This window comes from Streptomyces sp. AB3(2024) (assembly GCF_041862025.1).
In the GTDB taxonomy this organism is placed as follows: domain Bacteria; phylum Actinomycetota; class Actinomycetes; order Streptomycetales; family Streptomycetaceae; genus Streptomyces.
The window spans coordinates 55950-102443 of sequence record NZ_JBGWAB010000014.1; the positions used below are offsets into that span (position 1 = coordinate 55950).

The 46494-nt window shown below is 72.2% G+C and carries 40 protein-coding genes and 2 pseudogenes (1 of these 42 cut by a window edge); 12 read left to right on the forward strand and 30 right to left on the reverse strand.

Going from position 1 to position 46494, the window contains the following annotated elements; translation table 11 throughout:
* A pseudogene (locus tag ACEPPI_RS08950) lies at positions 1–754 on the forward strand (hypothetical protein); its annotated part reaches 1374 nt to the left of the window's first position; the annotation flags it as partial.
* 561 nt (positions 755–1315) lie between these two features.
* Positions 1316–1771, forward strand: a complete 456-nt coding sequence (locus ACEPPI_RS08955; RefSeq protein ID WP_373914686.1) for a hypothetical protein — start codon at positions 1316–1318, stop codon at positions 1769–1771.
* A gap of 65 nt (positions 1772–1836) precedes the next feature.
* On the opposite strand, the gene ACEPPI_RS08960 is transcribed toward ACEPPI_RS08955, so the two are convergent.
* The 4 genes from ACEPPI_RS08960 to ACEPPI_RS08975 all read right to left on the reverse strand — a co-directional run bounded on the left by ACEPPI_RS08960 (position 1837) and on the right by ACEPPI_RS08975 (position 4826).
* The gene (locus ACEPPI_RS08960; RefSeq protein ID WP_373914687.1) at positions 1837–2712 is read right to left on the reverse strand and encodes a universal stress protein; all 876 of its coding nucleotides are present in this window, start codon (positions 2710–2712) and stop codon (positions 1837–1839) included.
* A 59-nt stretch (positions 2713–2771) separates the two neighbouring features.
* Positions 2772–3431: a CBS domain-containing protein gene (locus tag ACEPPI_RS08965; protein ID WP_373914688.1), complete on the reverse strand. Its 660-nt coding sequence runs from the start codon at positions 3429–3431 to the stop codon at positions 2772–2774.
* Positions 3432–3440: 9 nt separating this feature from the next.
* The gene (locus ACEPPI_RS08970) at positions 3441–4067 is read right to left on the reverse strand and encodes a CBS domain-containing protein (protein ID WP_373914689.1); all 627 of its coding nucleotides are present in this window, start codon (positions 4065–4067) and stop codon (positions 3441–3443) included.
* 90 nt (positions 4068–4157) lie between these two features.
* Positions 4158–4826 (reverse strand): CBS domain-containing protein, encoded by a 669-nt coding sequence (locus ACEPPI_RS08975; RefSeq protein WP_373914690.1) that lies wholly within the window; start codon positions 4824–4826, stop codon positions 4158–4160.
* A 266-nt stretch (positions 4827–5092) separates the two neighbouring features.
* Here ACEPPI_RS08975 and ACEPPI_RS08980 point away from each other — a divergent pair, with 266 nt between their 5' ends.
* Both ACEPPI_RS08980 and ACEPPI_RS08985 read left to right on the forward strand, forming a co-directional pair.
* Entirely contained in the window at positions 5093–5995 is a 903-nt protein-coding gene (locus tag ACEPPI_RS08980; RefSeq protein WP_373914691.1) for a universal stress protein, read from the forward strand.
* Positions 5992–6855 (forward strand): universal stress protein, encoded by an 864-nt coding sequence (locus ACEPPI_RS08985; protein ID WP_373914692.1) that lies wholly within the window; start codon positions 5992–5994, stop codon positions 6853–6855. Before ACEPPI_RS08980 ends, ACEPPI_RS08985 begins: the two co-directional genes overlap by 4 nt.
* Positions 6856–6931: 76 nt before the next feature.
* On the opposite strand, the gene ACEPPI_RS08990 is transcribed toward ACEPPI_RS08985, so the two are convergent.
* Positions 6932–7393, reverse strand: a complete 462-nt coding sequence (locus ACEPPI_RS08990; RefSeq protein WP_373914693.1) for a Crp/Fnr family transcriptional regulator — start codon at positions 7391–7393, stop codon at positions 6932–6934.
* A 186-nt stretch (positions 7394–7579) separates the two neighbouring features.
* Between ACEPPI_RS08990 and ACEPPI_RS08995 the strand changes: the two genes are divergently transcribed.
* Positions 7580–7849, forward strand: coding sequence for an SHOCT domain-containing protein (locus ACEPPI_RS08995; protein ID WP_373914694.1), 270 nt, complete (start codon positions 7580–7582; stop codon positions 7847–7849).
* A 34-nt stretch (positions 7850–7883) separates the two neighbouring features.
* Here ACEPPI_RS08995 and ACEPPI_RS09000 read toward each other — a convergent pair whose 3' ends face one another.
* Complete coding sequence (locus ACEPPI_RS09000; protein WP_373914695.1) at positions 7884–10238, reverse strand: phosphoketolase; 2355 nt, start codon at positions 10236–10238, stop codon at positions 7884–7886.
* Positions 10239–10506: 268 nt separating this feature from the next.
* On the opposite strand from ACEPPI_RS09000, the gene ACEPPI_RS09005 reads away from it, so the two are divergent.
* A complete protein-coding gene (locus ACEPPI_RS09005; RefSeq protein ID WP_373914696.1) occupies positions 10507–10773 on the forward strand; it encodes a hypothetical protein in 267 nt (88 codons plus the stop codon).
* Between the two features lie 71 nt (positions 10774–10844).
* On the opposite strand, the gene ACEPPI_RS09010 is transcribed toward ACEPPI_RS09005, so the two are convergent.
* From ACEPPI_RS09010 to ACEPPI_RS09055, 10 genes are all read right to left on the reverse strand, one after another.
* Positions 10845–11399 carry a nucleoside 2-deoxyribosyltransferase gene (locus ACEPPI_RS09010; RefSeq protein ID WP_373914697.1) on the reverse strand — a complete coding sequence of 185 codons (555 nt, stop codon included), beginning with the start codon at positions 11397–11399 and terminating at the stop codon, positions 10845–10847.
* A gap of 100 nt (positions 11400–11499) precedes the next feature.
* The gene (locus tag ACEPPI_RS09015; protein WP_373914698.1) at positions 11500–12150 is read right to left on the reverse strand and encodes a class I SAM-dependent methyltransferase; all 651 of its coding nucleotides are present in this window, start codon (positions 12148–12150) and stop codon (positions 11500–11502) included.
* Between the two features lie 48 nt (positions 12151–12198).
* Positions 12199–14082, reverse strand: a complete 1884-nt coding sequence (locus tag ACEPPI_RS09020; protein ID WP_373914699.1) for a hypothetical protein — start codon at positions 14080–14082, stop codon at positions 12199–12201.
* A 172-nt stretch (positions 14083–14254) separates the two neighbouring features.
* Positions 14255–15484, reverse strand: coding sequence for an MFS transporter (locus ACEPPI_RS09025; RefSeq protein ID WP_373914700.1), 1230 nt, complete (start codon positions 15482–15484; stop codon positions 14255–14257).
* A gap of 98 nt (positions 15485–15582) precedes the next feature.
* A complete protein-coding gene (locus ACEPPI_RS09030; protein ID WP_373914701.1) occupies positions 15583–16824 on the reverse strand; it encodes an ATP-dependent carboxylate-amine ligase in 1242 nt (413 codons plus the stop codon).
* On the reverse strand, positions 16821–18002 hold the full coding sequence (locus ACEPPI_RS09035; protein ID WP_373914702.1) for a DegT/DnrJ/EryC1/StrS family aminotransferase: 1182 nt from the start codon (positions 18000–18002) through the stop codon (positions 16821–16823). Before ACEPPI_RS09035 ends, ACEPPI_RS09030 begins: the two co-directional genes overlap by 4 nt.
* Complete coding sequence (gene blsG / locus ACEPPI_RS09040; RefSeq protein WP_373914703.1) at positions 17999–19165, reverse strand: arginine 2,3-aminomutase; 1167 nt, start codon at positions 19163–19165, stop codon at positions 17999–18001. The genes ACEPPI_RS09035 and blsG overlap by 4 nt, the downstream gene beginning before the upstream one ends.
* 126 nt (positions 19166–19291) lie before the next feature.
* Positions 19292–20233, reverse strand: a complete 942-nt coding sequence (gene blsF, locus ACEPPI_RS09045; protein WP_373914704.1) for a CGA synthase-related protein — start codon at positions 20231–20233, stop codon at positions 19292–19294.
* Complete coding sequence (blsE, locus tag ACEPPI_RS09050; RefSeq protein ID WP_373914705.1) at positions 20221–21210, reverse strand: cytosylglucuronate decarboxylase; 990 nt, start codon at positions 21208–21210, stop codon at positions 20221–20223. The genes blsF and blsE overlap by 13 nt, the downstream gene beginning before the upstream one ends.
* A 115-nt stretch (positions 21211–21325) precedes the next feature.
* On the reverse strand, positions 21326–22579 hold the full coding sequence (locus ACEPPI_RS09055; protein ID WP_373914706.1) for a hydroxymethylcytosylglucuronate/cytosylglucuronate synthase: 1254 nt from the start codon (positions 22577–22579) through the stop codon (positions 21326–21328).
* 334 nt (positions 22580–22913) lie between these two features.
* Here ACEPPI_RS09055 and ACEPPI_RS09060 point away from each other — a divergent pair, with 334 nt between their 5' ends.
* Positions 22914–24554, forward strand: coding sequence for an ABC-F family ATP-binding cassette domain-containing protein (locus ACEPPI_RS09060; protein ID WP_373914707.1), 1641 nt, complete (start codon positions 22914–22916; stop codon positions 24552–24554).
* Between the two features lie 150 nt (positions 24555–24704).
* On the opposite strand, the gene ACEPPI_RS09065 is transcribed toward ACEPPI_RS09060, so the two are convergent.
* The gene (locus ACEPPI_RS09065; protein ID WP_373914708.1) at positions 24705–24941 is read right to left on the reverse strand and encodes a three-helix bundle dimerization domain-containing protein; all 237 of its coding nucleotides are present in this window, start codon (positions 24939–24941) and stop codon (positions 24705–24707) included.
* A 620-nt stretch (positions 24942–25561) separates the two neighbouring features.
* On the opposite strand from ACEPPI_RS09065, the gene ACEPPI_RS09070 reads away from it, so the two are divergent.
* Positions 25562–25906 (forward strand): CU044_2847 family protein, encoded by a 345-nt coding sequence (locus ACEPPI_RS09070; protein WP_373914709.1) that lies wholly within the window; start codon positions 25562–25564, stop codon positions 25904–25906.
* A gap of 87 nt (positions 25907–25993) precedes the next feature.
* Here ACEPPI_RS09070 and ACEPPI_RS09075 read toward each other — a convergent pair whose 3' ends face one another.
* A complete protein-coding gene (locus tag ACEPPI_RS09075) occupies positions 25994–26599 on the reverse strand; it encodes a TetR/AcrR family transcriptional regulator (protein ID WP_373914710.1) in 606 nt (201 codons plus the stop codon).
* A gap of 150 nt (positions 26600–26749) precedes the next feature.
* On the opposite strand from ACEPPI_RS09075, the gene ACEPPI_RS09080 reads away from it, so the two are divergent.
* A complete protein-coding gene (locus tag ACEPPI_RS09080) occupies positions 26750–27901 on the forward strand; it encodes an FAD-dependent oxidoreductase (protein WP_373914711.1) in 1152 nt (383 codons plus the stop codon).
* Here the strand turns inward: ACEPPI_RS09080 and ACEPPI_RS09085 are convergent.
* The 5 genes from ACEPPI_RS09085 to ACEPPI_RS09105 are packed head-to-tail and all read right to left on the reverse strand — an operon-like array spanning position 27789 to position 35287.
* Positions 27789–30389, reverse strand: coding sequence for an acyl-CoA reductase (locus tag ACEPPI_RS09085; RefSeq protein ID WP_373914712.1), 2601 nt, complete (start codon positions 30387–30389; stop codon positions 27789–27791). The genes ACEPPI_RS09080 and ACEPPI_RS09085 overlap by 113 nt on opposite strands.
* A complete protein-coding gene (locus tag ACEPPI_RS09090; RefSeq protein WP_373914723.1) occupies positions 30386–31534 on the reverse strand; it encodes an acyl-protein synthase in 1149 nt (382 codons plus the stop codon). The genes ACEPPI_RS09085 and ACEPPI_RS09090 overlap by 4 nt, the downstream gene beginning before the upstream one ends.
* Positions 31535–31551: 17 nt before the next feature.
* Positions 31552–32691, reverse strand: a complete 1140-nt coding sequence (locus ACEPPI_RS09095) for an N-acetyltransferase family protein (RefSeq protein ID WP_373914713.1) — start codon at positions 32689–32691, stop codon at positions 31552–31554.
* Entirely contained in the window at positions 32688–34022 is a 1335-nt protein-coding gene (locus tag ACEPPI_RS09100) for an MFS transporter (RefSeq protein WP_373914714.1), read from the reverse strand. Before ACEPPI_RS09100 ends, ACEPPI_RS09095 begins: the two co-directional genes overlap by 4 nt.
* Positions 34019–35287, reverse strand: a complete 1269-nt coding sequence (locus ACEPPI_RS09105; protein WP_373914715.1) for a phenylacetate--CoA ligase family protein — start codon at positions 35285–35287, stop codon at positions 34019–34021. Before ACEPPI_RS09105 ends, ACEPPI_RS09100 begins: the two co-directional genes overlap by 4 nt.
* Before the next feature lie 625 nt (positions 35288–35912).
* On the opposite strand from ACEPPI_RS09105, the pseudogene ACEPPI_RS09110 reads away from it, so the two are divergent.
* Positions 35913–36126 (forward strand): annotated as a pseudogene (locus ACEPPI_RS09110) (hypothetical protein); the annotation flags it as partial.
* Here ACEPPI_RS09110 and ACEPPI_RS09115 read toward each other — a convergent pair.
* Positions 36115–36459 carry a hypothetical protein gene (locus ACEPPI_RS09115; RefSeq protein WP_373914727.1) on the reverse strand — a complete coding sequence of 115 codons (345 nt, stop codon included), beginning with the start codon at positions 36457–36459 and terminating at the stop codon, positions 36115–36117. The pseudogene ACEPPI_RS09110 and the gene ACEPPI_RS09115 sit on opposite strands and share 12 nt — an antisense overlap.
* On the opposite strand from ACEPPI_RS09115, the gene ACEPPI_RS09120 reads away from it, so the two are divergent.
* Both ACEPPI_RS09120 and ACEPPI_RS09125 read left to right on the forward strand, forming a co-directional pair.
* A complete protein-coding gene (locus ACEPPI_RS09120; protein ID WP_373914724.1) occupies positions 36421–36738 on the forward strand; it encodes a TetR family transcriptional regulator in 318 nt (105 codons plus the stop codon). The two genes, ACEPPI_RS09115 and ACEPPI_RS09120, sit on opposite strands and share 39 nt — an antisense overlap.
* A 92-nt stretch (positions 36739–36830) precedes the next feature.
* Positions 36831–37385, forward strand: a complete 555-nt coding sequence (locus ACEPPI_RS09125; RefSeq protein WP_373914725.1) for a GNAT family N-acetyltransferase — start codon at positions 36831–36833, stop codon at positions 37383–37385.
* A gap of 160 nt (positions 37386–37545) precedes the next feature.
* On the opposite strand, the gene ACEPPI_RS09130 is transcribed toward ACEPPI_RS09125, so the two are convergent.
* From ACEPPI_RS09130 to ACEPPI_RS09155, 6 genes are all read right to left on the reverse strand, one after another.
* Positions 37546–38205 carry a DUF5825 family protein gene (locus tag ACEPPI_RS09130; RefSeq protein WP_373914716.1) on the reverse strand — a complete coding sequence of 220 codons (660 nt, stop codon included), beginning with the start codon at positions 38203–38205 and terminating at the stop codon, positions 37546–37548.
* Positions 38206–38259: 54 nt separating this feature from the next.
* On the reverse strand, positions 38260–40161 hold the full coding sequence (locus ACEPPI_RS09135; protein WP_373914717.1) for a RiPP maturation radical SAM C-methyltransferase: 1902 nt from the start codon (positions 40159–40161) through the stop codon (positions 38260–38262).
* A gap of 304 nt (positions 40162–40465) precedes the next feature.
* Entirely contained in the window at positions 40466–42313 is a 1848-nt protein-coding gene (locus tag ACEPPI_RS09140; RefSeq protein ID WP_373914718.1) for a prolyl oligopeptidase family serine peptidase, read from the reverse strand.
* The gene (locus ACEPPI_RS09145) at positions 42310–43575 is read right to left on the reverse strand and encodes an MFS transporter (protein ID WP_373914719.1); all 1266 of its coding nucleotides are present in this window, start codon (positions 43573–43575) and stop codon (positions 42310–42312) included. The genes ACEPPI_RS09140 and ACEPPI_RS09145 overlap by 4 nt, the downstream gene beginning before the upstream one ends.
* A 237-nt stretch (positions 43576–43812) precedes the next feature.
* Positions 43813–44460 (reverse strand): dihydrofolate reductase family protein, encoded by a 648-nt coding sequence (locus tag ACEPPI_RS09150; protein ID WP_373914720.1) that lies wholly within the window; start codon positions 44458–44460, stop codon positions 43813–43815.
* Positions 44461–44704: 244 nt separating this feature from the next.
* On the reverse strand, positions 44705–46375 hold the full coding sequence (locus ACEPPI_RS09155) for a hypothetical protein (RefSeq protein ID WP_373914721.1): 1671 nt from the start codon (positions 46373–46375) through the stop codon (positions 44705–44707).
* Positions 46376–46494: the final 119 nt, after the last annotated feature.

Genomic DNA, 46494 nt, shown 5'->3' on the forward strand with positions numbered 1-46494 from the left:
GCAGGACATCTCACGGCGGCTGTACGTGCCCTTCCACAGCGGAGTCATCAGCCAGTTCGAGGGCTACGGTGACCTGGCCGAACTCGACTGGGACGCCTACCGCGCCCGCTATCGCGACATCTGCCGCCTCGACCGCATCCTCGAAGCCGAAGGCGTCGAAGCCGAAGGCGACACGGTCAACCGCTACCAGGCCTCCAAACAGGCCGACACCCTCATGCTCGGCTACCTCTTCCGGCCCGCCGAGCTGTACGAGATCCTCGCGCGGCTCGGCTACCCGGTCCAGGACGCCACCTGGCGCGCGACCGTCGCCCACTACCTCGCACGAACCAGTCACGGTTCGACGCTCAGCAGTCTGGTGCACGGCTGGGTCCTCGCCCGGCAGAGGGGCGGCGACGCCTGGCCGCTCTGCCAGGAGGCCCTGCTGAGCGATGTCACCGACATCCAGGGCGGCACGACCGGCGAAGGCATCCACCTGGGAGCCATGGGCGGCACGCTCGACCTGGTCGAGCGCGTCGTCGTCGGGCTGGAGGCGTGTCCGGACGGACTGCGCGTCGACCCCGTGCCGCTGGGTGACGTACCCCGTTCGACGTTCGCGTTCTGCTACCGGGAGCACCGGGGCATCCGCGTCCGGTTCCTGCCGGGCCGGTTCGGGATCACCGTCCCCGCTTCGACGTCCGGACCCGTGCACCTCGTACTGCCGGGCGGACGACGGGCGAGCGTGGCCCCGGGACGGCAACGCTGGTTCCGTCTGCCTTCGAGCTGCCCCCCGGCCCTGCCCGAAGAACGGCGCCCCGCGGGGGTGGCGGAAGGCGAGCCCGTGATGCCGGGAACCGGGACGGAGCGGAGGCGAGGCACCTTCCACGCGGGGCACACTGAGAGCATGGAGGAGAAGGACCACCGGGAGCCCCGGCCCTGATACCCACGGCCGAAGCGGACGGCCACCGGTGGCAACGGAGAGTCGTCAGGACGCGGAAGGGAGTGCTCGTGGCCCACGGCAGCAAGCACGGGGCGACGGCCGGCGTCGCCTCACGGATCAGCCGGAGCCGGGCCCATCATTCCAGCGCCGGACCCAGCGCTGCGCACTGAGCGGGTCGGCACCGTCGCAGCGAGGAGGTGCGACATGTTCCACCGAAGCTCGTCCGGACCAGGACGCAGGGGTTCGCGGGACGGCCCCCCGAGTCGACGGCACCGGCATCATGCGCAGGCCAACCCGCTCCGGCGGGCGACGGACCGTACCCGCGGCCGCTGGCTCCTCGTCTTCGCGCTGTCGTGCCTTCTCGCCGTGGCCTGTGGGGTCCAGGTGGGACTCACCTCCATGGAAAACGGGCTCCGGGCGGCCGCGGCGCAGGCACGGGAGCGACACCAGGTGATAGCGACCACCGTCGGCGAAGTCACGCGGCACCTCCCGACCGGGGTCAACGACGCCACCACCGTGGCCCGCGTGCAGTGGTGGTATCCCCCCGCCTCCCCGCACACGGCCACTCTGCCCGTCCCGGCGGGAACGCCCGTGGGGCACACCGTCCCGCTGTGGGTCGACGACACCGGCGCGATGGCCTCCGTTCCCCGGGGCGCGACCGAACTGCTGTCGGACGCCGTCGCGGCCGGAGCGGGCAGCGCGGGCCTGATCACGCTCGCGGCCGCAGGAATCGTCTCCCTGCGGCTGCGTGGCGTGGAAGCGCACAACCTGGCCGACTGGGAGCGGGACTGGGAACGCGTCGAACCGGGCTGGTCCGGCCGACTCCGTCCGGGCCGGGAGGCCGGTGACGACTGAAGCCCCGCCGCACCGCCACACCACCGGACCGGGCCCACTGCCGACCCGGAGGGGAGGCACCCCGCTCAGTCGTGGGCGATGACGGCCACCGGCGTGAGGGCGTGGTGGATCACGGCGTGTGTGGTCGAGCCGATGTGGGCGCCGAACGGCGAGCGGCGGATGCGGCGACCGACGACGATCAGGCCGGCCTCGGCGCCGCGATCCACGAGCTTCTGCGCGGCGCGTCCCATGGGGGTCCGGGCGGTCGCGTCGACGGCGGGGAACCGGTCCCGCCAGGGTCCGAGGACTTCGGCCAGGTCGGCCGTCATGTTCTCGTTGATCTCCGCATGGACGCGGGGATCGTAGCCCCCTCCGTACCCGACCATCACCGGGAGCGGCCAGGCGTACAGCACGTGCAGGCGGCAGGACCGGCGTGCGGCTTCCTCGAAGGCGAAGGCGAGCACGGCGTCGCAGGGCCGGCTGATGTCGACGCCGACGACCACGTCGCGGCGGGCCTGCTCGACGGCCGGGCGAGGCGATCCGCCCTCCCCGCCGCGTACGAGCACGACGGGCCGCCCAGTGGAGTGCAGCACGGCCATGGCGACGGAGCCGAGGACGAAGCCGGTCAGGGTGCCGAGCCCGCGGGATCCCAGAACCAGCAGGTCGGCGCTGGCCGCGGCGGTGGCCAGCGAGGCCGCGGGCGGGCCGTCGAACGACTCCCTCGTGATGCGCAGCTCCGGATGGACGTGATGCAGGGCTTCAGCCGAGTCCTGGAGGAGGGCCTCGGCCCATCCGCGCCGTACCTCGGAGGTCGCTGCGGGAGCACCCACCGGCACCGACGACCCCTCGGCGTGGAAGAGGCGCAGCTCCGCGCCGCGCAGCGCGGCCTCGCGCGCCGCCCAGCGGGCGGCGGCTCCGCTTTCGGGAGATCCGTCGAGGCCGACGGTGATGCGGTGATCCATGGCGTCCTCAGGGGTGTGGCCGGAAGGCGGGCCGTGCCCGCCGGCGAGGGAGCCGCGCTTCAGCGGGCGGGTGCCCCGTCGTCGACGGCGTACGCGAGGTGCTGTGTCACCCCGACCACTCCGTCGACGGTGCGGCACAGCCTTTCGATCACCGGGATCAGGCTCTTGAACTGCACCGAGCCGTGCAGTTCGACCCGGCCGTCGGTCACCTCGACGGTGATGGTGCCGGGGTCCTGGCGCAGGGTGCGGTCGAGGACCTCGCCGGTGATCTCATGGCGGATGGTGTCGTCGTCGCGCAGGAAGACCTTCAGCAGATCGCGTCGGCTGACGATGCCCACCAGCTCGTCCGCCGCGTCGACGACCAGCAGCCGTTTGACGCCCTGTGCCTCCATGAGCCGGGCCGCTTCGGCGACGGTCCAGGCCGGCCCGGCACACACGGCGGGAGCCGACATGAGCTCCTCGGCCCGTGTGGCCCCGGCCTTCTCGCGCTCCAAGGCCTCGGGCGCGGGCAGGGAGCGGAGGAAGTCCCCCTGGTCGGCCGACTTCGGCAGGAGGTCTCCCTCCGACACCACTCCGAGGGGATGTCCCGCGCTGTCGACGACGGCGACGGCCGATACCCGGTGCTCGGTGAGGGTGCGGACGATGTCCTTGAACGCGGCATCACCCGGTACCGTCACGACCTCGCGGGTCATCAGCTCGCCTACTTCTCGGTGTCTCACGGTCTACTCCTACCGTCCCGCGGCGTCTTGCACGTCGACCGACATGTCGTCCCGTTCGAACGTGAGCCGATTGACCACATCCACCACTCCGTCGACGCTCTGGCACAGCCGCAGGACGATGGGGACGAGGCTCGACCGGGCCACGGTGCCGCTCAGGGTCACGACGCCGTCGGCGACATCGACGGTCAGGGCGGACGGGCGCAGCCGCAGGGTCCGGGTGAGGACGTCCTCCAGGATCTCCTCCTGAATGGCGCGGTCGCGGCGGAGGAAGAGCTGGAGCAAGTCGCTCCGGCTGAGTACGCCGACGACCCGGTTCTCGCCGTCAACGATGGGAAGGCGCTTGATCCGGTGCTCGCGCATCAGCCGGGCCGCCCGGACCACGCTCCACTCCGGCCGGGCGGTGACGGGCGGGCTGCTCATCAGATCGCCGGCCGTATCCGCACCGCCTCCGGTACCGAGGCCCCCGAGCAGGTCGGCTTCGGAGACGACCCCCACGGCACGCCCGGCCCCGTCCACGACGGGCACGGCCGTGATACCGAATTCGTGCAGCAGACGAGCCACTTCCTTGAACGCCGTACCACGCTGCACGGTGACGGCGGCGGGCGTCATCATGTCCGCGACGCTGCGGTGCCCCATGGTGCCCTCCTCATGCCGACACATCGACGTCCGGCGTGCGGCAGGACCGGCGCCGGGCCACCCTGGTCGGGGCTTGCCGGGTACTGCCGGTTACGACGGCACGCTCCGGGCCGTTCGGGTCGGTGGGGCGAGCGAAGAGTCGTCGACGCGTCCGGTGACACCGGACGCGACCGCCACCACTCCCTCAAGCTGTTCGACGAGACGGATCAGGATCGGCACCTGGCTCTGCCCGTCCACCGCGCCGGACAGTGTGACGACCCCGTCCACCACGTGGACCTCGACGGCGTCGGCTCTCAGCCCCAGGGTGTCGCCGAGTACGTCATCGGTCACACGGCGTCGGATCTCGGCGTCCGGACGCAGGAAGAGGCGCAGCAGGTGACGCCGGGTGACGATACCGACGAGACGTTCCTCCTCGTCCACGACGGGCAGTCGCTCCACGCTCCGGCGTGTCATGAGGCGTGCCGCGTCGGCGGCGGTCTCCTCGGCGTGGATGGTCACCGCGGGCGTGGACATGACCTCGCCGGCCGTGACTTCCCCGACGGGGGAGGCTTCGGGGGATTCCGTGGCGACGGGATTCGCTTGTCTGGCCAGGAGGTCACTCTCGGAGACGACGCCGACGACCCGGTCCTGATCGTCGACGACGGGAAGTCCGCTGACGTCATGCTGCGCCAGCAACTTCGCGACGTCCTTGAAGGAAGTGGCCGACACCACGCAGACGACCTCGCCCGTCATCAGGTCTCCCACCTTGATGTGCTTCACGAAGGCACCTCCGGCCGTCTCACGGGGCCCCGAGCGGCCCGTTCTCCGAGGATTCGCAGTCAACGTTGCGCTACGTCCGGTCGCGGCGACGAGGGCCGAACGGTCCTCCGCGGGGGACCGTTCGGGTCACCTCGGGCCGACGGACGCGGGCGGGAGGAGCCCGATGGGGACCATTGGCCCCGAATGTGGACCTGAGCGGCCCTTCGGGAGAGGGAGGCCCAGTGCCAGCGTGGTGGCTGCGCATACCGGCTCGGTGAGGAGGAACCATGGAAGGGACCGTCCGAGACCCGGACATCAGCTCGGTCATCGTGGGTGTCGACGGGTCCGGTGCCGCGCCCGCGGCAGTGCTGTGGGCCGCCGCGGAGGCCGCACGCCGCGACCGCCCGCTGCACATCGTCCACGGGGCCGACACCGACGGGAAGGCCCTGCGCCTGTCGGCCTACACCATCGAACGGCTCCATGAGGCCGGTAGCGGACTCCTGCGGGAAACCGCCGAGACGGTCGCGGCCGAACACCCGGGCCTGCGCGTCACCACGGAACTCAGCCGGAGCGATCCGGTGACGAGCCTCCACGGGGCCGCCGGGCTCCACGGCACCATCGTGGTGGGCGACCGGGGCCGGGGCGGCTTCGGCCCTCTCGCGCTCGGCTCGGTGGCCCTCAAGACCGCAGCGGGTGCCAAGACCCCGCTGGTCGTGGTCAGGGGAGCGGAGAGCGGAACCGAGGCAGGGGCCGTCGTCGTGGCCGTCCGGGACGAGCACGACCTCGCGTGCGCCCGGTACGCCGCACGTGAGGCGGAGCTGCGCAAGGCGGAGCTGCGGCTGCTGCACGTATGGAACATGCTGCAGTCCGTCGGCAACGTCCTGACCATGGTCGACGACCTGGAGGCCCTCGCGGGCGAGCACGTCGAGAAGCTGAAGGCCGTCACGGAGCAGATCCGGGACGAATACCCCGACCTCACGGTCGAAGCGGACGCGGACAGGACCATGTCGGTGGCCGGTGTCCTGGTCGAGGCGTCGCATCACGCGGACCTGCTGGTCATGGGCGGTCGTCGCGCGCCCGGATACATGGGTCCCAGCCTCGGGCGGGTCACCCACACTCTGGTGCACCATGCCCACTGCCCCGTCCTTCTGCTTCCCCGGCACGGTCGAGAGATGTGGAGCGACCCATGAGCGGCAGGACCGCCGAAGGCCGTGAACTCGTTGTCGGCATCGACCCGGCCAGGGACTGGCGTCTCGCCCTGGCGTGGGCGGCCGACGAGGCCCACCGGCGCAGGCTCGGCCTGCACCTGGTCGTCGCCGTGCCGGCGCGGGACAACACCCGTCACGCCGAAGACACACCACACCGGACGGCCCTGCGCCAGGCCGGAGCCCAAGCACTGCACGAGGCCCTGGTCTGGGCGCGGGAGCGCCATCCGGAACTCCAGGTGGCCGGCGACGTCCTGGAAGGACCTCCGGCAGCCGTCATCGGCCGGCTGTCGGGGGAAGCGCGCATGGTCGTGCTCGGTTCACGTCACCTGGGCCGGGCGGCCGAGGTCTTCAGCGCCGGATCCCTGGTCGTCCCCGTGGCGGCGCAGGCCGACTGTGCGGTGGTGGTGGTCGGTGATGCCGAGCACGTCAGCCAACAGCCCCCCTACGTGGTCGTGGGGATCGACGGGAGCGAATCCTCCAAGGCCGCCCTCGCCTTCGCCTACGAGGAAGCCGACCTCCGAGGAGCGCAGCTACGGGCCCTCTCGGTGTTCGAGCCCCCGGTCTTCACGTCGCAGGACGAGGAGGTGGCGCTGCGGGCCCGGCGACGGCTGCTGGCCGAGACGACCGCCGGCTGGTCGGCGGATTACCCGGATGTCACGGTCCGGCACGAGATCCCCATCGGGCATCCCGTGGAGGAACTGGCGAAGGCCGCCGAGCACGCCTTGGCCGTGGTCGTGGGCCGCCGGGGTCGCGGAGGGTACAGCGGCATGCGCCTCGGCTCCGTCGTCCACGGCCTCCTGCACCGTGCCCGCTGCCCGGTCATCACCGTTCCCACCGCGTGACGCGCGCGCCATCATGCGGGCGGCTCTTGCCACCGTGACATCCGGGTCCTCGGGGTGACGGCCCGCGATCGGGGCTTCAGACGGTGCTTCCGCTGCCGTGGGGGGCGTACAGGTCGAGCAGACGTATCCGTGCGGCTTGCAGTCGATGGGCCAGAACCTGGGTCACCCAAGCGCCGACGGCGGAGCCGAGGGCCGGATCGGCGTCCATCAGCGTGCGCACTTCGGCCGCGTCGAACTGGTAGGCGCGTACGGGCGTCATGGCCTCGGCACCCAGATGCCACTGGTGCGGCTTGACCATCCACGACCAGCCGACCAGCTCGCCGGAGCCGAGGCTCTCCACGACCGCGGCCTGCCGACCGGGCACGTGCAGGTCCAGCGTGACGACACCGGACTTCATGATCCAGAACCGGTCGGCCACGCCACCCTCGTTGAACAGACGGGTGCCACCGGCGAAGCTGACCTCCTGGGCGTGCTCCATGAGGCGGGCACGGAATTCCGGGGGCAGGGCGGTGACCTGGGTAGGGGGACGGGTGCGCATGGTGGCCTCCCTTCGCGTCTCTTCCCAGTCTGTCGGGCGGCCCGCGGAACCGCGAGGGCCGACCGGTCCGGAGCGGCGCCCCGTTCGGCTCATGCCCGCAGGCATCATCGGGACGGAAGCTGGTCCCAGCGGGATCCCACCGCCGGACCTCAGCGACGGGTGCCCGCACCGGAAGTGGGTGAACCCATGTACTGGAACGGTCACGGCATGAACGGGTGGGGCTGGTTCGCCATGTCCCTCAGCTCGGTCTTCCTGATACTGCTGATCGTCGCGGTCGTGCTTCTCGTCGTGCACACGGCCGGACGCGGTCCCGTGGGCCGCCAGGACGATCCGGCGGCACCCTCCGCCGAGCAGCTCCTCGCCGAACGATTCGCTCTCGGCGAGGTCGACGACGAGGAGTACGAACGGCGGCTGGCGACGCTGCGCCGGCACCGCCCCGGCCGGACCGGCCGATAGGGGGCCGGCGCCCGGACGTTCTCGCGCAGGGCCGTCAGTACGGCCAGGACCAGTCAACGACCTCCGGGAGATCACTACCGTGGGCACGGATCCAGTCGTGGTGGCGGATCCGCTGGTCGGCCATGGTCTGGCGCAGGGCTGCGGAGCGTTCCGCCAGACCGGGAACGCGGTCGAGGACGTCCATGACGAGCCGGTAGCGGTCGAGGTCGTTGCGCACCACCATGTCGAAGGGCGTGGTGGTGGTGCCCGACTCCTTGTAGCCGCGAACGTGCAGGTGGGGGTGGCCGGCCCGGCGGTAGGCGAGCCGGTGGATCAGCCACGGATAGCCGTGGTAGGCGAAGATCACCGGTGTGTCCGCGGTGAACAGGGAGTCGTACTCGACGTCCGTCATCCCGTGGGGGTGTTCCTCCCGGGGCATCAGGCGCGTGATGTCGACGACGTTGACGACCCGGACGGCCAGGGACGGCAGGTGCTCGCGGAGCAGCGCCGCCGCGGCGAGCACCTCCTGGGTCGGGACGTCCCCCGCGCAGGCCAGCACCACGTCGGGCTCGCGCGTGCCGTCGTCCGTCCCCGCCCAGTCCCAGATGCCGGCGCCGCGGGCGCAGTGGGTCCGGGCCTGGTCCATCGGCAGCCAGTCGAAGGACGGCTGCTTGCCCGCGACGATCACGTTGACCTGGTCCCGGCTGCGCAGGACGTGGTCGGCGACCGCGAGGAGGGTGTTCGCGTCGGGCGGGAAGTAGGCGCGCACGACCTCCGGACTCTTGTTGAGGACGTGGTCGACGAAGCCCGGGTCCTGGTGGGAGAAGCCGTTGTGGTCCTGGCGCCAGACGTGCGAGGTCAGCAGGTAGTTGAGGGACGCGATCGGCGCCCGCCACGGAAGCTCGCGCGCCGTCCGCAGCCACTTCACGTGCTGGGCGACCATCGAGTCGACGATGTGCGCGAAGGCCTCGTAGGTGGAGAAGAGCCCGTGCCGGCCGGTCAGCAGGTACCCTTCCAGCCAGCCCTGGCAGGTGTGCTCGGAGAGGATCTCCATCACCCGGCCGCCGCGTGCCAGGTGCGCGTCGGTGGGCTCGGTCGCCTCCTGCCAGGCCTTGCCCGTGACGTCGAAGAGGTCGTCGAGCCGGTTGGAAGCGGTCTCGTCCGGGCCGACGACGCGGAAGTCACGCCGGTCCTCGGTCTCCCTCATCACCTCGGCCAGCAGGGAACCCAGCACCCGGGTGGGCTCGTGGACCGAGCGGCCGGGCTTGTCCACCGCGACCGCGTGGACATCGGGCTCCGGCAGCGGGAGCGGACGCAGCAGCCGCCCGCCGTTGGCGTGCGGCGTCGCGCCGAGCCGCAGGTCGCCGGGCGGCACACAGGCCAGGACCCGCTCCGTGGGACGGCCCTCGGAGTCGAAGAGTTCCCGGGGCCGGTACGAGCGCAGCCACTCTTCCAGCATCCGCAGGTGCTCGGGGTTCTCCCGTACGGAGGCCAGCGGGACCTGGTGGGCCCGCCACGTTCCCTCGACGGGGTCGCCGTCCACCGCGGCCGGGCCGGTCCAGCCCTTGGGGGTCCGCAGGACGATCACGGGCCACGGGCGGCGGCTGAAGTCGCCCCCGCCGGTCCGGGCCGCGCTGCGGATCTCGGAGATGAGGTCCATGGCCCGGTCCGATGCCCTGGCCATGGCCCGATGCACGCTGTGGGGATCGCTGCCCGTGACGTAGAGCGGCTCGTGGCCGTAGCCCCTCAGCAGCCCGTCCAGTTCGTCCTCGGGGATGCGGGACAGGACGGTGGGGTTGGCGATCTTGTAGCCGTTGAGGTGGAGGATCGGCAGGACCGAGCCGTCGCGCACCGGGTCGAGGAACTTGTTCGAGTGCCACGAGGCCGCGAGCGGCCCCGTCTCGGCCTCGCCGTCACCGATGACGCACGCGACGAGCAGGCCGGGGTTGTCGAGGGCCGCGCCGTAGGCGTGCGCGAGCGAGTACCCGAGCTCGCCACCCTCGTGGATCGAGCCCGGGGTCTCGGGTGCGACGTGGCTGGGGACCCCGCCGGGGAAGGAGAACTGCCGGAACAGCTTCCGCATCCCCTCGCCGTCCCGGCTGATGTCCGGGTACGTCTCGGCGTACGTGCCCTCCAGCCAGGAGTTCGCCAGGACGGCGGGTCCGCCGTGCCCCGGGCCCCAGACGCACAGGGCCTCCTGGCCCCGCTCCTTGATCACCCGGTTGAGGTGGGTGTACACGAGGTTGAGGCCGGGGGAGGTACCCCAGTGGCCGAGCAGCCGTGGCTTGATGTGTTCGGGCCTCAGCGGTTCGGTCAGCAGCGGGTTGTCCATGAGATAGATCTGCCCGGCGGCCAGGTAGTTGGCGGCGCGCCAGTGGGCGTCGAGCTCGGTGATCGGGTACTGCGTCATCTCCGCTCCTTCGTGCGGCGGACCGAGAAGTTCGTCGACTGGGCCGACACCCTCACGGTGCCCCTGACGGCAGTCGGCCGAAAGGGGAGAGTGGGCCTTCGCGAGGGACCATCGGACCTTTGCGGCAGCGCCGCGACGAGGACGATGCCCACGGCCGACGGCGCCAGTGTCCCGCCCCGCCGCCGAATCCCCGCTCGAAACACGCGCCCCGGCCGGGACGGGAAGCAGGAGGAAGAAGGCCACCACTCAGAGGACGGGCTTTGACCACGTGCCGAAGGCGGCGCTCGGGACGCGTGAGGACGGCAAGGTCCGTCAAGGGCACGCCGCCCGGCGCATGACCGAGCCGGCGCGGCCGGCCGGCGCGGCCGGACCGCTCGGGCCGGGGGAACGGGCGCGGCAGCTGGCCGAAGCCCTGCTGCGGGTCGAGGAAGCCGAAACCGGGTGGATCCTGCCCTTCCCGGAGTTCCGCCTGCCGGCCGCCCGTACGGCCGCGGGCGGCCGGGCTTCTCCGCGGGACCGGGACGGCCGACGGTGACGAGCGCCGGTGAACCGTTTCCGGTCCGGGACCGGGCTCCGGAGACGGCCGGAGCCCGGTCCCGGCCCCGGTCACCGGCCGCCGTTGCCCTCCCGCTGCCGCAGGACGGCCAGGTCCACCGCCCGGTCGACGGCGGGCAGACAGGTGGCGATGTCCGTGTGGACCACGTACTCCACCGCTGCGACCGTGTGCAGGCCCTGGACCAGGAAGGTGTACTCCCTGTCGCGTTCCAGCAGCAGCACGATCGGCTTGCCGAAGGCGCTGGCCCAGCCGATCTCGATGTGGGTGCCCGGGGAGGCGGGGTGGCCCGGCAGGGCCACGAAGACGTCGGCCTTGCGGATCTCGTCCTGGTCGAGCTTGGTGCACTGCTCCGGCCGCATCAGTTCCGCCCCCCACGCCTCGCGGCGGTGGGCGTTGTGCACGGCGAGCCCCTGCGCCTCGAAGTGCTTGATCAGGACGTCGAACGGGGCTCGCGCCTCAGCCGGCATCTCGCCGGTCCCGGGGTCCAGGAGCTGGATGAACGGGCCGGCGAGGAAGACCGAGCGAACGCCCAGGTCGGGGCGGGAGCCCGGGGACCCGGGGGAGTCGGGGGAGTCAGGGGAATCGACGGGCCGTGTGATGGCCATGGGGTACCTCCGGAGTGGCGCTGGTGCGCGGTGTCGGGTGCGGGCCTGCCGGCGCGCGGCCGGGCGGCCGGGCGCGGCCGAGGGCGAGGAGCGGGCCGGGTCAGTCCTTGAGGAAGCACTGGATGAAGGCGTCGCCGGTGGTGCCGCCGTGTGTGTACGCGGTGGTGTCGTACGCGACGAAGGGGTGCCGCTCGACCCGGATCCGGCGGAAGTGCGGGAGGTACTGCCAGCGCAGTTCCGGCTTGGTGCTGAAGAAGGGGATGAAGACGCCGCCCGGGCGCAGCACCCGGACGACCTCCGGCATGGTCCTGGCCCACAGCGCGGCGTCCGTCCAGACCTCCATGTCGAGGGCCGGGTCGAAGAACATCCCGTCGATGCTCTCCGACTGCAGCTCGAAGATCCGCTCGAAGAAGTCGCCCCGCTCGACCGTGAGGTTGTCGGGTACGTGGGGGTGCCGGGCCCTGAACAGGTCCTCGACCTCGTCGAAGAGTTCCAGCACCGTGTGGCTGCGGGTCGCCGGGTTCCCGGCGATGCGCAGCGCGGACAGGCCGAGGCCCAGACCGACTTCGTAGAAGTCCTTGCCGTATTCGCACAGCATGTCGGCGCCGGCCCACATCAGGTCCCGCTCCCACGCCTGCATGGCCTGTTCGCCGCCGATGCTGAGGGTCACCTCGCCGTTCTGCTCGATCAGTTCGATCGCGGGCTCGTCCTGGGGCGTGGTGCCCCGCTCCGTGAGGCTCTGGCTGTCCATGTTCCTTCTCCCTGCGGGGGTGTGGGCGGGTCGGGTACCGGGGGTCGGTCAGGTGGTCCGGGGCACGACCCCGAAGTGGCGTCGGGCCGTGGAGACGGCCAGGTCCTGCACGGCGAACACCGTGAAGTAGTAGGCCTGCGGGGCGGTGCCGGGGGCGAAGCGCACACGGAAGGCGACGTCCTCGGCGCGCCCGCCGGTGAGCCGGAGCCTGGTGGTGGCCGGTTCGAGGGTGGTGTCCTCGCGCAGGTAGCCCGGGACGAAGAGGCCCAGCCGGACCGGTCCGGTCCGGGCCGCGGTGACCGTGGCCCGTACCTCCAGCACCCCGCCCTGCCCGACTTCGTCCGCGGCGTGGGCGAGCAGCGTGGGCGCGTCCGGGATCCGGAACGTCACGTCGCCGCACCGCATGCAGACGGCGCAGGTGGTGTCCAGGACGTGCGGGAGCAGGCCCCGTCGGGTGAACTCCTGCGCGGGGCGGCCGCAGTGGCAGGTGACCTCCCGGACCTCGGGGTCCAGGCTGCTGCGGTCTCCGAAGTGCGCCGGGTAGTTCATCAGCTCGGTCTCGGGGTCGGCCGCGACCTGCTCGGTGATCGCATGGTCGAGCGACTGGAGGTCGGCGGTGAGCGAGGCGTCGATCTGCTCGGGCGACTGGTCGGCGAGATGGGTGGGCCTCGCCACCCACAGGTCGACCTTGCGGGCCAGCTTGGTCAGCCGGGGCCGCAGCGGGTGGTTGTGCGGCAGCAGGTCCGAGGCGAGGTAGGCGGTGAGCCTGCCGCCCACGGTGAGCATGAGCGGGTCGGGGCGGTGGTTCGCCGGAGCGGGGGGCGCCGGTGTGTCCTCCGGCGCCCCGGGCATTCCGAAGCGCATGAACGCCGGGTAGGGGTGCGAGCCCGCCAGGCTGGCGTTGAGCGTGTCGACCGAGTCCGCGCCGATGAGGGCTCCGTGCATCCAGGCGACGTTCTCCGGCCGGTCGGAGTCGTGCACCGACACCGCCGAGACCACGGTGCGGGCCGGGCCGTCGAGCGCGTTCAGCAGCAGCTGGTACTTCGGGTCGTACAGCGCGAGGTCCGCGAGCGGGCCGCTGTTGCACGCGCTGAGCACCAGCTCCACGGCCTCCACCCGGTTGAGGGGGACCAGCTTGTCCTCCGGCTTGTAGCAGGGCAGGCCGTAGGCGCAGCGCGGGCCGAGCAGCCCGGGCGTGGCCGGTGCCGGGACGCTGCGGCCGCAGATGGTGAACTCGCCGAGGTTGACGCTGTCGTCCTTGCCGTGTCCCTGGAAGGCCACTCGCCTCCACCGGGTGCCCAGGATCTGCGCCTGGATGTCCGAACGCTCGAAATCGCGGTCGTCGAAGACCTGGACGCCGGGCAGCCGGGGAGGCCGGTCGGTGTCCGTGAAGAGGCCGAGCGCGTCGACGTCGAGGGCCGGCTCCGCGTACTGCTTGGCCACGTTCCAGACAACCGAGGCATCGTCCCGGCCGCTGAGCAGCGTCAGTCCGTGCCGCGGGCCGCGGTAGGTCGCCATCAGCAGGGCCCGGACGGGTGAGAGGGTGAGCCGGTCGTACCGGCCGACGATCAGCAGCGAGCCGCTGTGCCGGGCCCGGAACCCCGCGACGTCGGCCAGCTCCTCCTCGGCCACCCACGTCCGGGCGAGCGGGCGGGCCAGCTCCGCGAACCCCTCGGGCAGTCGCGCTTCGCCGAGCAGGATCCCGACGTCCAGCGGGTGCGGCTGCCGCAGGCCGCCGTAGAGCCGGCGGGCCAGTCCGATGCTCTCCGCCAGATCCGCGCGGTCCTCGGTCGGGACCGGCACCGGCAGGAGCCGGGGGGAGTCCAGGAACTCCCGTACGGCCCCGGGGAACTCCTGCCGGGTGACCGGACGGAACAGGGGGGCCGGGCCGGACGGCCGGTCGGGCCGCTGCTCGGTGATGGCGGCGTTCATGGTGGACCACCTCGTGTTGTCCGCGCCGGGGGAGCGGAGGGGAAGGGGGAAGGGCTGCGATCAGGCAAGGGCTGCGATCAGGGATCACATGCCATCGGGGATCGGATGCGATCGGCGAACGGGTGCACGACGAGCCGACGGGGGGCCTCGCCTGCCGGGCAGGGCCGGGCCGTCACGCCGCACACTCCGCCTCCGGCGCCGCCTGTCGTGCCAGCAACCCCCGGCAGGCGAGGGCCAGTGCGGCCGCGGCCAGGGCGGTCCCGGTCGCCGCCGCGAACACCACCCGCGGCCCGAAGGGGTCCATCAGCAACCCGCCGGCCTGCTGGCCCAGGGCGTCACCGAGGACGGTGGCCAGCGACGCCCAGGTGAACGCCTCCGCCATGGACCCTTCGTCGGCGATGCCGCTCACCAAGGTCATCTCGGTGGCGGAGACCAGCGCGATCGGTACGCTGCCCACCGCCAGCGCCACCGCCAGGGCCGGCTGGGACCCCGCGAGCAGCGTCAGCCCCGTCCCGAGGGCGTAGGCCAGCAGCAGGCGGGGCAGGCGCACCCCGGGGGCCACCCGGGACTGGGACCGGCCGAGCCAGAGGGCACCCAGCGCGCTGCCGACACCCCAGCACGCGTAGACGACCCCCGCACCGCCCGGAGCACCGTGCCGGTCGACGAACGCCGGGATGGCCAGGGTCAGCAGACCGATGGGCACCGCGGAGACGGCCATGACCCCGGCCAGTGCCAGCAGGGCCGGCTCCCGCAGCGGGCCCAGCGGGTGGCGGGCCCCTCCGGGACCGGCCGCCGGGGCGCCTTCCGTGCCCTCCGGCAGGCCCGTGTACGCGAGCCCGAGCGTGCCCAGGCCTCCCACCACCGCGACCGCCGTCAGCGCCAGGCCCGCCGAGCCGACCAGCATCAGCGCCGCCAGCATCAGCGGTGCGCCGATCACCAGGACCTCGGTGAGCAGCGCCTCCCAGAGGTAGGCCGTCTCGCGTTCCTCCTTCCGCAGCGGCAGCCGCGCCCAGAGCGAGCGCATGCAGGCGTTCGCGGGCGGCAGCACCACCCCCGCGACCAGTGCCGCCACGGGCTGCCCCCAGCCGCCCGGGCGGGTCGCCCACACCAGGACGGCCAGCGCCGCCGGGTAGGCGACGGCGGTCGCGGTCAGCACGGCCGCGCGGCCGTTGCGGTCGAGACGGCGGGCGATCAGCGGGCTGCCGAGGGCCATCCCGATCGTGTACAGAGCGGCGGTCAGGCCCGCCTGGGCGTAACTGCCGCCCTGCTCACGGACGGTCAGGACGAGGGCCAGCGACATCAGGTAGACCGGCACTCTGGAGACGACGCTCCACCAGGCAGCCCCCCGCACCCGAGGGCGCGTGAGCAGGTCGAGGAAGCGACGGGGCAGGCCGTGGGTCACGTGTCGGGTCTCCGTTCCATGGCCGCACGGGGCGGCCGAGTCGGGTGCCGTTCCGCTGCCGGGGCGAGCGGGCGGCCCGGGCGGTGGGGGGGCGGGTGTCAGATGGGCACGGCGCCGGCCTCCCGCACCGCCTCCACCTCGATGTCGAACCGGGAGAGGACCTCGCGCATACGGCTCTCCACCTCCCCGACCGACGCTCCCACGACGTGGGCGTACCCCGAGGCGTTGTGCGAGGCCCGTCGGGCCGTCACCGGATCACCGGCACGGACCTTGAGGACGGCGTCGACCACCCCGGGCATCTCCAGGAGTTCCTCCCGCGAGGTGATCCGCCGGATCGTTCCGGAGCCGGGCAGCGGCAGCAGCAGGTCCCCCGCACAGCGGCGCTCGCGGTAGTCCAGCTCCGGCCGCCGGCCGAGGTAGACGGCCAGGGTGGCGCCGAACACGTCGAAGCCGTACGCGTGGCCGTGGTTGGCGGGGATCTCGCAGCCCGCGAGCCGGACGCCGATCTCACCGGCGTACACCTCGCCGTCGATCAGGAAGAACTCCATGTGGGCGTAGCCGTGGTCGATCCCCATCCCGGTGACGATCCGCTGGACGAGTGCGCGCACGTCGACCGGCGGACCCTCGCCGGTGGCGATGCTGATGTTGGCGTTCATCGCACCGTCGACGATGTCCAGCGGGCGGCAGGGCATGGCACTGGGCCACGCGTCGAGGACCTCGCCGCCGAGGACGATCGCGCAGACCTCCCACTCGGTACCCGCGAGGTGCGCCTCCACCATCCACTCCCGTGCCGCGAGGTCGATCCCGGCGAGGTCGCCCGGCCCGGTCAGACGGTAGGTGTCCACGCAGGCGAACGAGTCCACCGGTTTGAGCACCACCGGCCAGCCGTGCCCGTCCGCGAACCGCTCGACCTCGGAGTGGGACCGTACCCGTGCGAACTCCGCGGTACGCAGGCCCAGTTCCCGGAAGCAGGCCTTCATGACCGCCTTGTCGCGGACGAGGGCCACCTGCCGTTCGGTCAGGTGCGGCAGTGCGGCGAGGGCCGCGAACCGCTGGGCCTCGGCCTGCCGGGGCTCCGACGGGTTGCAGAAGCGGGTGGGCGCCACCGGCAGTCCGGCGGCCCACTCCCGGTACCGCCGGGCCTCCTCGGCCGCCGCCGCGCCCTCGCGCACCCAGAAGGCGGGCAGGTGCGCGGTTTCGAGCAGGTGGTCCTCCGGCAGGTCCTTGCGGGTGGCGGCGAACCGCAGCAGGACCAGTCGGCCGGCCAGCTCCCGGGCCGCGTAGCGGGTGAAGGAGGACGGCCGGTCGTCCACCATCAGCAACACCTCGGCGTCGCTCACACCGCCTCCAGTACCTGGCGGACGGCCTTGGCCGCGAGGACCTGCTCCTCCTCGGGCAGTTCCGGGGAGAGCGGTACGCACAGCGTGCGGTCCAGCCGGTCCCCGGTCCGGGCGAAGCCGTCGCGGCTGAGGACGAGCGGGCCCTCGGGGGCGTGGTTCCACGGGAAGCCGTCCCGGTAGAGCGAACGGCGGCCGGTGAGCACCGGATGCTCGGGCAGCAGGTACTTCCCGAGCGTCCAGTTGGCGATGCCGGCCGCGGTGAGCGCGGCCACCGAGGCGTCACGCAGCTCCCTGCTCTCGCACCGGAACCGCAGGCTGACCTTGACGTCGCCGGCGGTTCGGGGGAGTACCTCCAGGCCGGGCCGGTCGGGCAGCTCGGCCATGGCGATGGCGTACATCCGCTCCAGGCCGGCGAGCAGCTCGTCGAGGTGCCGGAACTGCTGGCACTGGACGGCCGCGACCTGCTCGCTGGTGACGAAGTTCTCCCCGAAGTGGGCGTCCTCGTTCCAGTTCGGGTAGTGGCCCGGCACCCGCGCCGAGCCGTGGTCGTGGTAGCGCCGCATGATCGCCCAGGCGTCGTCGTCGCCGGTGACGACCAGCCCGCCCTCGCCCGAGGTGAGGACCTTGTTGTGGTGGAAGCTGAACGTCCCGGCGTAGCCGGCCGTCCCGACGTACCGGCCGTCGGGGAAACGCGCGCCGAGGGACTGGGCGCAGTCCTCGATGAGGTACGGCACGTCCGCCGGCAGCGGTGCCACGGTGCCCTCCATGTGGGCCGTGATCACCCGCTGGGCGTCCGGCGGCAGCAGCGTGGGGTCCATGGAAAGGGAGTCGTCGGCGTCGACCAGCACCGGGATCAGGCCGCAGGACAGCACCGCGCCGGCCACCGCGACGAACGTCACCGCCGGGATGTGCACCAGGTCGCCGATCGCGGGGCGGGTGGAGATCAGTGCGAGCCGCAGTGCCTCCGTGCAGTTGTGCACGGCCAGGGCGCGGCCCGCACCCAGGCGTTCGGCCACGGTCCGCTCCAGGCGGGAGGCCATGCTCTCGGTCTCGGTCTGGTACCGGAACAGGACCTGGTGCTCGATCACCTCCCGTAGCTCCGACATGTCGGACCAGTCGAGGTAGTTCGCCCCGTAGGGCAGGAAGCGCTGGCCGAGCCGCTTGTCGAGTGTGCTCATCGTGTGTCGGACTCCGTGATCGGCTGCGCGTCACCGCCGACGACCATCTCCTGGCCTCGGTAGTTGCGGAGCAGCAGGCCTTCGGGGGTGGGGGTGAAGGAGGGCTGCGCGACCGGGATCTTGCCGATCCTGGTGGTCAGGACGTACTGGGGGACGCCGAACCCGGTGATGTGGCCCTGCAGGCCGGCCATGATCTCCCAGCCCTTCTCCACGGAGGTCATGAAGTGCGAGACCCCGGTGACGTTGTCGCAGTGGTAGAGGTAGTAGGGCCGGACCCGGATCCGCAGCAGCTCGGTCATCAGGGTGCGCATGGTGGCGACGTCGTCGTTGATCCCGCGCAGCAGCACGGTCTGGTTCCCGACCGGGATCCCGTGCCGCAGCAGGCGGTCCACCGCCGCCGCGGCCTCCGGGGTGATCTCCTTGGGGTGGTTGAAGTGGGTGTTCAGCCAGACCGGGTGGTAGCGGGAGAGCATCGAGCAGAGGTCTTCGGTGATCCGCTGCGGCAACAGCACGGGGAACCTGCTGCCGATCCGGATGATCTCCACGCTGGGGATCGCCCGGAGTCCGGCGATGATCTCCTCCAGCTTGCCGTCCTGGTAGGAGAGCGGGTCGCCGCCGGTCAGCAGGACGTCCCGGATCTCGGGGTGGTCGGCGATGTAGCGCAGGTCCTCGTCGAAGGAGCCGCCCTCGTCGTCACGGAAGTAGGTGCCGTCGACGTCGGTGGTGTGGAACTTGCGCGTGCAGTGGCGGCAGTAGACCGGGCAGGCCTCGGTGATCAGCATGATCACCCGGTCCGGGTACTTGTGCACCACCCGGTTGGTCTTGCGGTAGTAGGTGTCCCCGACCGGGTCGACCTCGGCCCCGGGGAACTCCATCAGCTCGCCGAGCGCCGGCACCGCCTGCTGCCGTACCGGGCAGCCGGGGTCGTCCGGGTCCATCAGCGAGGCGTAGTACGGGGTGACGCTCCAGCGGTACTTGCCCGCCACCCCTGCGATGGCCTCCTCCTCGTCGGCACTGAGGTTGATCCACTGCCGGGCCTTCCCGACGTTCGTGATGCGTCGGCGCATGTGCCAGCGCCAGTCGTCCCAGTCGGTCTCCGGGACCCTGGGGCGGATCAGTTCGGGGCGGGTGGCAGCGGCGGGTTCGTGAAGGGTGTCGGACATGGCGGCTCCAGCACGACGCGGAGGACGTGGACGGGGTGGCCCGCGACCGGTGCGGCCGGGTCGGCGGGCTGACGGGGCAGTACGTCGAGAAGGGCGGACGGGCGGACGGGTGGGCTGTCGGCGGGCTCACAGCGGGGCGAGTGCGAGCTGGCGCAGGGTGCGGGCGACACGCTGCGCGCCGCGCAGGTCGTCCAGGGCCGGGTCGAGCAGGTGCCACGGGCCTGCCCCGGCGGCCGCGGACGGCCCCCACAGGGCCGGATCGGCGGGATCGTCCGCCGAGGGCAGCGGCAGGACCTCGGCGATCCGGTCGGCCAGGTTCCGCTGGGCGGACCCGAGCGGTGGCAGCAGGGCCAGCGGGGCCCGCCGTGCCTGGGCGAGCGCGAGCGCCCCCAGCACCGGCGAGGCCAGGAACACGGCGGCGTCGGCGTGGAGCGCGTCCGGGTCGACCTCGGCGGCCCGCAGCACCCGTACGGCAGGCTGCTCGCAGAGGGCGGACCGCAGGAGCTCCAACCCGGTGTCGGCCACCACGGTGCAGCTCCCGGTGCGGCGCAGCGCGGCGGCGGCCAGGTCCCGCAGCGCTCCGGACGCGAAGGCGCCCGCGTCGGCGTCGGGTACGCACCACAGCGACAGCAGCAGCAGTGTGCCCGAACGCTTGCGGCTCCGACCGGTGCGCCGAGGAGCGAGGACCCCGGTGGGCCGTACCTCCCGGTCCGGCGGCCCGCACGACGGCAGCCACCCCGGCCGGTGGACCCGTCCGAGCGCGCGCCCCGGCGGAGCGCCGGCGGCGTGCGGTCCGCCGGGGCCCGATTCCAGGTGGACCACCGGTACGCCCAGGTCCAGGAGCCGTTCGGTGGCGGCCGTGTCGTCGCAGACCAGCGCCGCGACCGGTGGTGGTTCGAGCTCGGACCAGCCGGTCCGGCGCAGGCCGCCGAGGTGGGCGGCCACCCGGCGCAGGGCGAGGGTCGAGTCGAGCCGGTCCTCGCGGGCGCTCAGCAGCACCCGCGGGCCGTGCGCGGTGCGGGTGCCCGGCGAAGCCGGGGGATCCTCCGCCGCGGTCAGTAGTGCCATGCTCCCACCGCCCCGAGCCGGGCCACGTCGTCGCTGTATCCGGCGGCGGTGGTGGAGCACCCGCCGCACACCTCGGGCCCGCGCTCACGGAAGTAGTCGGCGTGGGCCCGGAACGCCGGGGTGTCCAGCCGGATCACCCCCTGCTCCCGCAGAGGCGCACCACCGGGCCCGTCGTGGCCCTCCCGGTGGGGGATGCAGCTGCACGCGTACGTCCGCCCGTACTTGCCGTCGACGTAGATGACGTCGTCGGCGACGTGGCACAGCGGTTCGGCGGCGCGCGGGGTGACGGACCGGGAGAAGTACCGCTCCTGCTCCTGCGGGGTGTCGCCGTAGAAGCGCTTGCCCATCGGGACCAGCAGCGCGGCCGGGTCGGCGTCGTAGATCGGATCGCACACGCCGCGGACGTGATCGGCGTCGGGGTAGGTGATGGTGCGGTCGAGCTTGAGCGCGGACAGCTCCCACTGGCGCACCCCCGCCCGGGTGAGGACCTCCTGCAGCCGCGGCATCTCGGTGTAGTTGTGCGGCCCGACCACGGTGTTGACCCTGGGCAGGACGCCGAGCGCGGAGGCGGCCCGCAGGCCCTGCAGCCCGCTGTCGAACATGCCGGGAGAGCGCCGGTAGACGTCGTGGGTGGCGCCCGAGGAGCCGTCCAGGCTGACGATCACCTGGGCCAGGCCGGCCTCGGCCAGGGGGGCGGCCATCCGGGGCAGCAGCGAGCCGTTGGTGATGAGCGACATCCTCATCCCTCCGGCCGTGCCCGAGCGCACCAGCTCCACCACGTCCGGATGCATCAGCGGTTCGCCTCCGGTGAAGCGGATGTAGCCCACGCCGGCATCCCGGGCCTTGGGCAGCAGGTCCTCGAAGTCCTCCGGGGAGAAGCGGAACGTGTCGCGGGAAAGGGCGAACTCGCACATGAAGCAGTCGGCGTTGCAGGCTTCGAGGATCCTGATGAAGAGGTAGCGATCGCGTGTACGCACGGGGTGCAGACCTTCCAGGCCACTCACGGGACGGGTGGGACGGATGGGTGGAACGGGGCGGGTGGAACGGCGCCGGGCGGTTACCGGGCGGACCGGTACGTGAGGTTCGGCCGGATCAGGGGTGGGTATCCGCCGCGGCCAGGACCGCGAGCAGCGCGTCGGCCACCTGGGCCGCGCCGCCGGTGCCGACCGCGGTGGTGAGGGCGCCCCACTCGTCGACTCCGGCGGACCGGCGCAGTGCGTCGAGGACGCCGTCGCGCAGGGCGTGGCCGATCGCTTTTCGGTCGTCGCCCTGCGCCGCCGCCCCGATCGCGCCGTAGATGCGTTCGAGAGCGTGGTCCTCGCCCTGCGAACGGAGCGCCAGCGCCTCGTCCTCGACGAGCACGTCCTTGGGCCACGGCACCCGCACCCGGGCCCCGAGCGCCTGGCTGTGGTACCGGCCGTTGAAGATCTGGCTGAGGTTCTGCGGCGGCAGGCAGATGGTGGGGACCTTCAGTCCGCCCGCCTCCAGCAGGGTGGTCAGACCGGGGGAGGTGAGCAGGACGTCGCAGGCGTCCAGCCGTTCCAGGAACGCGCCGTGCCCCAGTGGGCCGGCGGTCGTTCGAGGCGGGGCGACGGAGGAGTCGACGAGGCGACCCGCGAGGTCGCCGGGCAGGTTGCCGGCGATGTGCACCTCCTCGATCCCGTGGGCGGCGAGGGCTTCGAGGGCGGCCGGGACGACCAGGCGCGGATAGTGCCCCGGATCCACCAGACCCGGCGCCCGCAGACCGCCCAGGCTGATCAGTGCCCTGCGGTACGGGCGTCCGGCGCGTGGCCGGGCGCCGCGCTCAGGCCCGGAGGCGCCGGGTCGGGCGATGACCGCCTCGACCCAGTGCAGCTCCCGGGCGTCGGCCAGGACGGCCAGGCACTCGGGCGGCAGCTCGACGCTCTTCTGGGCGCAGTACACCGTCGCGTCCAGCGGCAGCGAGGCCCGGTCACCCTCGGACCAGAGGAAGGGAAGGCTGTCGAGGAAAACCGTGGGCACGCCGACGGCCAGCAGCGCGGCCGCGGCCGCGCCGTCCAGGACGACCACGGCGGCCCGCACCCCCTGTGACCGTACGAACTCCTCGACCGCGGCGGCCGACGGACCGGCGTCGCCCGGCAGGTCGTACCAGCCGTCCACCGCGTGCTCGGCGAGCAGGGGCCGGCCCAGTCCCGACGCCATTCCGACGAACCGCAGAGGAGGCGTCGACCGGTCTCGCAATGCGGAGAGCACCGCGCTCAGTTTTCCCGAGCTTCCCCATCCGAATTCCGCCCCGACGAGTGCGACGGTGACGGGATCCGGGTGGGTGGAGGGAGCCGCGGAGTGCAGGGCGGGGATGGGCGGCATCGGCTGACTCTCGCATTTCAATGGAGGAGTGGCACGTTGGGAAAAGAGGGACGGGCGCCGCGCACGCACCCGCATACACGCAGGCACAGCAGCCCACAGTGGGGTCAGGTGATCCCTCCCCGAAGTCCCTGTCGGGCACAACCATTCCGTATCCGGGTGCATGATGCAAGAAATCGGTGCAGCCCCGAAACCGGCGAGTGAATAGCCAGATCAGTCGCATAATCATTTGCCGATGGGCGGTAATTGAGAATGCGCCACAAGGCCGAAAATCCATCAGCCGGGCCGCCGGAAAACGAATCGCCCCGAGCGTGTCCGGCCGCTAGCATCTGCCCCCATGGGCTACCTCGAAGCCGTCTCCCTCGGACACGTTCTCCCCGATGGACGCGAGCTGTTCAGCGATGTCTCGTTCCGGGTGCCGGCAGGCCAGACCGTCGCGCTCATCGGTGACAACGGCGCGGGCAAGACCACGCTCCTGCGCACCCTCGCGGGCGACGTCCCGGCGCAGCAGGGATCGTTCCGGAGCCAGGGCGCCGTCGCGGTCATGCCCCAGTTCATCGGCAGCCTGCGCGACGACCGCACCGTCCGGGACCTCCTGCTCACCGTCGCTCCCGTGCCGCTGCGGACGGCGGCCGCCGCCCTCGACGCGGCCGAACTCGCCATGATGGAGGCCGATGACGAGACCACCCAGGTCCGTTACGCCCAGGCGCTGGTGGACTGGGGCGAGGCCGGCGGGTACGACCACGAGGTGCTCTGGGACACGGTGACGGTCGCCGCGCTCGGTGTCCCCTTCCAGGCCGCGCAGTTCCGGGAGGTGACGACGCTGTCCGGCGGCGAGCAGAAGCGCCTCGTCCTGGAGGCCCTGCTCCGGGGCCCGGCCGAACTGCTGCTGCTGGACGAACCGGACAACTATCTCGACGTTCCGGGAAAGCGCTGGCTGGAGGAACAGCTCACCCAGACCCGGAAGGGGGTGCTGCTGATCACCCACGACCGCGAGGTGCTGAGCCGCACGGCAGGCCAGGTCGTGACCCTGGAGGGAGGAACGGCCTGGACCCACGGCGGAGGATTCGCCGGCTGGGGCGAGGCCCGCGAGGCCCGCTGGCAGCGTGCGGCGGAACTGCGTCAGCGCTGGAGCGAGAAGCACGAGCAGCTCAAGCAGCTGGTCCGGACCCTGCGTCAGCAGTCCTCCATCAGCGACGAGATGGCCTCGCGGTACCACGCGGCCCAGACGCGACTGAGGAAGTTCGAGGAGGCCGGACCGCCGCCCGCGCCGCCGCGCCGGCAACGGGTCGCACCGGATCTGCGCGGCGCCCGGACCGGCATCCGCGCGATCACGTGCCAGAACCTCGAACTCAGCGGCCTGATGAAGCCGTTCGACCTGGAGGTGTTCTTCGGCGACCGGGTCTGCGTGCTCGGCTCGAACGGATCCGGCAAGAGCCACTTCCTGCGCCTGCTGGACGAGGTCTCCGCGGAGACCGCCCCGACCGTGGGCCACACCGGTGCCTGCCGGCTGGGCGCACGCGTCCGGCCCGGACTGTTCGCCCAGACGCACCGGCACCCGGAGTGGGCCGGCCGCACCCCGGCCGACATCCTCGGCGCCGGGGAGGGCGACCGCCCCGGGCTGGACCTCCAGGGCGCCATGTCGGCCCTGAGCCGCTACGGCCTGGCAGGCGCCGGACGCCAGAACTTCGAGACCCTCTCGGGCGGTCAGCAGGCACGGTTCCAGGTCCTGCTGCTGGAACTCGCCGGGGCGACCCTGTTGTTGCTGGACGAACCGACCGACAATCTCGACCTGATCTCGGCGGAGGCCCTGGAGCAGGCCCTGACCGACTTCACCGGAACGGTCGTGGCGGTCACCCACGACCGCTGGTTCGCCCGGGTGTTCAGCCGTTTCCTGATCTTCCGGGAGGACGGCAGGGTGGTGGAGACGGACGCACCGGTCTGGGACGAGGGCCGGGTCAGCCGCGTCCGCGGCTGACCCGGGACGCGGACGGCGGCATCGCGCACGGCGGCCCGGCCGGGAACCCCCTGGGGCGTCCGCACTCGACGCTCCGGCAGATGGCCGGCGGCTCCGTGGCTGTGGTACGACGCCTCGTCCCGCACCCCGAGTCGGGGCCAACGCTTCGCGTCACGTGTCTTCCTGCGTCCCCTGGGCCCGGTTGGCGCGGTACCGGTCGAGGGCGTGCCTGGCTTTCCGCTCGGTGAGGATGGGAAGGAACGTCTTGAGCCTGGCACCGCTCAAGTCCCTGCCGGCGTCCTCGACCGTGGCTTCGACGAGGATTGCGTCGATATCGGGATATGCGGCTGCGAGGCGGGCGACAAGGTGCCGGAGGGTGCCGTCCTCGTCATGGAATTGCTGCGCCATGTCTCCTGGATTCTGTCGTCATGCGGATTCAGGCTGACTGCCACCTTGATGAGGCGGCGATGCAATCGGAAGGAGATCTTCAGCCAGATGCGTTCGGCGCTGATCCTGGCGGACCCCGATCTCTGCGACCGACCGGTTCACAACGCGTTCTCGAAACAGCCGGCCGCCTTCACCGCCATGGCGGCCCGGTCGCCCGGGACCGGACCGGCTCCGCACGGAGAGCGATTGCCTCGAACTGCCCACCACCGCCCGGCAGCACCGGGATGAGTGCGGAGGCGGTCCTCCACCTCGTCCGTCAGCACGGCGACGAGCCCCACCCGGACCTCGCTTTCGACAAGCCGGTGGACCCGGTCTCCATCGACCGCGTCGAGATCAGGAACCGACCCCGCCCCGCAAGAGCACGGCTCTGCCCGGGCCCGTGCCGCCTCTCGGCCGGTGCAACGCGTCACGCCTCGTCAGGCCGGGAGAGGCGGGCCGCGGCGTCACGCGTCCGGCCCACCCCGGATGCGAGGGCCACCGTGTGCGGTGACGATCGCATCCAGAGGTGCAGGCGCAGGTGCGTCCTCGCGACCGGGGATGGGGCCCGGTGGCGGGCCGAGGCCGCGGGCAGAGGAGGAACCGTGACCCAGCTGGCTCGGATTCCCTTGGCGGACGGCGGCTTCCTGCTGGTGGAGGCTCCGGCGGCGGCCGGGCCGGTGAAGGCGGGCCGCCTCGGCGACGCCATCCGCGAACTCCCCGGCAGCCTGCAATCCGCTCTGGGGTCGGTGACGGACGCGGCGGGCGCCATACTCGACCAGCTGCGCAGGGCCGGCCCCGACGCGATCACGGTCGAGTTCGGCGTCGACCTGGCCTTCGAGGCCGGGGCCGTGATCACCAAGAGCAGCACCGACTGCCACCTGCGCGTGACGATGGCGTGGAAGGAACGGCCCGTCGGCCCGGACCCGGACCCGAAGCCCCCGGCCTGACCCCGTGGACGTCCCGGGACGCCCGTGAAGGTGGTGTGCCCCGGCGGCTGAAGGCGGCGCCGGGCCGCGTCGCCTGCGGGAGCGTGCTCAGGCTCTGGGGCCGATGGTGTTCCAGCCGCGTTCGAGGAGGTCGAAGGCGCGGGTGACCGTCTCGCGGCGGTCGGCGTGGCCGGGGGCGCTGCGGGGTGCCTCCAGCGCGAAGTGGGCGAGTGCGGCGCAGTCCGGATCATCGGCGGGGACTCCGCTCGCCTCGGCGATCGCGTGTGCGAGTGCGGTTTCGTGACGGAGCCACATGCGCTGGGCGTACTCGCGCAGGGCGGGGGTGTCCTCCACGAGCGAGACGAAGGCCGCGAAGGCGGGGTCGGCATCCCGGCGGCCGACCCGGCAGCTCAGGGCGTGCTCGCGCAGGGCCGCCACGACGGACTGGCCACGGGGTCTCTCGTGCACGGCGGCCAGCAGCCGGGCTTCCTGCTCGGCGTCCTCGTCGAAAACGAGCGCCTCTTTCACCGGGAAGTACTTGAACAGGGTGGTGGTGGACACGTCCACGGCATCGGCGATGTCCCGGATGCCGACCTGGTCGTAGCCGTGTTCGAGGAAGAGGCGCAGGGCGGCATCGGCAAGGGCCCGTCGGGTGGCGGCCTTCTTGCGTTCGCGGCGCCCCACCGGTTCTTGATCCGCGGTCGTCTCGCTCATGCCCGCATCCTACCTTCTGGTTGCACAGCTATGAAAATTGGGTTGTTGCACTTTTGGGGGAGGCGTGCTCTTCTGGAATGGCCGACCGCACGGCGCCGCCCGTCCGCGGCCCGTCTTCCCGTCGAGCACACCCCTGAACGGAGCATCGCCATGCATGCCGCCACCCCACCCCGAATCGCGATCATCGGCGCCGGTCCCGGTGGCCTGACCTGCGCCCGGATCCTCCAGCGGCACGGCATCGCCGCCACGGTCCATGACTGCGACCCCTCCGGTTCGGCCCGCGGCCAGGGCGGCACCCTCGACATGCACCCCGGCTCCGGCCAGAACGCCCTGCGGCAAGCCGGACTGCTGGACGGATTCCACGCTCTGGCCCGCCCCGAAGGCCGGCAGATGCGCCTGCTCGGGCGCGACGGACGCGTCCTGTTCGACGCGGTCCCGCCGGAGGCCGACGCCGAGGACGGAAACCCGGAAATCGACCGGGGACAGCTGCGCGACCTCCTGCTGAACTCACTGGAGCCCGGCACCGTGCGCTGGAGTCACAGGCTCACGCGCGTCGAACCTCTCACCGGAGGCGTCCACCGCCTGCACTTCGCCGACGGCACCACCACCGAGGCGGACCTCGTGGTCGGCGCGGACGGCGCCTGGTCGAAAGTCCGCCCGCTGCTCTCCGACGCGACACCCGTCTACACCGGCGTCACCTTCGTCGAAACCGGCCTCGACCACGCGAACGCCCGCCACCCCGCCCTCGGCGCACTCACCGGCGACGGCACCATGATGGCCCTCGACGGCAACCAGGCCTTCATCACCCAGCGCAACAGCCACCAGCACATCCGCGTCTACATCGGCATGCGCACCGACGAGCACTGGCACCGGCACGCAGGCCTCGACCCGGCAGACGACGGCGCCGTCCGCGAAGCGCTCCTCAAGCGGTTCACCGGCTGGAGCCCCGACCTGCTGGGCTTCATCACCGACACCGACACCGGCTACACCAACCGGCCCCTGTACGCCCTGCCCGTACCCCACACCTGGCAGCAGGCCTCCGGCCTCACCCTCCTGGGAGACGCCGCCCACCTCATGTCGCCGTTCTCCGGTATGGGCGCCAACCTCGCCATGCTCGACGGCGCCGACCTCGCCCGCGCCCTCGTCGACGGCAACACCGTCGACGAGGCCGTCCGTGCCTACGAACGCCTCATGCTGCCGCGCTCCGCGGAGGCGGCCGAAGGCGCCGCCGAGGGAATCGCCGGCGCGTTCGCACCCGACAGCGCCGCCCAGGCCCTCGCCCACATGACGCGACACCACTGACACCACGCGTCGGGGTGCGGTCCAGCGCGGCGCCGTGCACCGGCTCGACCGTGAAGTCCAGCAGTTGCTCCGCCACGGCCGAGCGCACTTCTGGGTAGGCCGCCAGGAAGGCGTCGCGCGCCGCGACCGGGTCCAGGCTGTCGGTGCGCTCCATGCGGAGGGTGAGGACCTCGCGGACGGGCCCGCTGGTCAGGAACGTCTGGATCTCGCCGCTGTAGTGCAGCCGCTCCTGCGCGATGGCCACGAAGCGGCGGTGGTTGAGGAAGTACGTCGCCACCCGCATCACCTCGCCCAGCCGGCCGAGCAGTTCGAAGCGCGGGGCGTGGCTGCCGCAGGGGCAGCGGCCCGGCAGGGCGCGTCCGAGGTCGCCGATGACGTAGCGGTCGAGGTGCTGGCCGCGGCGGGCGCGGGTGGTGAAGACGAGCCGGCCGGTCTCCCCGGGCGCCACCGGGCGGTCGGCGTCGGTCTCGACGATCTCCAGGGTGTGCAGGTCGGCGTGGAGGTGGTGGACGCTGCCCGTGCTGTGCGTGCACTGGTAGCCGAGCGGGCCGAGGTCGGTGCTGCCGTAGGTGATGGAGCGGATGACCTCGATGCCGTAGGTCTCGGTGAGGGTGCGGCGCTGCTCCTCGGTGAAGTGTTCGCCGCCGTAGTAGATCTTGCGGATGCCGCCGTAGGGGCGCAGGAGGTCCGACGCCTCGTGCAGGAGCTGCCAGAGGTAGGACGGCATGCCGAAGAGGGTGTCCACCTCGTACGCGATGATCATCTCCGCGGTCGCCCGGTGGTCGGGCCCGGCGGCCATCGGCATCTGGACACCGCCGAGGCGTTCCAGAATGGAGAAGAAGCTGATGAACCCGCCGTACATGCCGCCGCAGTAGAAGAGGTTGGCGGTGCGGTCGCGCGCCGGGTCGTAGCCGGCGGCGAGGAGGCCTCGGGCGGCGGCGTGCATCTGCGTGTCGTAGTCCTCGTACGTGAAGAGCGACAGGGCGGGCGTACCGGTGCTGCCTCCGCTGCGGAAGTACAGCTCGGCATCGCCCCGGTCGACGCCGCGGTTGAGGTCCTGGACGGCGGCCTTGTCGAGCAGCGGTCCCGCCGGCGCCGGGAAGGCGACCGGGCGGGCGAGGTCGTCGAGGCAGGCGGTGGCGGCGAAACGCCGGTCGGCCTGGACGGCGACGCGGCGGCTGTAGCGCTGGAGGGCGTACACGCCGTCGTGGGGTTCGCCGGAGTAGCCGGCCGTCATGGCGCCCACGGGCGTGACGCGGGTGGCGCCGGCCGCCAGGACCAGGGCGGACAGCTCGGCGGTGTCGGTGCGGCTGCCCGCGATGCCCGCGGTCTGGAGGTAGCGGCGCATCGGGCGCAGCGTCGCGATGAGGTTCTTGCGGGGCAGCGGCTTGACCCAGACGGTGCGGTGCAGCGGGGAGGCGGTGAGGGCCGGGCGCGTGTCGGCGATGACGCGCCAGGTGCCGTCGGGGGCGGCCAGGACGCGGGTGAAGCCGAGGTGTTCCTCCAGGCGGGCGAGGTGCTCGGTGGTGGTCAGCTCGGCGTACTCGGCCGGGTCGAGCTCCGTCCCGGCGGGCGCCGGCCGGGCGGCGAGCGCGGCGGCGAGCCGCTCGGCACATGCGTGGAGTTCCCCGGCGTCCTCGGTGTCGAGGTAGACCACCTGGGGGCTGGAGCAGGCCTGCTGCTCGAAGAGGCAGATGTCCCGGGCCAGGGCGGTCAGGGTCTCCTCGTCCGCCCAGCCGTCCCGCGTGAGGTAGGCGAAGGAGATCTTGTGTCCCCACTCCACCAGACGGCAGCCGGCCGGGACGTGGGCGGCGACGCCCTCGACGGCGGCCTCGCCGCCCCAGACGGCGATGGCGTCGGCGGGGGCGCACATCAGGCGCAGCCAGTCCTGGCGGGAGGAGGGGAAGCGCAGCACGATGATGCGCTCCGCGAGGGCCCCGGTCGGGTCCTGCGCGGCGAGTTCGGCGAGGAGGTGCTGCGCGAGGAGGGTGTCGGCGCCGCTGGTCTTGAGGACGTTGACGTTGCCGGCGAGGAGGCCCTCGATCAGGCTGAGCGGGGCGACGGTGGCGGCGTTGCCGGGGGCTATGTGGGCGACCAGGCCGACGGGCGCCCAGGCCTCGTAGACCGTCTCCTTCGCGTCGGGGCGGGTCAGCCGCTGCGGGGCGGTGCCTCCCAGCTCGCGGTGGAGCTTGCGGGTGAGGGAGCCGCGGCCGAGGAAGGCGGCGAGCTCGGCGAAGAGCTCCTCCGCCGCCGGGCCGTCCGCCCCGCCGACCGCGGGCAGGTGCGGGGCCAGCCGCTCCCGGAGGGGGTGGCCGGGGTCGCGCAGGGCTTCGGCGAGGGCGTCGCAGGCGGCCAGGACCGTCTCGGTGTCGAGGGGTTCGGCGAGTGCGGCCTCCACGGCGGCGGGCAACGCGGCCAGGCGGTCGGCGGCCTCGTCGTCGCCGATGAAGGCGCCCTGCCAGTAGTGGTGGGTGGTGGTGTCGGTCATGACATTCCCTTCATCAGTTCGGCGGCGGCCACGGCACAGCTGCGATTGCGGCTGACACCGGCGCGGCCGTGGATCGTGAACCACGGGGTGGACAGCTCGCAGCCGCACTCCTCGCCCGGGTGGAGCGAGGCGAGGTCGCCCATGACGACGCTCTGTGCCGGTACGGAGGTGATGTACGGGGACACCAGATGCAGGTAGCCCCGCTCGCCGTACGGGAGCGGTTCGAGCGTGCGGGTGGAGCGGATGAACACGCGGGACCAGACCGGCGCGTGGAGGTTGTGCCGCGCGCACTCGATGTACGGGATGCAGTGCTCGACGGAGCCGAAGGTGTCGCGGATCCGCTCGGACGGGATGCCCAGCTGCTCGGTGACGCGGGCGTACAGCTCGTGCTTGCCGATCTGCCGGTCGGTGTGGCCCTTCCAGCCTCCGCCGAGGATGACCAGGGAGCCTTCCGGCAGTTGCAGCGGCGCCAGCCCCATGGCGCGCATCCGCTCCAGGGTGAACCAGAGGAACGCGGGGAAGCCGAGGATGCGCACGGGGGCGTCCTCCTCGGCGAAGCGGCGCAGTGCGGCGACGCATCCGAAGGGGTCGAACTCGTGCCCGTTGCCGGTGGTGCGCAGCGCGTACTCGACCTGCCGGGCCGGGGCGAAGTCGCACAGGTAGTTGTCGGTGAACGAGGTGCCCAGGTTGAGGTCGCGCGCGGGCTCGTAGCTGTAGAGCAGGTAGTTGACGTCCTGCGTGGGGTCGATCCAGCCGTTGTGGTCGAAGATGCGGGCGACCATGCGCTGGGCCGAGCGGATGGTCCACTCGTCGAAGAACATCTGCGACTTCTGTCCGGTGGTGCCGGAGGAGGTCAGGTGCAGGTGGACCTCGTCCCGCGGGATGGACAGGACCTCGTGCCGCTTGAAGAAGTTCGCGTGCACGAGGGGTGCCCCGTACGGGGTGTCCGGGCGCTCCCCGTCGTGGAGGCCGCGGAAGAACGGCGACCGGTCCCGGTGCCAGGTGTTGATCTCCGCCATGGCGGCGGCGAACAGCTCCTCCTCTGCGGGGCCGGAGGCGTAGGGCGCGGTCAGGTCGCAGAGCTGCTGGACCCGGGCGAGGGCGGCGGCGTCGGGGACGGCGACGGGGGCGAGATGGGGGTTCACGGCCGGGGGCGGGGGAGTCATGGGGCAACCTCACGGGAGGGCAGATGTGCCGACGCCCAGGCCGACACATAGGAATCGAGGAAGGGTTGGAGCGGAGGGTCGACGACCACGCCGCGGAAGTCGATGTGCTCGGTGGTGCGGGACATGACCGCGTAGTCGTGGAAGCCGTCGTGGTCCCGGCGCATGGCCGGGTACAGGGCGCCGGCGATGAAGCCCTGCGCGGTGAAGGCGGAGAGCGCGGCGTGGTGTTCGAGGGGGACGAGCGCCTCGACGTAGCCGGCCCCGGCGCGGGTGAGGGTGCGGGTGACCGGCTCCAGCCAGCCCGCGGCGGCGGCGGGGTCGGGGTGGGCGGCGACCAGGGCGCAGTACCCGCCGGTGCGGTTGAGGTACGCGTACACCTCGAAGCCGCCGTCGCCGGGGGTGAGGAGGACGTTCGGGGTGTGCAGGGGGTAGAACCAGCGGCCGGTGTCGGGGAAGTGCGCGTGGAAGCGGCGGCGGACGAAGGCCGGGGCCTCGATCATCTCCAGCGGCGCCGCCGCGGGCCCGGCGGGCACCGGGTGCGGCGCCGTGGGCCGGGTGTCCGCGTAGCTGATGCCGAGGCTCGCCCCGGCGGTGTGCAGGAGCGGCTCCAGGGAGGCGGGCACCTCGGCGACGGGAACCCTGCGGTCCAGCACTCCGGGCGAGTGACGCGCGTAGAGTGCGAGGCTTTCGCGGCTGCTGAGGTCCACGGCGTTCGGCAGGATGCCCATGGGGCGGAAGCCGTTGCGGGCCACGACCCGCTGGGGTCCGGCACTGACCGTACGGACGGTGGCGTACACCGAGTCGAGGGTGCCGGCGTCGAGGGTGCCCGCGCACAGGGCTTCGGTCAGCTGTCCGGCCAGCCCCGATCCGCGCTGGTCCGGGTGGACGGCGAGCCCTTCGAGGCGGCCGATGCGGCTGCCGGGCTCGCCGTGGATCGCGGCCGATCCGGCGAGGGCCCCGGTACCGGGGCAACGGGCGACGAGCCAGAGGGTGTACGGGTCCTGGATGAGGCGGGACATTTCGGCGGGGTCGGTGCCGAGGGCCGTGGGGTAGTGCGGGCCGTAGACGGCGTAGTAGAGCTGACGGAGGTCGGCGATGTCGGCCGGGGTGGCCTGCTCGATCACTGCGGTGGTCATCGGGTTCCTCCTGCGGCGTGGGCCGGCGCCGGGGCCGCGGAGTCGGCGACGGGGTCGTCCGCCGTAGGGGAGTGCCCGGGCAGCAGGAGCAGGGCGACGGCGGCGGGCACCAGTCCGGCCGCCTGGATCAGACACAGGGTGCGGGCGGAGAGGTGGTCGCCCAGGAGGCCGAAGAGGAGCGAGGCGACGGGGAAGGTCGCCCCGAGCACGGCCTGCATGACGGCGAAGAAGGCCGGCTTGTCGGCGGTCGGTACCAGCCGCTGGAACAGGGCCACGAAGCGGACCCCGATCACCCCGACGCACCAGCCGGTCACCAGCAGGGCCCCGGAGATGACGGGCAGCGCCGCGATCAGACCGGGGACGGCGAGGGCCACGGCCATCGCGCCCAGGCAGGCGGAGCCGACCACGGCGGGCCGGCCGGGTACCCGGGCGCCGGTGAAGGAACCGAGCAGGGTGCCCGCGCCGAGCGATGCCTCCAGGAGGGAGACGGTGGCGCCGTCGCCCTGCAGGACGGAAGCGGTGTAGAGCGGCATGACGACGAAGACGGCGGTGGTGAAGAGGTTGGCCGCGGCGAAGCAGAGCAGGATGGCGCGGACGTGGGGCAGCGCGCCGAGGATCTGGCGCAGCGTGCGCCGGGGCGGAGCCTCGGCCTGCTCCGTGCCGGCATCTGGCACTGCATCCACCGCATCCACCGCATCCGCCGTCCGCGCGTCCGCGGTGCGGAACCGTACGGTCGTGATCAGGGCCGCGGCCGCGCAGTAGGCGACGGCGCACCCGGCCGCGAGGCCTGCGATGCCGCCCCTGTCCACGATGAGGGCACCGAGCAGGGCGCCGCCCAGGCCGGCGAGCGACTGGGTGGACAGCTCGAACCCGGTGGCCGCTTCGATGTCCTCGTCCTCGACGAGTTCGGGCACGGAGGTGGTCAGGCACGGGTCGAAGAAGGCCTGGCAGGTGGCCAGTGCCAGGGCCGCCGCGTAGGCCGCGGCGACCGGCAGGTCGCTCGTACCGGCCCAGACGGCGAGCGCCGCGGCGGCCGCCCCGGCGCCACCGGCCGCGGCGCGGAGCAGCGAGCCGTGGGCACATCGGGTGATGGCACGGGCGACGAGCGGGGCCAGGGCCACGGCGGGCAGGGTGCTGACGCTCATGAACAGACCGGCCGCGAGCCCGCCGCTGCCGGAGGCGGCGTAGCCGATGAGCCACCAGGAGGTGCCCACCTGGAACATGCGTACCGCGGCCTGGGTGAGCACCTGGCCCACCCACATGGTTCCGAAGGCGCGGTTGCGCAGGACGAGCGGGAGCCGGCGGCCGGGGGCCGCCGTCGGGGCGGTCATGCGGTCGGCCTCTCGTCGAGGACGCGGATGAGCTTGCCGGAGCGGGAGTTGACCGCGAGGTCGCTGTGGCGGGCCCACTCGACGCGGAGGGGGTGGACGAATCCGTTGGCGACGCTGTCTGGGTAGAGCGGCCGGGCGGTGTTCAGCCCGGTGACGACCGCCTCGGCGAGGACCTCCAGGCCGGCCGGGTCGCGGTCCTGGGCGGTGGCCAGGCGCAGGACGAGCCCGTCGCGGCCCTCCTCGCGGCGTACGAGGAGCTGCATGCCCGTGACGAGTCCGCCGGTGTCGGCTTCGGCGACGGCGTTCGCGGCGTCCTCCCAGTAGAGCGAGACGGGGCCGACGCGTACGCCTTCCTCGGCACGGCCCAGGATGCGGAAGGGGCCGCCTTCGGTGTCGGTCCACTCGGCGCGGTCGCCGGCGGGGTAGCGGATGACGGGCATGAGGCGGCGGAAGAGCTGGGTGACGACGACCCGCCCGGGCCGGGCCGCCTCGCGGATCGGTTCGCCGGTCGTCTCGTCCAGGATCTCCACGACCGTCTGCGGGGAGAACGGCCGGTGGACGCGTGAGTCCGGGCCGGGGACCGGCCTGCCGAGGAGGCCGCCGTCGACGCTCGCGTAGCCGAGGGAGCGGGGTACGGCGTGGGGGAACGCGCCCGAGAGGAGGCGGCGCTGGTCCTCGAAGAGGGCTTCGCCGCCGAAGAAGAGGAGTTCGACGTCCGGGAGTTGGCGGCCGGTGGAGATCAGGTACTCGGCGAGTCGGCACAGCGTGGTCGGCGTTCCGGCGACGACGTGTGCGCCGAAGTCGTCGAGGGTGGAGACGGTCGACTCCAGCGGTGCCGCGCCGCCGATGGGCAGCCGTACGTTGGCGACGGGGGCGTGTGCGAGCGAGTCGAGGACGAAGAGGAAGCTGGCGTAGAGCTCGCCGGCGTAGAACAGGTCGGCCACCCGGTGGCCGGGCCGCAGGCCCGCGTCGACCAGGCCGGCGCCGAACGTGGCGACGAACTCCTGCCATTCCTCACGGGTGTAGCAGGAGAAGCGCGGAGTCCCCGTGGTTCCGCCGGTCTTGAACACGACGGCTTCCCCGAGCGGGGCGGTCAGGACGAGGTTGTCGCGCAGGGTGTTGGCGGCCCAGAACTCGTTCTGATCCACCACGGGCAGATCGGTGAGGTTGTTCACCTGGGGCGCCAGGTCCGCGTAGAGGTCTGCGTAGAAGGGAGAGCAGTCCCGTGCGAAACGCACGAGGTCTGAAAACTGCTGGACGGGCATGCTGCCTTACCTGGAAGACGAAAGTTGAAAGAGAAAGGGAAATGGGAGCAGATGACAGCAGGGGCGTGGCAGTCGTCACACGCTCAAGCTGTTGATTCCTCAACAATGCGCTCACGCCCTCTAGTTCAAAGGCGTGAGCCCCACCTGATGCCCATTCACATCATGGAACACCGGGCGCGCACCACCAAATCGATGGCGGTTGACTCCGGCCATGCGCGGCCGACTTTTGGCCCGCGCGGCCGGAAATGCGCCGACCCGGCGTGGAAAAGGGAGAGCGGAATGCGGTTGTCGAATGGCGCTCCCGGTCGCGTCGTCGGCGCGGCAACCGTGCCGCGACGGGCCGGAACCCGATGACTCCCGTCCGGGCCCCGGGCGCGCTGCCGGTGCACGTAAAGGGGGGGGGCGACTCGATCCGGTGGGCCCGCCGATCACACCCTCGGACGCTCCCGCGGCGGGCCGAGCACCAAGGCCGCTTCGGCGCCGACCGGGGAGACGGAACCCGGCCTTGGTCAAGGTCGGTGGGAAACGTATGAGGGCGTGTCCGGGTGGAACGGTTGTCGTTCGGGTTGGGTCTTGCTGATCAGAAACGCCCGCTGGTGCCGACCGCGACGACGTGCCGGGCGCCGGCGTCACCTACCCGCTCAACACTTCGGGTGGTTCCGGTGTCCGCTCCCCCGGCATGGTGGTGACCCACCCCGCCGGGGGAGCGGCAGTCGGTCCCCCTCGCCTGGCCGGGCGCCGCCACGCTGCCCGTCACCGAGGGCTCCGGTTCCCCGGTCGAGGTCGGCCCGATCGGCAGCGCCGGCCAGGGCGGTGGCCGCGACCCCTCACGGCCCTGATGCCCGGCGTGTGGTCCGGTCTGCGGAGCGGGAGAGGCGGGACGCGCGTTGCCGACCCGTCATCGCGGCCTCGGTCGCCCACCGATCGGCACATGCGTTCGGTGCCGGTTCCGGGTCCGGTCCCGTCGACGCCTGGGGCAGCAGTTGAGACAGGCGCTTTCGGGCGTAGTCGACGAAGTCGACAGCGGGCGCCAATTGGCAGAGAGCCGATCCGATCACGCGGCTGCGGGACAGTCCCAGGGCGGCGAACTCTGCGCCGATGAGCGGGAAGTAGGTGTCGTTGTCGTTACCGACATCCAGCACATCCAGCACATCCAGCACCTCCAGCCACACCCGCTCACCGTCAACCAGGTGCGCAAACTCGCCGCAGCGCTCGGGACCGACTCCTCCATCCTCTACCGGCACTTCCGCAACAAGACCGAACTGCTGCGCGCGGTTGTCGACCGGATCCTGCTGGCAGCCATGGACGGCCACCGCCCCGAGGGCGACTGGAAGCAGCGCGTCACCGCCCTGGCCCACTTCGCCCGCGGCATCCGCCCCCTCGGGGCCGACCGCCGCGCCGCGTTCGAAGAGATCCTCGCCGCCCAACTCGCTCACATCGAAGCCCGCTGACTGAGTGTTCGGCAACTGAAAAGTGCAGGTCAAAGGCCGAGCGAGCGCCTTGAGGGCCTGGACTTGAGAAGCCCGGAGTGATCCAATACAGGATGACATCGTTTTGGGTAGGCAAGCGTGTCCGTCTGCGCGGTATCGAGCCTGGTGACGCGGCTGCGTTCATGCGTTTCGCGGAGGACGAGGAGGGCCTGGGGGACCTGGTCAGTCCGCCCCGGTCGGCCGAGAGATACCGGGTCTGGGCCGGGGAGCAGGCGACTGCCAAGCCCGACAGCGACCGCTTTCAGCTGGCGGTCGAAGCCGTCGGGACAGGGGAAATCGTCGGCGCCGTCGGCTCGCACCAGGCTGACGCGCGTAGGGGCTGGTTCGAGTACGGCATCACGATCGGTGCCGAGCACCGTCGCAAGGGCTACGCGGCAGAAGCCGCGGTGTTGCTGCTTCGTTTCATGTTCGCCGAGAACCGGTACCACAAGTGCCAGGTACGGATCTTCGCCCACAACGAAGCATCACTGGCTCTCCATCGTCGGCTCGGCTTCGTGGAGGAGGGGCGGCTGCGTGAGCTCGTGTACCTCTCCGGCCGGCACCACGATGTCGTGATGATGGGCATGCTCGCCGACGAGTTCGCCCCACTGCACTCGATGACCGGCTGACGGTCCGAGTGCCCCGGACACGGAGTACCGGCAGTGCCGGGCCGCCCGCTGCCTCGCTGCCCCGGCCATGCAGGCGCCGCCGGTTCGCCCTGCCGGGAGAGGGCGACCGTCAGCGGTCCGGGCGCGCGTGCGGGCGGATCCCTCTGACCGGAGGCGGACGTCAGATCACCATCGGTGCCTCCGACCAGCGGCGGACACGGTACGGGGTCCACCACACGTGGTCCCCGAAACGCAGGACCAGGGTCTCGCCCATCAGGTCGTCCAGCACCGGCCCCGGAATCGCGTCGGCGCGGGCGCCGTCCGTGAGTGCGGCGATGGCCTCGTGGTACTCCGGTTCGTCGATGGTGAAGCGGCGCAGCTCGCCGTAGCGCCGGTCGCGCACCTGGATGAACCCGGGGCCGTGCCGGAAGACGCATTTGCAGATGTAGTAGGTGTTGCGCCATTCGAGCGCCGTCGCGGCCGGATCGGGGGTGCCCAGTACGGCGGTCGGCGGGTGGAGGTGGCCGAAGTGGCGCCAGGCGTCGGGGTCCGGGCCCGTGTGGAGCTGCCAGTCGACGGCGATGGCCAGGCTGGTCAGGTCGCCGACGAAGCTCAGCGCCCGGACGGACCAGGCCGCGTCGGCGGCGTCGGTCACGTCGACCGGGCGGGGCAGGGTGACGTGCCGGGCCCCGGCGGCGAAGAGCCGCCGGGCGGCCTCGCCGCCGGGGAGGTCGATCTCGTACCGTCCCAGGGACATCCAGGGCAGCGCGCCCACCTCGGGGTCGTAGTCCCGCGCGGCCGTCACGGTGAAGGGCGGGGTGCCGGTGAGTGCTGGAGTCATCGTCGTCCTCTGTCGTCCTCTGTTGGCGTCGTGTGGCGGGCGTCGGGTCGGTCGTCAGGTGGTCGTCGCGGCGAGTTCGGTGTCACGGGCGGAGGTGTGCCGCATGAAGTCGATCCGCAGGAACTCCTCGTTGAGCGCGGGCGGCGCGATCTGTACGAACTGCCCGCTGTCCTCGAAGACCACCCCGAGCGCCCGCCACCGCTGCAGCACCTCGCGCAGGGCGTCCTCGCCCACCCCGTGCTCCTCGCGCAGCTTGCGGGCGGCCGCCTTCACCGTGTGCGGCTGGTCGAGCAGCCGGAACAGGGCCAGCTCGAACGGGACGGTCAGTTCCAGGTGCGTCCAGTCGAAGGCCCGGCGCCTGCTGACCAGCACGATCCGGTCTTCCAGGTCGCAGTGGGTGAGGCGGCTGCCGGCATAGTTCCGCTTCCAGTGCGCGATACCCTCGTCCAGCCTGCGGACGACCTCCTCGCCGATACCGCGCGGCGGCACGTCGAAGACGTACGCCAGGTCGAACATCTCATCCTCGGGGAGGTCGTAGGTGAGCCGGTACGGTTCGGCGGGGCGCAGTTCGCGGAACCCGAGCCCGGGGTTGTTGAAGTAGGGGCTGAACCGCTCGATCGCGATCCGGGAGGACTGGCCCACGGGTGGGTTGAGGTGCTCCAGCGCGGGCAGTTGGGCCACCACGTCGTCGTAGTCCGCGGCGTCCTCGCCGGGGAAGCCGTGCAGGTAGTTCCAGGCCACCGAGAGGCCCACGGTGGCGGCGTCGCGGAGCATCCGGACGTTCTGGCCGCCGGTCACGCCCTTGTCCATCAGCGTCAGCACCCGGCTGTTGAGGCTCTCGATGCCCGGCTGGACGAAGATCAGGCCCGCGTCGGCGAGGGTCTGGAGCTGTTTCTGCCGCATGTTGGACTTGATCTCGATGTGCATGCGAAGGTCGAAGCCGCTGTCGATGATGCGCGGCAGCACGGTGTTCACGTACCCCATGTCCAGGATGTTGTCGACGACGTACATGTCCAGGACCCGGTGCCTGCGGGCCAGTTCGATGACCTCGTCGTAGAACACGTCCGGGCTCTTGCTGCGGAACTGCATGAACGAGCCGTTCAGCCCGCAGAAGGTGCAGTGGTGCTTCTCGCCCCACCAGCAGCCCCGCGCGCCCTCGACCACCAGCTTGGGCTCGACCCAGTTCCGTGCGTGGGAGGAGGCGAGCCGCTCGAAGTACCCGCCGTAGTCCGGCGGCAGGATGGCCGCGGGCGGCAGCGGTTTGGTGCTCATCGCGTTCGCGACGGACGCGCCGTCGTCGCCGCGCCGGCACAGCCCGGGCACCTCCGACAGCGGCTCTCCGGCCTCCAGTGCGTTGAGCAGTGCGGGGAAGGACACCTCGCCCTCGCCGCGCAGGACGTAGTCGACGAAGGGGAAGTTGCGGTGGACGGCCTCGCCCTGCTTGCCGTCGCAGTTGGCGCCGCCCATGGCCGTCGCGATGTGCGGGGCGAGGCGCTTGACGTACTTGGCGGCCGCCAGGGCGGCCGTGTTCTGCTGGAACGTCGAAGTGAAACCGACCAGGTCCGGGGCGAGTTCGACGATGCGCTCGGCGATGTACCGGACGAAGTCGGGCGCGGAGGCGTGCAGCGCCCGCGTCATGTCCATACGGGTCCCGCGCACCCGGCTGCCCATCGCCTCGGTGAACTCGGGAACACGCCACTCGGGGTCGTCGTAAAGGGCGGAGGAGAACACCCAGTCGCCGCAGCCCAGGAAATAGGATCCGAGCGCGTAATAGGAGTAGTCCTCCAAGCTGAATTCCGTGTTCTTGGTGATCCAGTCCACGTATTCGAGATTGGCGTGGAGAACATCCGCGGTTCCGTTCGGAACGCGCTCGTCGACACTGCGCTTGAGAATTCCGAGAGCCAGCGACGGGAGGTCGATCGGGGCCCAGGGCATGTTCACCAGGAGTACGCGCACGGCTGGCCTCTTCTCACGTGATCAGGGCACGGGGGCGGTGGTCGGGCCGGGGGGGGGGGGGGGGGGGGGGGGGGGGGGGGGGGGGGGGGGGGGGGGGGGCGGCGGGCGGGGGGGGGGGCGCCCCCCCCCGCCGGGGGGGGGGCGGCCGGCGCGGGGGGGCGGCGCCCCCCCCCTCGGTGCTACTTCTCCTCTTCCTCCATCTCCTCAGAGGAGCGGAAGTAGATGACGACGCCGACGCCCGGCTTGCGGCTCTCCTCGTCGCCCTCGAGCGGGTCTCCGTGGATGATGTCCTTCTGCATGCTGTTCACCTCCCCTCCGGGTGCGAGGACGGCTCGGCCCGCACGGGCGCCGTAGGCAGCCCGCGGCCGAGAAATCTCAGGGACCGCCGGATCACAGCCAGATGGTCGGCGCCGTCGTAGCCGTCGTGGCCCGAGTCCAGCCACATCAGCTCGTGCGCCACACCGCCCGCCCGCAGCACGTCCAGGTACGCCTCCACCTGCTGCGGCGGACACTTGGCGTCCCGGCGCGCGGCGACGAGCAGCAGCGGGGCGCGGATCGCGGCCGCGTACGAGGACGGCGAGGCGTGCGCGTAGGCCTCGGGCACCTCGTCCGGGGTGCCGCCGAACAGCTCGGTGTCCAGCGCCTGGAGGGCGGGGGTGGAGTGCCGGAAGGCCGTGGCGCAGTCGGCGAGCGGTTTGACGGCGACCCCGGCGTGCCACAGGTCCGGCCGGGTTCCCATGGCCAGCAGCGTCAGGTAGCCGCCCCACGAGGTGCCGCACAGGCCCACGGCGTCCGCGCGGCCGATGCCCCGGTCCAGCAGCTCGGCGCGGGCCCGTACCAGGTCGGCGACCTGGGTGTGGCCGACGCCCTCGGAGTGGGCGGAGCGCCAGCGGGGCCCGTAGCCGGTCGAGCCCCGGTAGTTGACGCGGGCCACGGCGTAGCCCGAGCCGACGAGGGCCTGCACCATCGGGTCGTAGGCGTCGCGGTCGTGGTCGGCCGGGCCGCCGTGGACGAGGAAGACCAGCGGGTACGGGGCCGGACGGTCGGCGGGCGTGGTGACGAAGGTGTGCACCGGCCCGTCGGGGCCGGGCGTCCACAGGTCCTGGCGGCGGCCGAACCGGGGCAGGCGCCACTGGCTCTGCCCGGGCAGCGCCGCACCCGACAGGGACATCGCGCGCGGCACGTTCACCGCGTCGGTCCAGATGAAGTGCACGTCGCCGTCGGCGGCCGGTGACGCGTCCAGGACGCTGCCCTCCGGGGTGGGCACCGCGGTCAGCTCCCGGCGCTCCAGGTCGGCGGTGAACAGCCGGCTGCGGCCGTGCCGGTCCTGCCGGAGCAGGATCCGCGCACCGCCCGGGCCGGGATACCAGCGGGCGGTCGTCTCGGTGTCGAACGAGCACCAGGGCAGCATCTCCACGCCGCGGCCGGGGGCCCAGGTGCCCAGGTGGTAGCGGCCGGCCCGCTCCCGCATGACCAGCAGCAGGGTGCGTGCGACCGCCGCGCCCGACGACGGCGCGGGCGGGGTGGCGGCCGCGCTCGCGGTCGCCGGCGCGAAGCCGAGCGCCCAGGTGCGTTCCCGGGTGCCGGAGAGCACCGCGACGGTCGTCCCGTCCGGGCGCAGCAGCGTCACCGCGCGGGCGGAGTGGGCGGGTCCGGACACCGCCAGCAGCCCACCGTCCGGGGCCAGGTCGCACAGAGTGCCGGATTCCGCGGTGTGCAGGACGGCCGTCGCGGTGCCGCCGCGCCGCCCGATGTGGACGCCGAGTCCCCCGGGGCCGCGGATGCCCACGGCCACCGTGCCCCCCGTCGTCAGCGCCAGCCCGGCGGGGCGCCCGTACGGGACCCCGGCGAGCGCCGGGAGGTCGGGGCCGCCGTCGAAGTCCTGGGTGCGCCAGCCGCCGCTGCCGCCGCGGTCCTCGTCGAACCACCAGACGGCCTCGTCCTCGTCGATGGCGCACAGCAGCGTGCCGTGCGGACGGTCCGTCACCTGCCGCCCGGTGCCGGTGGAGCGGTCCCACGTGAAGATCTCGCACCGGCCGTCGGCGTCGCCGGTGTACACCATCCGGTCCGGGTGGCGGGGGCTGGTCACGGGCAGCACCGGCCGGTAGACGCCGTAGGTGCGCGCGGCCGCCTCCGGCGGGGCCGGCGTCACTCGGCCTCTCCCGCCACGAGCCCGGCCCTGGCGGTCGCGTACAGCGCCAGCCCGGCGAACGCGCCCGCGCAGCCCAGTGCCACCGCGCGTCCTCCGTACGCCGCCACCAGGACCCCCGCCGTCACGGGCGCGAGCGCCGCGACGGCCTGGCCGGCGGTGCCCAGCACCGTTCCCATCCGGGCCAGCAGCCGGTCGGGGGTGACCAGCATCGCCCGGGTCTGCAGCACCACCACCACGGACGGCACGATCAGCGAGACCCCGCCGAGCAGCAGCCCGTAGGCCCAGGTCCGGGACGCGAACGCGAGCCCGGCCGCCGTGGGGACCATGGCCCAGGACGCGGCCGTCACGATCGGTGCCGCCCGGAGCCGCCGTACGAGCCACGGCGCGGCGAGGGAGCCCAGCAGCCCGCCGACGCCCGCCAGGGTGAGGACGAGACCGATGGAGGAGGGGCTGGCGCCCCGGGCGTGGGAGGTGAACACCGCGTGGAAGTACAGGGCGCCGAGCAGGGCGTTGATTCCGGCGGTCCACACGACCACGAAGCGCAGGAAGGGCTCGGCGGACACGAAGCGCAGCCCCTCGGCGAGGTCCCGGCCGAACGACGGGGCCGGATCCGTACGGCCGGGCGGGGCGGGCGCAAGGTCCGTGCGGATCGCCTTGCTCAACGCCGCCACCAGCAGGAAGGACACCGCGTCCGCGAGCAGCGGGACCCACCGCGCCAACTGGAACAGCACGCCGCCCAGGGTCGGCCCGACGATCTGCACGGCCTGGTCGCGCGCCTGCAGGTACCCGATCGCCCGCGAGTACCCCTCGGGCGGCACCAGCCGCCGGATCGTCCCGGAGGCCGCCGCCCCGTAGGTGGCACTGGCGGCCTGCTCGACGACGGCGGCGGCGAGGACGTGGACGAGGACGACGTGGCCGAGGGCCACGGTCACGAACACCGAGCCCATGGCGCCCGCCGCGACCAGGGCGGCCAGGTACATCATCGGCTTGCGGGGCAGGCGGTCGGCGTAGACGCCCGCGACCGGCGAGACCGACAGACCGCTGACCAGTGCCACGGAGGCGACGAGTCCGGCGAGTCCGGCCGGGTGTCCGGCGCCCAGCAGGATCAGAGGGAGGAAGAGGGAGGACGCGCAGGTGCCGAGACCGTCGACGGCGCCCGCTGCCCAGAAGAGGGTGAAATCCCGTCTGCGGAACGGGGACGAGGACGCGCCGTTGGATAATAAAGGGCCGGAGTGCTGTAATTTCTCGTCGGCCTCATCCATCAAGAATTCCGCTCGGGGGGTGTTGCCGACGCCAACGCACCCACAATGCCCCCTGGAATAAGCAGATTTACGGCCGTCGAGGGTTGCGATCGTAGCGAACGGTGGGACCCGTCACAACACCTGCGTTCGAATGTAATTCTCGATCAAGAAACGGCGCTTTTAGCTGCTTCCGGGGAACGCCGCGCCCCCGTCCGGTGAGTGGGCGGGGGACGCGGTCGTGCACGGTGTCGTCCCGCGTCACTTGCGCCAGAAGAGGTGGTGCGTCACGCCGCTCGGGCTGGGCACGACCTCCAGGTGGAACCGGTCGAGCAGTTCATCGGGTGATTCCCACAGGCGCAGTCCGGACCCGAGCTTCACCGGTGAGACGGCCACGTGCAGGGTGTCGACGAGGTCGGCGTCGAGGAACTCCCGGATGGTGGTCACGCCGCCGCCGAGCCGGACGTCCTTGCCCTGCGCGGCCTCCCGCGCCTGAGCGAGAACGGTGGCCGGGTCGCCGTCCACGAAATGGAACGTGGTGTCGGAGAGCGTGAACGACGGACGCCCGTGGTGGGTCAGGACGAACACCGGCGTGTGGAAGGGCGGCTCGTCACCCCACCAGCCGCGCCACTCGTGGTCGCTCCACGGGCCGCGCTGGGGGCCGAACTTGTTGCGGCCCATGATCTCGGCGCCGATGTTGTGGCTGAAGTCCCGGGTGAAGTAGTCGTCGAGACCCCGGCTCCCCCCGGGATCGGTGCGGTTGGGCCAGCTCGCCGTGGCGCCTGCCCAGGCGAAGAGCTTTCCCGGATCGACGTCGTGACCGAAGGGCCGCTCCAGGCTCTGGTCCTCGCCGGCGGCGACGCCGTCGCTCGAGATGCTGAAGTTCTGCACGCGCAGCAGTTGATCCATGGGCTCTCTCATCGGGTCCTGCCGCCTCCTCGTATGGCGATGCGTCCTACACCAGGATGTCGAACGGGACGCGGCCGGATCGACAGCGGCGCCGAACTTCTTCCACAGCGTGTCCCGCGGGCGCGTGACGCAGGGCCGTTGCCGTCGGCGCCGGATGAGGTGCGCCTGCTCCGCCGGGCCCACGGGGTCGGCGGAGCAAGCGCGACCGTGAAGCGGCCAGCGGCCAGCGGTCAGCGGTCAGCTGTCAGCTGTCGGAGCGGAAGGCTCCGTGGACGCGCAGGTCTCCTTGGACCGAGATCTGCCCGTCGTTCGTGTGCATGATCCAGGCGTCCGCATTGCGGACGGAAAGGTGCCCGTTGGCGTTCACCTTGCCCCGGAAACGCGACTCCCCGTGGACGCGGAGCATCCCCTTGGTGGTGAGGTCTCCGGCGACGGTGACCTGGCGGTCGGCCAGCACCTCGCCCTGGGCGTCGAGGCGGCCGTGGACGATCAGCCGGGGCGGGCCGTCCTGCGTCTCCAGCACGTCGTCGACGGTCAGACCGCCCTCCAGGTTGAGCCGTTCCTTGACCCGGGCCCGGTGGGTGACGACGTCATTGAGGTCGGCTGTGCCGGCCGCGACGGTGCCCCACTGCCGGTCACCGGCCCCCTGGAACACGTTCAGCCCGTTGGCCGGGAACTCGATCCACCCGTCCGCGGTCGTGCGGCCCTGCACCCACGAGGTGTTGATACCGGTCAGATCCGCCTTGTCGGCGGCGACGGTGCCCCATTCCTGCGTCCCGTCCTTGCGGATGTTCACCCCTGACTGCGGGAACTCGATCCACCCCTTGCCACCGTCGACGTCACCCACCCAGGTGGTGTTGATGCCGTTCACCCTGACCCGGTCCGCCGTGACGACGCCCAGGTCACCGTCCGGCCCGTGGCCGATCGTGATCCCGTCCGCGGGGAACCGGACCCATCCCGCTCCGCCGTCACGCCCCCGCACCAGCGCCGCGCTCACGGTATCCACGTCCAGCGCCGCAGCGGTGACGGTGCCCGGCGCCTGCCGGTCGTCGAGGATCCGGGCGCCGTGCTCGGTGAATTCGATGCGGCCTTCGTGCTCGGTGCCCTTCACCCACGGAGTGGACAGGCCGTGCGTCGCCGTGACGCTCTCGAACTCGGGGCTGCGCAGGTGCACCGTGGTGGTGAGGTAGTACCCCGGCTGGTGCTCGCTCTGGGGGGTGGCGATCAGGATGTAGGTGGCGTCCCGCTTGGGCTCCTCACCCGGCTTCGGCGACCAGCTCCAGTCCGGTCCGGATCGCTGCGGGACGGTCTGGGCCGGACCGTCGGGCCCCTGGATCTTGTAGTTCAGGCCGTCGGGTCCGTCCCACCGCAGGGTGCCCCGTTCCGCCGGGCTCGACAAGGTCTTTTCCGCCCGGAAGTTGCGGGGGATCTTGGGAGCCCGCTTCAGCAGGCTCAGCGTGACGAGATGCTCGTTCCTGGCGCCCCGGCCCTGGGACTCCTCCGCCACGGACAGCAGGACCAGCCCTTCCTCGGAGGAGACGGGGAAGCCGGTCAGCTCGATGACGATGACCTCGCCCCTGCGCAGGCGCGCGCCCGAGGACGACTCCAGCCGGTAGGTCCCGGTCGTGCTGTCCCACTTCTCCGCGAGGTCGACCGTGGGGCTCAGCGTGCTGCGAGTGACCCGGGCCTCGATCCGGTCCGGTTCGACGGTCAGATGATCCCGGCCGGAGCCGTACGGCACGGTGACGGCGAGATCGTAAAGGGTCACGAACCATGCGTTCGGATTGGATACGACGATGTGCACCGTTCCGGGCGACTCCTCGTCCTTGCCCGTGCCGGATACCTGAAGCTGTGCGGGATCGGTGAGTATCTCGTAGTGCAGGTTGGCCATCGCCACATCCCCTGTCGGCTCCACGGGCGCTCCCCCCCCGTTACCTTTTTTGTGGCTCCGCAATGGGGCTACCGGCCTTCGGGTCCGGCATGACTTCCCCCCCTTGTTGCGGTTGATGATCCGGGGGGTGGTGTCACCGGGCC

Excerpts from the sequence above, each read along its gene's own strand:
- ACEPPI_RS08970 (WP_373914689.1), bottom strand. The coding sequence starts at position 4,067 with ATGGGGCACCGCAGCGTCGCGGACATGATGACGCCCGCCGCCGTCACC.
- ACEPPI_RS08955 (WP_373914686.1), top strand. The coding sequence starts at position 1,316 with ATGGAAAACGGGCTCCGGGCGGCCGCGGCGCAGGCACGGGAGCGACAC.
- blsF (WP_373914704.1), bottom strand. The coding sequence starts at position 20,233 with ATGGCACTACTGACCGCGGCGGAGGATCCCCCGGCTTCGCCGGGCACC.
- ACEPPI_RS09095 (WP_373914713.1), bottom strand. The coding sequence starts at position 32,691 with ATGACCACCGCAGTGATCGAGCAGGCCACCCCGGCCGACATCGCCGAC.
- ACEPPI_RS09010 (WP_373914697.1), bottom strand. The coding sequence starts at position 11,399 with ATGGCCATCACACGGCCCGTCGATTCCCCTGACTCCCCCGACTCCCCC.
- ACEPPI_RS09020 (WP_373914699.1), bottom strand. The coding sequence starts at position 14,082 with ATGAACGCCGCCATCACCGAGCAGCGGCCCGACCGGCCGTCCGGCCCG.
- ACEPPI_RS09145 (WP_373914719.1), bottom strand. The coding sequence starts at position 43,575 with ATGGATGAGGCCGACGAGAAATTACAGCACTCCGGCCCTTTATTATCC.
- ACEPPI_RS09125 (WP_373914725.1), top strand. The coding sequence starts at position 36,831 with ATGACATCGTTTTGGGTAGGCAAGCGTGTCCGTCTGCGCGGTATCGAG.
- ACEPPI_RS08995 (WP_373914694.1), top strand. The coding sequence starts at position 7,580 with ATGTACTGGAACGGTCACGGCATGAACGGGTGGGGCTGGTTCGCCATG.
- ACEPPI_RS08990 (WP_373914693.1), bottom strand. The coding sequence starts at position 7,393 with ATGCGCACCCGTCCCCCTACCCAGGTCACCGCCCTGCCCCCGGAATTC.
- ACEPPI_RS09100 (WP_373914714.1), bottom strand. The coding sequence starts at position 34,022 with ATGACCGCCCCGACGGCGGCCCCCGGCCGCCGGCTCCCGCTCGTCCTG.
- ACEPPI_RS08960 (WP_373914687.1), bottom strand. The coding sequence starts at position 2,712 with ATGGATCACCGCATCACCGTCGGCCTCGACGGATCTCCCGAAAGCGGA.
- ACEPPI_RS09055 (WP_373914706.1), bottom strand. The coding sequence starts at position 22,579 with ATGCCGCCCATCCCCGCCCTGCACTCCGCGGCTCCCTCCACCCACCCG.
- ACEPPI_RS08985 (WP_373914692.1), top strand. The coding sequence starts at position 5,992 with ATGAGCGGCAGGACCGCCGAAGGCCGTGAACTCGTTGTCGGCATCGAC.
- ACEPPI_RS09000 (WP_373914695.1), bottom strand. The coding sequence starts at position 10,238 with ATGACGCAGTACCCGATCACCGAGCTCGACGCCCACTGGCGCGCCGCC.
- ACEPPI_RS09015 (WP_373914698.1), bottom strand. The coding sequence starts at position 12,150 with ATGGACAGCCAGAGCCTCACGGAGCGGGGCACCACGCCCCAGGACGAG.
- ACEPPI_RS09150 (WP_373914720.1), bottom strand. The coding sequence starts at position 44,460 with ATGGATCAACTGCTGCGCGTGCAGAACTTCAGCATCTCGAGCGACGGC.
- ACEPPI_RS09075 (WP_373914710.1), bottom strand. The coding sequence starts at position 26,599 with ATGAGCGAGACGACCGCGGATCAAGAACCGGTGGGGCGCCGCGAACGC.
- ACEPPI_RS08980 (WP_373914691.1), top strand. The coding sequence starts at position 5,093 with ATGGAAGGGACCGTCCGAGACCCGGACATCAGCTCGGTCATCGTGGGT.
- ACEPPI_RS09085 (WP_373914712.1), bottom strand. The coding sequence starts at position 30,389 with ATGACCGACACCACCACCCACCACTACTGGCAGGGCGCCTTCATCGGC.
- ACEPPI_RS09065 (WP_373914708.1), bottom strand. The coding sequence starts at position 24,941 with ATGGCGCAGCAATTCCATGACGAGGACGGCACCCTCCGGCACCTTGTC.
- ACEPPI_RS09060 (WP_373914707.1), top strand. The coding sequence starts at position 22,914 with ATGGGCTACCTCGAAGCCGTCTCCCTCGGACACGTTCTCCCCGATGGA.
- blsG (WP_373914703.1), bottom strand. The coding sequence starts at position 19,165 with ATGTCCGACACCCTTCACGAACCCGCCGCTGCCACCCGCCCCGAACTG.
- ACEPPI_RS09080 (WP_373914711.1), top strand. The coding sequence starts at position 26,750 with ATGCATGCCGCCACCCCACCCCGAATCGCGATCATCGGCGCCGGTCCC.
- ACEPPI_RS09105 (WP_373914715.1), bottom strand. The coding sequence starts at position 35,287 with ATGCCCGTCCAGCAGTTTTCAGACCTCGTGCGTTTCGCACGGGACTGC.
- ACEPPI_RS09035 (WP_373914702.1), bottom strand. The coding sequence starts at position 18,002 with ATGAGCACACTCGACAAGCGGCTCGGCCAGCGCTTCCTGCCCTACGGG.
- ACEPPI_RS09130 (WP_373914716.1), bottom strand. The coding sequence starts at position 38,205 with ATGACTCCAGCACTCACCGGCACCCCGCCCTTCACCGTGACGGCCGCG.